Source organism: Ancylomarina sp. 16SWW S1-10-2 (assembly GCF_009669305.1).
Classification (GTDB): domain Bacteria; phylum Bacteroidota; class Bacteroidia; order Bacteroidales; family Marinifilaceae; genus Ancylomarina.
In genome coordinates this window covers 1-57,671 of sequence record NZ_SADB01000024.1, presented here as the reverse complement: position 1 = coordinate 57,671, position 57,671 = coordinate 1, and the positions used below count along the sequence as shown (strand labels likewise).

Annotated in this window: 44 protein-coding genes and 3 tRNA genes (1 of these 47 running past the window's edge); 13 read left to right on the top strand and 34 right to left on the bottom strand. The window is 33.4% G+C overall.

Annotated elements, in window-relative coordinates:
- The 11 genes from EMN46_RS16215 to EMN46_RS16165 form a co-directional block, all read right to left on the bottom strand.
- Positions 1-807: the 5' portion of a TrkA family potassium uptake protein gene (locus EMN46_RS16215; protein ID WP_154201868.1), read on the bottom strand. Its footprint begins 234 nt before the window's first position; only the first 807 of its 1,041 coding nucleotides appear in the window; its start codon is at positions 805-807; its stop codon lies off the left edge, out of view.
- Positions 808-878: 71 nt separating this feature from the next.
- The gene (locus EMN46_RS16210; protein ID WP_154201867.1) at positions 879-2,150 is read right to left on the bottom strand and encodes a DUF2851 family protein; all 1,272 of its coding nucleotides are present in this window, start codon (positions 2,148-2,150) and stop codon (positions 879-881) included.
- Between the two features lie 118 nt (positions 2,151-2,268).
- Positions 2,269-3,096 (bottom strand): orotidine-5'-phosphate decarboxylase, encoded by an 828-nt coding sequence (gene pyrF / locus EMN46_RS16205; RefSeq protein ID WP_154201866.1) that lies wholly within the window; start codon positions 3,094-3,096, stop codon positions 2,269-2,271.
- A 97-nt stretch (positions 3,097-3,193) separates the two neighbouring features.
- Entirely contained in the window at positions 3,194-4,279 is a 1,086-nt protein-coding gene (gene prfA / locus EMN46_RS16200) for a peptide chain release factor 1 (protein ID WP_154201865.1), read from the bottom strand.
- Positions 4,280-4,509: 230 nt separating this feature from the next.
- Positions 4,510-5,679 carry an AIR synthase related protein gene (locus EMN46_RS16195; RefSeq protein ID WP_154201864.1) on the bottom strand — a complete coding sequence of 390 codons (1,170 nt, stop codon included), beginning with the start codon at positions 5,677-5,679 and terminating at the stop codon, positions 4,510-4,512.
- Positions 5,680-5,787: 108 nt separating this feature from the next.
- Positions 5,788-7,863, bottom strand: coding sequence for an OmpA family protein (locus EMN46_RS16190; RefSeq protein WP_154201863.1), 2,076 nt, complete (start codon positions 7,861-7,863; stop codon positions 5,788-5,790).
- A 210-nt stretch (positions 7,864-8,073) separates the two neighbouring features.
- A complete protein-coding gene (locus EMN46_RS16185; protein WP_154201862.1) occupies positions 8,074-10,263 on the bottom strand; it encodes a glutamine synthetase III in 2,190 nt (729 codons plus the stop codon).
- Positions 10,264-10,966: 703 nt separating this feature from the next.
- A complete protein-coding gene (locus EMN46_RS16180) occupies positions 10,967-12,346 on the bottom strand; it encodes a sigma-54 dependent transcriptional regulator (protein WP_154201861.1) in 1,380 nt (459 codons plus the stop codon).
- Between the two features lie 467 nt (positions 12,347-12,813).
- Positions 12,814-12,887: transfer RNA gene (locus tag EMN46_RS16175), tRNA-Asn, on the bottom strand.
- A gap of 46 nt (positions 12,888-12,933) precedes the next feature.
- Positions 12,934-13,007, bottom strand: a tRNA-Asn gene (locus EMN46_RS16170).
- 46 nt (positions 13,008-13,053) lie between these two features.
- Positions 13,054-13,127 (bottom strand) — tRNA-Asn (locus EMN46_RS16165).
- Between the two features lie 734 nt (positions 13,128-13,861).
- On the opposite strand from EMN46_RS16165, the gene EMN46_RS16160 reads away from it, so the two are divergent.
- Entirely contained in the window at positions 13,862-15,154 is a 1,293-nt protein-coding gene (locus EMN46_RS16160; protein WP_154201860.1) for a DEAD/DEAH box helicase, read from the top strand.
- A gap of 87 nt (positions 15,155-15,241) precedes the next feature.
- Here EMN46_RS16160 and EMN46_RS16155 read toward each other — a convergent pair whose 3' ends face one another.
- Positions 15,242-16,363 carry a DEAD/DEAH box helicase gene (locus tag EMN46_RS16155; protein WP_154201859.1) on the bottom strand — a complete coding sequence of 374 codons (1,122 nt, stop codon included), beginning with the start codon at positions 16,361-16,363 and terminating at the stop codon, positions 15,242-15,244.
- 213 nt (positions 16,364-16,576) lie between these two features.
- Here EMN46_RS16155 and EMN46_RS16150 point away from each other — a divergent pair, with 213 nt between their 5' ends.
- Entirely contained in the window at positions 16,577-17,593 is a 1,017-nt protein-coding gene (locus EMN46_RS16150) for a glycosyltransferase family 2 protein (protein ID WP_154201858.1), read from the top strand.
- Between the two features lie 114 nt (positions 17,594-17,707).
- Complete coding sequence (locus tag EMN46_RS16145; protein ID WP_154201857.1) at positions 17,708-18,607, top strand: TIGR01777 family oxidoreductase; 900 nt, start codon at positions 17,708-17,710, stop codon at positions 18,605-18,607.
- Between the two features lie 85 nt (positions 18,608-18,692).
- On the opposite strand, the gene EMN46_RS20500 is transcribed toward EMN46_RS16145, so the two are convergent.
- The 10 genes from EMN46_RS20500 to EMN46_RS16095 form a co-directional block, all read right to left on the bottom strand.
- Positions 18,693-18,869 carry a transposase gene (locus EMN46_RS20500; protein ID WP_154201856.1) on the bottom strand — a complete coding sequence of 59 codons (177 nt, stop codon included), beginning with the start codon at positions 18,867-18,869 and terminating at the stop codon, positions 18,693-18,695.
- Between the two features lie 117 nt (positions 18,870-18,986).
- Entirely contained in the window at positions 18,987-19,724 is a 738-nt protein-coding gene (locus tag EMN46_RS16135; RefSeq protein ID WP_154201855.1) for a hypothetical protein, read from the bottom strand.
- 171 nt (positions 19,725-19,895) lie between these two features.
- Positions 19,896-20,465, bottom strand: a complete 570-nt coding sequence (gene efp, locus EMN46_RS16130; RefSeq protein WP_154201854.1) for an elongation factor P — start codon at positions 20,463-20,465, stop codon at positions 19,896-19,898.
- Between the two features lie 151 nt (positions 20,466-20,616).
- Positions 20,617-21,366, bottom strand: coding sequence for a DUF3108 domain-containing protein (locus tag EMN46_RS16125; protein ID WP_154201853.1), 750 nt, complete (start codon positions 21,364-21,366; stop codon positions 20,617-20,619).
- 66 nt (positions 21,367-21,432) lie between these two features.
- Positions 21,433-22,143 carry a tRNA (adenosine(37)-N6)-threonylcarbamoyltransferase complex dimerization subunit type 1 TsaB gene (gene tsaB, locus EMN46_RS16120; protein ID WP_154201852.1) on the bottom strand — a complete coding sequence of 237 codons (711 nt, stop codon included), beginning with the start codon at positions 22,141-22,143 and terminating at the stop codon, positions 21,433-21,435.
- Positions 22,144-22,355: 212 nt separating this feature from the next.
- Entirely contained in the window at positions 22,356-23,678 is a 1,323-nt protein-coding gene (locus EMN46_RS16115) for a TolC family protein (RefSeq protein ID WP_154201851.1), read from the bottom strand.
- A gap of 45 nt (positions 23,679-23,723) precedes the next feature.
- Entirely contained in the window at positions 23,724-24,884 is a 1,161-nt protein-coding gene (locus EMN46_RS16110; protein ID WP_154201850.1) for an efflux RND transporter periplasmic adaptor subunit, read from the bottom strand.
- Between the two features lie 37 nt (positions 24,885-24,921).
- Positions 24,922-26,172, bottom strand: coding sequence for an ABC transporter permease (locus tag EMN46_RS16105; RefSeq protein ID WP_154201849.1), 1,251 nt, complete (start codon positions 26,170-26,172; stop codon positions 24,922-24,924).
- Between the two features lie 85 nt (positions 26,173-26,257).
- The gene (locus tag EMN46_RS16100) at positions 26,258-27,511 is read right to left on the bottom strand and encodes an ABC transporter permease (protein ID WP_154201848.1); all 1,254 of its coding nucleotides are present in this window, start codon (positions 27,509-27,511) and stop codon (positions 26,258-26,260) included.
- A 27-nt stretch (positions 27,512-27,538) separates the two neighbouring features.
- A complete protein-coding gene (locus tag EMN46_RS16095; protein ID WP_154201847.1) occupies positions 27,539-28,267 on the bottom strand; it encodes an ABC transporter ATP-binding protein in 729 nt (242 codons plus the stop codon).
- 451 nt (positions 28,268-28,718) lie between these two features.
- On the opposite strand from EMN46_RS16095, the gene EMN46_RS16090 reads away from it, so the two are divergent.
- The 4 genes from EMN46_RS16090 (at position 28,719) to EMN46_RS16075 (ending at position 33,079) form a co-directional block, all read left to right on the top strand.
- Positions 28,719-30,062 carry a deoxyguanosinetriphosphate triphosphohydrolase gene (locus EMN46_RS16090; protein WP_154201846.1) on the top strand — a complete coding sequence of 448 codons (1,344 nt, stop codon included), beginning with the start codon at positions 28,719-28,721 and terminating at the stop codon, positions 30,060-30,062.
- Positions 30,063-30,071: 9 nt separating this feature from the next.
- A complete protein-coding gene (locus EMN46_RS16085) occupies positions 30,072-30,608 on the top strand; it encodes a hypothetical protein (RefSeq protein ID WP_154201845.1) in 537 nt (178 codons plus the stop codon).
- Between the two features lie 170 nt (positions 30,609-30,778).
- On the top strand, positions 30,779-32,050 hold the full coding sequence (gene purD / locus EMN46_RS16080) for a phosphoribosylamine--glycine ligase (RefSeq protein ID WP_154201844.1): 1,272 nt from the start codon (positions 30,779-30,781) through the stop codon (positions 32,048-32,050).
- 54 nt (positions 32,051-32,104) lie between these two features.
- Positions 32,105-33,079 (top strand): hypothetical protein, encoded by a 975-nt coding sequence (locus EMN46_RS16075; RefSeq protein ID WP_154201843.1) that lies wholly within the window; start codon positions 32,105-32,107, stop codon positions 33,077-33,079.
- Positions 33,080-33,195: 116 nt separating this feature from the next.
- Here EMN46_RS16075 and EMN46_RS16070 read toward each other — a convergent pair whose 3' ends face one another.
- The 10 genes from EMN46_RS16070 to EMN46_RS16025 form a co-directional block, all read right to left on the bottom strand.
- Complete coding sequence (locus EMN46_RS16070) at positions 33,196-33,396, bottom strand: PspC domain-containing protein (protein ID WP_154201842.1); 201 nt, start codon at positions 33,394-33,396, stop codon at positions 33,196-33,198.
- A 25-nt stretch (positions 33,397-33,421) separates the two neighbouring features.
- The gene (locus EMN46_RS16065) at positions 33,422-33,982 is read right to left on the bottom strand and encodes a hypothetical protein (protein ID WP_154201841.1); all 561 of its coding nucleotides are present in this window, start codon (positions 33,980-33,982) and stop codon (positions 33,422-33,424) included.
- 11 nt (positions 33,983-33,993) lie between these two features.
- Complete coding sequence (locus EMN46_RS16060) at positions 33,994-34,482, bottom strand: DUF4252 domain-containing protein (protein ID WP_154201840.1); 489 nt, start codon at positions 34,480-34,482, stop codon at positions 33,994-33,996.
- A gap of 107 nt (positions 34,483-34,589) precedes the next feature.
- Positions 34,590-36,155 carry a PspC domain-containing protein gene (locus EMN46_RS16055; protein ID WP_154201839.1) on the bottom strand — a complete coding sequence of 522 codons (1,566 nt, stop codon included), beginning with the start codon at positions 36,153-36,155 and terminating at the stop codon, positions 34,590-34,592.
- A 91-nt stretch (positions 36,156-36,246) separates the two neighbouring features.
- Complete coding sequence (locus EMN46_RS16050; protein ID WP_154201838.1) at positions 36,247-36,570, bottom strand: PadR family transcriptional regulator; 324 nt, start codon at positions 36,568-36,570, stop codon at positions 36,247-36,249.
- Positions 36,571-36,581: 11 nt separating this feature from the next.
- Positions 36,582-36,941: a hypothetical protein gene (locus tag EMN46_RS16045; RefSeq protein WP_154201837.1), complete on the bottom strand. Its 360-nt coding sequence runs from the start codon at positions 36,939-36,941 to the stop codon at positions 36,582-36,584.
- A 307-nt stretch (positions 36,942-37,248) separates the two neighbouring features.
- Positions 37,249-37,698 (bottom strand): DUF4625 domain-containing protein, encoded by a 450-nt coding sequence (locus tag EMN46_RS16040; RefSeq protein WP_154201836.1) that lies wholly within the window; start codon positions 37,696-37,698, stop codon positions 37,249-37,251.
- A gap of 71 nt (positions 37,699-37,769) precedes the next feature.
- Entirely contained in the window at positions 37,770-39,062 is a 1,293-nt protein-coding gene (tyrS, locus tag EMN46_RS16035; protein ID WP_154201835.1) for a tyrosine--tRNA ligase, read from the bottom strand.
- Between the two features lie 102 nt (positions 39,063-39,164).
- Positions 39,165-40,202 (bottom strand): DUF3667 domain-containing protein, encoded by a 1,038-nt coding sequence (locus tag EMN46_RS16030; RefSeq protein WP_195715290.1) that lies wholly within the window; start codon positions 40,200-40,202, stop codon positions 39,165-39,167.
- 22 nt (positions 40,203-40,224) lie between these two features.
- Entirely contained in the window at positions 40,225-40,776 is a 552-nt protein-coding gene (locus EMN46_RS16025) for a CvpA family protein (RefSeq protein ID WP_154201833.1), read from the bottom strand.
- A 213-nt stretch (positions 40,777-40,989) separates the two neighbouring features.
- Between EMN46_RS16025 and trpS the strand changes: the two genes are divergently transcribed.
- Entirely contained in the window at positions 40,990-41,979 is a 990-nt protein-coding gene (gene trpS / locus EMN46_RS16020; RefSeq protein WP_154201832.1) for a tryptophan--tRNA ligase, read from the top strand.
- Between the two features lie 353 nt (positions 41,980-42,332).
- Here trpS and EMN46_RS16015 read toward each other — a convergent pair whose 3' ends face one another.
- Positions 42,333-44,048 carry a Na/Pi cotransporter family protein gene (locus EMN46_RS16015; RefSeq protein WP_154201831.1) on the bottom strand — a complete coding sequence of 572 codons (1,716 nt, stop codon included), beginning with the start codon at positions 44,046-44,048 and terminating at the stop codon, positions 42,333-42,335.
- Between the two features lie 438 nt (positions 44,049-44,486).
- Between EMN46_RS16015 and EMN46_RS16010 the strand changes: the two genes are divergently transcribed.
- The 4 genes from EMN46_RS16010 to EMN46_RS15990 all read left to right on the top strand — a co-directional run bounded on the left by EMN46_RS16010 (position 44,487) and on the right by EMN46_RS15990 (position 54,618).
- Positions 44,487-46,913, top strand: coding sequence for an RND family transporter (locus EMN46_RS16010; RefSeq protein ID WP_154201830.1), 2,427 nt, complete (start codon positions 44,487-44,489; stop codon positions 46,911-46,913).
- 929 nt (positions 46,914-47,842) lie between these two features.
- A complete protein-coding gene (locus tag EMN46_RS16000; protein ID WP_154201828.1) occupies positions 47,843-48,922 on the top strand; it encodes a tyrosine-type recombinase/integrase in 1,080 nt (359 codons plus the stop codon).
- Positions 48,923-49,087: 165 nt separating this feature from the next.
- Entirely contained in the window at positions 49,088-51,739 is a 2,652-nt protein-coding gene (locus tag EMN46_RS15995) for a TrlF family AAA-like ATPase (protein ID WP_154201827.1), read from the top strand.
- A 122-nt stretch (positions 51,740-51,861) separates the two neighbouring features.
- Entirely contained in the window at positions 51,862-54,618 is a 2,757-nt protein-coding gene (locus EMN46_RS15990; protein ID WP_154201826.1) for an ATP-binding protein, read from the top strand.
- Positions 54,619-54,714: 96 nt separating this feature from the next.
- On the opposite strand, the gene ltrA is transcribed toward EMN46_RS15990, so the two are convergent.
- Entirely contained in the window at positions 54,715-56,016 is a 1,302-nt protein-coding gene (gene ltrA / locus EMN46_RS15985; protein WP_154201825.1) for a group II intron reverse transcriptase/maturase, read from the bottom strand.
- Positions 56,017-56,746: 730 nt separating this feature from the next.
- On the opposite strand from ltrA, the gene EMN46_RS15980 reads away from it, so the two are divergent.
- Positions 56,747-57,671: alpha/beta fold hydrolase (locus tag EMN46_RS15980; protein ID WP_195715289.1), on the top strand; the 925-nt coding region annotated here is incomplete at its 3' end.

The window sequence follows — 57,671 nt, the reverse complement described above, 5'->3', positions numbered from 1 at the left end:
ATTTACACCTTTAACTGATTGAAGCAAAATTTTATCTACAAATTCTACAACATCGGGCTGAGCAACTAACTTAGCCATTCGTCGACCTCCAAGAAGATCTGGCATAATAACATTATTTGCCCCAGCTCGCTTTAATTTATTATCTGATTGCAATTTAGAAGATCGCGATATAATACGGATATCAGGATTCAACTCTCTAGCTGTAAGACAAACGTATACATTAGAAGCATCATTTGGTATTGCAGTAATTAAAGCTTTCGCATTAGCGATATTGGCAAATGTCAAAACCTCCTCAAGCGTTGCATCACCATGGACAAACATTAAACCAGGGATCAAACGCACCTTTTCTATACTAGATTCTTTAAAATCAATTACGACAACTTGCTCTTTATGTTCAATCAACTCCATTGCTGCTTGACGCCCATTTCGACCAAATCCACAAACAATAACATGATTACTTAATTTCTCCATTTTTTTAGCCAATCTATAATCTCTTAAATTCTTACGAAAAACCCCATCTAAAATAAAACGGGTTACTGATGAAGCAATATAAGCAAATATACCAAAACTAGTCAGGATCAAAAGTATTGTAAACAACTTCCCCTGATCAGAGAGGTCGTGAACCTCCTTAAATCCAACCGTTGAGATTGTAATTACCGTCATATACAAAGCATCGATAAAACTATATTCTTCGTTAAGTAGCATGTATCCAGAGGTCCCAAGACCAATAACAATAACCAGCAGAAGCAAAGCTAAACAGAGTGCTTTAATATTCCCCTCCCAGACTCGACGTCCCTTTAATGACATTATTCGTGTTTATATGAAAAATAAAATCTAAATTAACCAATCTTATCATATCACAATAAGGAAAAGCAAATTTATTTTAAACGAAGAATTCTATTTCCTAGTTCACATTCCAAACACCTGTATTTACTACAATACTCCGATTTAAGGTGCAATAATGATTGAGATCGATATGCGGATTTAACCTGAACACCACTTTTTACCCACATCTTAATAACTGAATTATTCTCAGGCTTTAGATTCTCCAAAAAAGACAAGGCCCTATCTATATACATGGAACTTCCCATTTCTTGTCCATAAACAAATAGGATTGGAACGATAGCATTGATAATTAAAATGTCAATTGTTGATTGACCTAACGCTTTATCTTTGAAATCGACTTTTTCACCAAAACGGTAATGAGTTCCCCAATAGGAAGGAGCTCTAGACTGAAGTAAGACATAGAATTCGGCTATTTTTTGAACATTAATAACTTTTGAAAACAAAGATTGCGAGTGATAAACTAAACTAGCAAACTGTGCAATTCTAAGCGTTGGGAAATTAACTGGACGTAAGCGCATAAATTTCCATCTGCTTTTTTCGATTGGCTTAAGTTTAAATTTACTCTTTAGAAAACCATACTCGGTTTGCAAACTTGCATAATATTCATCGCCAGCGATATTATCATCTAAAAAGCCAGCTTGTCCAAAGAAAATAGCTTCTAATTGCAATAAGGAATTTTTATGCTTAGCCAAAACTTTCAAAGGTACTGATCTTGCTAACTGCTCAAATGGCTCGGCATTTACTTTCAAACCGAAATAGCGAGCCAATAATTGATAAAATGTTTCTTCCCACGAATTAGAATTTTGATGATACATCTTCCTAATCTCATCAGCTTTTCGCTCCAATCTTTCAAGTAACATACGATCGAGCCAATGATTGACAAAAAAATTATTCAGTTTAGGAATATCAACCTGACAAGGTATCCATGTCTGAGATGACATTAATGATTGGTATTTATTCAGAATAGCATCAGGGATTTTCAACTCTAAAGAAGGCAATAATCTACCATTCGATAAAACGACATCCTTATCATTTTCAAGAACAACATGTAAGATTACATTATTATATGCCAAATCTTTATCATGACTATGCCGAAACCAGTCCGAAGATTTCAGATGAATCTCTACATTTCCAGCCCAAAGCAAACCATCTATTCGAATTTGCGCATCAAAAAAGTCAGGTCCAGAATCAGTATTCAACTGACCAACATCTACCAATTCCAAAGCATATCCTTGACAGGATATTAAGTTCTCAGGATCGAAAAGGCGATACTTCCATACGTAATGTAGAAAATCCTCATTCATAAAAACAGTTCTAAAATTCCATATTCAGATTACTAAATTTATGATATGTTTCCTAGATACACAACAAAAAGCGCGATGATCTGATGACCATCGCGCTTTTAATATCTTATAATCAGAATTACAAAATTCCTTTTGCATCCATTAATGCAGCCATTTCTTTTTGAAGTTCAAACGCTTTTTCGCAAGCAACTTCAGCAAAATTTGCTGTTGAATCAGCATAAATAATCCCTCTAGATGAATTTACTAACAAACCACAGTGATCGTTCATACCATATTTAGCGACTTCTTGCAAGCTACCACCTTGTGCACCAACTCCTGGAACTAATAAGAAATGATTAGGAGTAATTTTTCTAATATCAGATAACATCTCAGCTTTAGTGGCTCCAACAACATACATCATATTGTCTTTAGAACCCCATTCTTGTGATTTTTCAAGAACCTTCTCGAACATTCTTTGCCTACCTTCTTGGAAATACTGGAAATCAAAAGCTCCTTTATTAGATGTTAAAGCCAATAAAATGACCCATTTATCTTTATACGAAAGGAAAGGAGTTACTGAATCTTCACCCATATAAGGCGCAACGGTAATAGAGTCGAAAGGCATATTCTCAAGAAAGGCACTGGCATACATTTTTGATGTATTTCCAATATCGCCACGTTTAGCATCAGCAATCAAGAATACTTCAGGATAATTTTCTTTGATATAAGAAACTGTTTTCTCTAAAGAAAGCCATCCTTTAGCACCTTTACACTCGTAAAATGCAATATTAGGTTTGTAAGCAACAACCAAGTGAGCCGTTGCATCAACAATTGCTTTGTTGAATTCAAAAATAGGATCTTCCTCTTTTAGCAAATGTTCTGGAATTTTCTTTTCATCGGTATCCAGACCTACACATAAGAAAGACTTCTTTAATTTAATTTGTTCGAATAAAGCTTGATAATTCATCTGATATCTATTTTACGGTTGTTTATTTTTTTATTGATGATCCATTTAAATGAGATCAAAAAAAAGGCAGTAGTTAAAAAACCACTGCCAAATATTTTTACAAACCACTTTCCTTAAGTCGTTCTGCATTTTCTTCAACCTGAAGCTTATCGATAATTTCTTGAATATCGCCATCGATAATAGCACTCAAATTATACATCGTTAAGTTAATTCTATGATCCGTTACACGACCTTGCGGATAATTGTAAGTTCTAATTTTAGCCGAACGGTCACCTGTAGAAACCATCGTTTTACGTTTAGATGAAATAGCATCGAGATATTTTTGATGTTCTAGTGCGTAAATACGAGAACGCAACTCAATTAATGCTTTTGCATAATTTTTAAGCTGAGATTTTTGATCCTGACAAGTTACCACAATCCCAGTAGGATTGTGAGTTAAACGAATAGCCGAGTAAGTTGTATTTACCGACTGTCCACCTGGACCTGAAGAACAGTAAGTATCTTTACGGATATCACTTTCTTTCACATCAATATCGAACTCTTCAGCCTCTGGCAAAACAGCTACTGATGCTGCACTAGTATGTACACGCCCTTGAGTCTCGGTTTGAGGTACACGTTGAACACGGTGTACACCTGATTCATATTTCAAGACACCATAAACGCCATTTCCAGTCACATTCAACACAACCTCTTTGAATCCTCCAGAAGTTCCTTCACTACATGAAGACATAGATACTTTCCAACCTCGACTTTCACAGAATTTAGTATACATTCTATGTAAATCACCAGCAAAAATACTAGCCTCATCGCCACCAGCACCTGCACGAATCTCAAGAATTGCATTTTTCGAATCTTCAGGATCAGCTGGAACAAGAAGCAATCTAATATTTTGCTCCATATCAGGTAATTTATCCTCAAGTTCTTCCAATTCCATTTTTGCCATTTCGCGCAATTCTTCATCGCTTTCAGTGGCTAATATTTCTTTTGATTCGGCAATAGTTTCAAGTGCATTTCGATATTCTTTTGCAGCAGAATCAACCAAATCTAATTCTTTATATTCTTTGCTTAGCTTAACATAGCGTTTCATATCACTCATTATTTCAGGGTCGGTAATCAATTGACTAACCTCCTTGAAGCGGATAAAAACACCTTCTAGTTTTCCAAGTAACACATTATCGCTCATTCTTATAATCTCTTAAAATTTGCACAAAATTAGGAAAATAAAATCACATTAACTGATTTAAAGCCTATTATTAGAACACGTCAACATATAAACCTATCATAATAACAAGATAACATCTTTATTCCTATTTATCTAAAACACAACCAACACATCTGATTCTGCCTGAATTTCATATACAAAGAAGCCGATCATCCTATTAAAAGGACGATCGGCTTAGTCTATAATTTTATTTAGTATTCGAATGTTCCGAATTCACTTTCAATAGTCAACTTTTTGCTATCAGAAGCTTCTACACGTCCAACAATTTTAGCATCTACATTAAAGCTCTTCGAAATTTCGATAATATCATTAGCAATTTCAGCAGGCACATAGAACTCATAACGATGCCCCATATTAAATACCTTATACATTTCGCTCCATTCTGTTCCACTCTGATCTTTAATCAATTTGAATAATGGAGGTACATCAAACATGTTATCTTTTACGATATGAAGGTTATCAACAAAGTGAAGAACTTTTGTTTGAGCGCCACCCGAACAATGAATCATACCATGAATCTGAGAGCGAAACTTATCTAAAGCTACCTTCACAATTGGAGCAAAAGTACGAGTAGCAGACAGAACTAATTTTCCAGCATCCAAATCAGTACCTTCTACTGCATCAGTTAATTTACAATTTCCTGAATACACCAAATCTTCAGGAACAGCTCCATCGAAACTCTCTGGATATTTTTCAGCAAGATACTTTGAGAAAACATCGTGACGAGCAGAAGTTAGTCCATTGGACCCCATGCCACCGTTATAGGTTTTTTCGTAAGTCGATTTTCCCGAAGAAGACAAACCAACGATAACATCACCAGCCTGTATTTTTTCATTTGTGATAACATCCTTACGCTTCATACGACAAGTAACCGTAGAATCGACAATTATTGTACGAACCAAATCACCTACATCAGCCGTTTCGCCACCTGTTGAATAAATATTCACACCTAGATCACGATACTCTGCAAGCAACTCCTCTGTTCCATTAATAATTTGAGAAATAACCTCTCCTGGAATCAAGTTCTTATTACGACCAATAGTAGACGAAAGCAGTATATTATCAACAGCACCCACACAAAGTAGATCATCAAGATTCATAATGATTGCATCCTGAGCAATACCTTTCCAAACTGACAAATCTCCTGTTTCTTTCCAATACATATAAGCCAAAGCAGATTTTGTTCCTGCTCCGTCAGCATGCATGATATTACAGTATTCGTCGTCTCCAGTAAGATAATCAGGAATCACCTTACAAAAAGCCTTTGGATATAGCCCTTTATCAATGTCTTTTATAGCATTATGCACATCTTCCTTTGATGCAGAAACGCCTCTTAAATTGTATCTTTCGTCTTTTTTCATGGTTGGATAGTAGTAAAAAAAGCGCCCTGCATGGCAGAACGCTTTTGTTATTTTTTTGCCGTCGTAAAGTTAGTATTTTTTCCCTTTTACGAAAGCCCTTCGCCTTATCTATCTCCTCAATCTTTTTGGACTAATATATTTTGATCTTTTATTCTTAACTATTCTTTCAATTTTAATTTCAGTTCTTCTATTCATTTGCATAGCAACCTCTTTTTGTTTTTCATCAGAAAGCTTATTAATAAAAGCTTCGCTCAATACATCGCCAACTTTCAAAAATGAATACTTATCCTGACCTTCTTGCTTAACAACCCAAGGCTTACTTTCTCCAAAGCTTAATGCTCTTAATCTGTTTTTATCTGCACCTTGCTCAAGCATATAATCGAAGCAAACTTGCGCTCTTAATTGCGACACACTATCATTTATAGATTTAAGTCCCACATAATCTGTATGCGAACTGAGCTCAATAATAATATCGCTATGCTCTTCCATAAGTACAACTAAATCTTTTAATGCCTCTTTAGCCTCATTACTCAAAGTCCATTCATTAAATCCGAACAGTAGATTTTTCAATCTGATTGGTACACCAATACCTTTCAATTCAAAATTCAAATCAAAATCTAGTTTTTCATCAATACTTCCTGCTGATATTTGCTTTTTCTCAGTTAAAAAATCGTCACCAGAAACTGTTATTGTATATTTAGTATCAACATGAATAGGCAACTTAAATGCTCCATTTTCTCCTATCTTGATATCCTTAACTTCGCCTTTATCGGATTCTACTTTTACTTTAATATTCTTTCCTGCCAAACCTTCATCCCAGCTAATTACACCACCAATAATTCCAATAAGTGTAGGATCAACCTCCATTTTTTCAAAAGAAAAAATATCATCATTTCCTTTATTCCTTGATGAAGCAAATAAACCCTTTTTCTCCCCTGGCTGAAAAACAATACTAAAATCGTCGGCCTCTGTATTTATTGGATATTGCATATTTCTAACATCCCAAACATTAGCACGAGATTTGGCTGCATATATATCTAAGCCACCCATTCCGTCAAGCCGATCAGAGGAAAAATAAAGCATGCCATTATCTCTAATATATGGGAAAATTTCTTCTTTATCTGTATTAATATCGGCTCCCAAATTCACAGGACTTCCCCAAGTTTCACCATCCTTTTTCACCATCCAGATATCGTTTCCACCATAACCACCTGCCATATCGGATGCAAAATAAAGAGTTTCCCCATCTGCTGATAAAGAAGGATGACCTATAGAAAGTGAATCTGGCACTATTTTTAATTGATGCAACTCACCCCACTCGTCTCCTTGCATGGCTATACTATAAATTTTTGTACCTCTATCTTTTTTATCCACTTTACGTGATGATGTAAAATACAAAAGACTGGCTTCTGAATCGATACAAGCTGCACCATCATTCGAGGTTGAATTAACACTATCACCTATACTTACAGGTTTTTGCCATTCAAACCCATCTTTCAAAATGGTTTTTGTTTTAATATACTTTCCTCTTTTATTTCTTATATCTCTTTTAACTTCATTCGTATAATCCGAACGATAAAGATTAGAAAACTTATCACCTGTAACGCCATCCTCTTTAACACTAATTCCGCCCTTACGCGTACTCGTAAAGATGATAACATTTGTATCTCCATTAAAATATTGAGGTGCAAAATCGCTAGATCTACTATTAAGCTTATCCATTGGACGGATTATATAGGCTTGTGGATTCTCTTTCCAATCTTTAACTTTATCGAAAACATTAATTAACCTTTCTTCATCGCCTCTGTTACTTTCAGGAACATAGTCTTCGTATATAGAGAAGTTTTCTTCAGCATCTTCAATATTTCCACTTTTAATTTCAACCTGAGCTAAATGAATTAAGGCTTCTGGGAAAGAATCTCGTCTACGAATTGCTTTTTTGTACCAGCGAGCAGCTTTCTTAACTTCATTTATTTTTTCAAGACTTTGTCCTGCTTTAAAAGCCACTTCAGATTTAAAAGCATGGTCATCGGACTTTTCATAAGCTTTATCGTATTTAGATTCCGATAAGTAATATAATCCTTTATTAAATGCTTGATCACCTTTACGAGCATAGTATTGAGGCGAACAGGCCATACCAAATAACAAAGAAAGACTAAGAGTCACTTTTACTAAAACCTTCATATTATCAATAGTCTAAAATAGTGCACAAATTAAATTAATCATTCAATTTAGGAATTTCTGATAAAGATACAAAAGCAGTTAAGTTTTCACCCATATTAAGAACATAAATAAATTCAATCATCAAAAGACACAACTGATATAAATCAAAAAAAGAGCTCCAAATGGAGCTCTTTAAAATCTGCTGAATATAATTTTAGGCTAAGCCTTCTATTAATTATTGAATAGTAATTCTCGATATTTAGGCAAAGGCCACATTTCATTATCAACAACTAATTCAAGTTTATCGATATGATATCTAATTTCATCTAAATAATGACAAACATTTTTATCGTATGCATATGCCAACTCATCCACATCGTCAATTTTATTGCACTCTTTACGAGCAACAATCATTTCGTGAACCTTAGCTTTAATGGCAGAGATATGACCCGAAATTCTTCTAATCAAATCTTTTCTAGCTCCTGTCATTTGTTCAAATTCATCTTTGTCAAAAAGATCTTTTATGCCTTGAACATTTTGTATCAACTTAGTTTGATAATCAACTGCTACTGGAACAATGTGATTAATTGCTAAATCACCAAGAACTCTTGATTCAATCTGAATTTTCTTTGTGAATTTCTCCATTTCAACCTCAACACGAGCTTGAAGTTCTTTCTCAGACATGATACCACTCTCAATCAAAGATTTTTTAGACTCAGGATCTAAATATTTAGAAATTGATTCTGGTACACAGTTTATATTTGTTAGACCTCTTTTTTTAGCTTCTACCACCCATTCGTCAGAATATCCATCACCATTAAAACGAATTGGTTTCGATTCAATAATCATTTTCTTCATAACTTGGAAGATAGCTTCATCTTTCTTAATACCTTCTTCTATTAAGAAGTCAACTGCTACTTTAAATTCTTTTAATTGAACAGCAACGGCAGCACTTAAAGCGGTCATTGCAGCGGCATTATTAGAACTAGAACCAACTGCACGGAACTCAAATCTGTTCCCTGTAAAAGCAAAAGGAGAAGTACGGTTACGATCGGTATTATCAAGAATAATCTCAGGAATACGACCAATACCTAATTTTAAAGCAGTCTTCTCTTCAGGAGTCATTCTTTTGTCACCAACTTCTTCAACAATTCTGTCTAACATTCTAGACACATCATCACCTAGAAAAACAGAAATAATTGAAGGAGGTGCTTCATTTGCTCCTAAACGGTGACTATTGGATGCTGTTAAAATAGAAGCACGCAATAAATCCTGATTTTTATAAACAGCCATCAATGTATTCACAACGAAACACAAGAACTGAATATTACCTTTAGGATTCTTTCCTGGAGCTAAAAGTACAACACCTGTATCGGTACCTAATGACCAGTTATTATGCTTACCCGAACCATTAATACCTGCGAAAGGTTTCTCGTGTAATAACACTCTAAGTTTGTGGTAACGAGCAACTTTTTTCATCACATCCATTAACAACTGGTTGTGATCGTTAGCTAAATTCGCTTCTTCATAAATTGGAGCTAATTCAAACTGACTTGGAGCCACCTCATTGTGACGAGTCTTAACTGGAATACCTAATTTATGACATTCAAGCTCTAATTCGATCATAAAATTAGTTACACGCTCTGGAATTGATCCAAAATAGTGGTCATCTAATTGTTGATCTTTCGATGATGAGTGTCCCATTAAAGTACGACCTGTTAAGGACAAATCAGGACGAGCTTTGTACAAAGCCTCATCAACTAAAAAATATTCTTGTTCCCAACCTAAATTGGTATGCACTTTAGTCACATTCTTATCGAAATACTGACATACACCAACAGCAGCCTCATCAACAGCTGCCAAAGCTTTAAGTAAAGGTGTTTTGTAATCAAGAGCCTCGCCTGTATAAGAAATAAATACAGTTGGAATACAGAGTGTAGTCCCTACAATAAAAGCTGGCGAAGAAACATCCCAAGCTGTATAACCACGAGCTTCAAATGTTTGACGGATTCCTCCTGATGGAAAAGAAGATGCATCTGGTTCTTGTTGTACAAGTAAATTTCCAGAAAAATTTTCTATGATATGACCACCATCACCATAATCAATAAAACCATCGTGTTTTTCGGCAGTTCCATCTGTTAAAGGCTGAAACCAGTGTGTGTAATGAGTTACATTGTGTTCAATAGCCCAAGCTTTCATACCTGCAGCAACAGCTGAAGCCATTTTTCGGTCAATAGATCCACCTTTTTTATTAGCATCCATTACAACTTTAAAGGCATCTTTCGATAAATACTCCCTCATAGAGTCAGTATTAAATACTAAGTCTCCATAATAATCAGTCACCTTATTTGATGGGATTTGGACAGCCCTAGGACTTCTTGACAATAGCTCTTTTAAAGCTTGAAAACGCATAGTGGACATGGTTGTTTATTTTATAAGTTATAATAAAGAGCTTTATTTCTAAAAAAATATCCTTTTTAGAGATACACCCCCTATTTTGATATGTCAAAGATGAGAAAAGTTTTCTTATTCAACAAATTTATTAAAAAAAACAGGGGTTAACTTTGTAATAAGAATAAAAAATAATAAAACACCATCAATAAAATAGGGGTATTTGATTTTAAGAACAATCTGTATTATTTATTTGGTTTAATAATACATAACGAGTTTTTTGGTATTTATTTTAGAAATCAGCCACATTAGCTTTAGAAAATATCAATTCCTAAGATTTAGAAATATAAAAAAGGAATATCACTCGATTATCACACTCTAAAAACAGCAAAATCAAAAAGCATTATCATTACTTATTATCTAAAAACAGGAGAAACAGATTTAATTATGTGCCCTAAAAATTCAACAGAAAGTATAGAGAAAGGCGGCTTCCATATAGGAAAATTGGCACTGACTAACTGAGCAATAAAGCTTAAGTAGAGACTTAAACTTCTTAAACGGACAAAATAATTGAGAAACAACTAGAGCTTCTCGATAGAAAACATAGGCTCTAAGCCGATTTAGGTGGGTAATATCTCTTTATCATTTTTTTTAAATGATTTTAGCAATAAGGCTTTCCACCCAACCGAGCTTTTGCGAGTGCATGAGTTTTACGAATAAACCCAATATCATTTTATAGTAAATCCTCAGGGATATCTATATTAAACTTATGAAGCCTTCGGTGCAAAGCATTCCAATTTAAATGTAACAACTTAGCAGCTTGTGATTTGTTATAATTACACTCCTTTAAGGCACGAACTATCACATCACGTTCAATCAAAGCTAAATCAAAACTATTAACAAGAGTCTGTGGCTCGTTACCATTATCATTAAAAGATGGGAAATGGTCCAAATTTAAAGAATCCCCATCACATAAGATGATTGCTCTCTCTACCAAATTTGACAACTCTCTAATATTACCTGGATATTCATACTCGACCAATTTACGCTCTGCGTACGAATCAAAACCTCTGATAGTTTTCCTCAATTTCTCGGAATATTTACGAATAAAATAATTCATCAGTATAGGAATATCTTCTTGTCTATCACGAAGTGGAGGAATAAATAAATCATATCCATTAAGCTTATGCAACAAATCTTGTCGAAAATTATTCTTAGCCTTTAATTCTTCTACAGAACCAGTACAGGCTGAAATCAAACGAACATCAACATTCTTCTTCGCTCTTGAACCGACTTTAGAATATGTTCTATTTTGAAGAACAGAATTTAACTTTGCCTGCTGGTAAATAGATAGACCAACAATTTCGTCAAAAAATAAAGTTCCACCCTTGGCCAATTCCAACCAACCGGGCTCATCCATATTATTACCTCTTGAATTTATCTTAGAACCAAAACATTTTTTTTCAAATAGAGCATCAGTAACCAAAGACATATCAACAGGGACATAACTTTTCTCAAATCGGCCACTTAAATGATGTATAAGAGCAGCAATAGAATGCTTATACAAACCAACCTCACCTGTTATTAAAACAGACACCTCATCATCTTTAGCTAGCTCTTTAATCGTACAATGAACCTGATGCATTGATTCACTGCAAAAGACATTATTAATTGAATTATGGCCATTAAGTTTATTACAAAGAAAAATATTTTGTTTTTCTATTTCCTTACTCTTCTTCTTTAAAGCAACATAACTTTTCCCGCGCTCAATAGAGATTTTTAAGGCCTTATATTCAATCGGCTTTTGAAGAAAATCTATTACCCCAAATTCAAAAGCTTGGATAATTTGCTCGTCTTCAACATTTACACTAATTACAATTACATCAGTATCTGGGAATCTTTCTTTCACTGTTTTCACAAGCTCGAGCCCGTTCATTTCAGTTAAGTTGAAATCACAAATTAGGACATCAATCTTTTCTTTAAGTAGCAAATCAAAAGCATCAATTGGGCAAAGAGCGGTATAAACAACAAAATCCTCTTTAAGCCTCGTAGCTGCGAGCTCAAGGTAGGCAGGATCATTATCAAGGAAAAGAACACTTAATTTACTGTTCATACGTTTATAATTTCAATTTGAATTATTAATCGATAAATCTAAACCTAGTTCGACCAACACTCAATTACATAATTTTAAAGTTCGTTTTAAAACAACAAATCTAAAATTACAATATTTATTTTTTAATGACCTAATTTCAAACATCTAAAGTTAATGTTTTTGACACATAAAAGGGGGACTACGACAAATACCTACATAACAGTATATAAGAAACATTTCTCAACTAAAAAAATTACAGAAAAAATTAAAAACGGACTACAAATAGGACAAATAGAAAGAAAATCTTAGAATCACTACAGAATTGTAGGAATTTACGTAGTCATTTAGACAGCAGGTTTGGGCGTGATCCAGTATGGTCTGCGAATTAGAAATTTTCAGCAGCCATTTTATTTATTAAGCCTGATTATACGTTAGGGCAGCTTAATAGAAAAACAAAAAAGCCGCTCGATAAAATCGAACGGCTTCAGCTCCCTTTCCTGGACTCGAACCAGGGACCCTCTGATTAACAGTCAGATGCTCTAACCAACTGAGCTAAAAAGGAATTAACTGATATTTATTTTTAAAAACCTCACAGTATTGGTTTCTTGCTCCCTTTCCTGGACTCGAACCAGGGACCCTCTGATTAACAGTCAGATGCTCTAACCAACTGAGCTAAAAAGGAATTAACTGATATTTATTTTTTAAAACCTCACAGTATTGGTTTCTTGCTCCCTTTCCTGGACTCGAACCAGGGACCCTCTGATTAACAGTCAGATGCTCTAACCAACTGAGCTAAAAAGGAATTTTATTGCTAATTCGCCATGCTTATAAAGACGTCCTTTATTGGTGAAATTTGCGATGCAAAACTAAGGGCTTTTCCCCAATTATACAAGCGTCTCTAAGTATTTTTTTCAGAAAAAATAAATAAACCCTCATCGAATCATTCAAATCATCTTTTTATCAGGAAGATATGATCAAAAATAAAAATTCAAATAATTTAAAATTTTTCTGCTTGTATTACAAACAGGTCTAATTCGGCCTTAATTCGACGATATAAAAGTACAACTATCTCAACACAAAAAATCATCATCTAAACAATTAAATACTCTTCACTAAAAATAAAATTGAACTTTCAAGTCAAAATTAAGGCATCGTAAATACTTTCAAGTTTAAATTGTCGTTTGATTCCTCGAAAATCCAACATTTCCGAAAAACAAAAGTCACATCGAAAATCAAAAAGGATAAATTCCAAATACTCATAAGGAACATGAACTAAAAAGAAAACTTTTAAAACAATGTATGGTTGGAACCACACAATAAATTTATTTAAATTTCGAAATAAAGTAACAACCTGACATCATTGACTTTCCTTATAATCAAAAATAGAACTAATTTAAAAACTCATTCTCTTTTGCACAAGATGCATAAAAATGAAATTATTCCCCTTAAATTCAGACAATACTGCATTTTTCATTAAAAAGACATAATTTCAAACTATTACACTATCTTTGTTGTTTTTATATATAGTAGTAATACATGACATTCAAAGAATTAGGCATAATAGATCCCATCCTGAAAGCCCTAGAGGCCAAAGGTTATAAACATCCCTCTCCTATACAAGAACAATCTATTCCAATCCTCCTTAAAGGAAAAGACTTATTAGGTTGTGCTCAAACAGGTACGGGAAAAACAGCAGCATTTGCAATTCCTATCCTACAACACCTTTACAACGATAATCATAACACAAAAGGTCAACGTAGAATTAAAGCATTAATTATAACTCCTACACGTGAACTAGCTATTCAAATTGGTGATAATTTTACTGAGTATGGGAAACATACAGGTATTGTTAACACTGTTATTTTTGGTGGCGTAAAACAAGGACCCCAAACGCAAGCCCTAAGAAGAGGCGTGGATATTTTGGTGGCTACACCAGGTCGATTGTTAGATTTAATGGATCAAGGGTATATTTCATTAAAAGATGTGCAATATTCGGTTCTTGATGAAGCTGATCACATGCTAGACATGGGCTTTATTCACGATATTCGCCGCATTTTAGCTAAACTACCTACCAAGAGACAATCTTTATTCTTTTCAGCGACTATGCCAACATCAATTGTGAAACTCTCACAGAAGATGCTAGGTAATCCTGAGAAAGTAACCATTGCACCTAAGCAAACCACCGCAGAACGCGTTGAGCAAGCTTTATATTACGTGAGCAAAAAGAATAAACCTAAGTTGCTTGTTCATCTTTTAACACGTAACACACTGCAATCCACTCTTATTTTTTCTAGAACAAAGTACGGCGCTGATAAAATTACCAAATTCTTAAAAAAGGTTGATATTCACTCTGAGGCTATTCATGGGAACAAATCTCAGAATCAAAGACAGAAAGCTTTATTAAACTTTAAAGAAGGTAAAACCAAGGTATTGGTTGCAACTGATATTGCAGCTCGAGGTATAGATGTTTCTGATTTGGCATTAGTTGTCAACTTTGATCTTCCAAATATTGCAGAAACCTACGTACATCGAATTGGACGAACAGGTAGAGCTGCTGCCAGTGGAATTGCAATTTCATTTTGTGATATTGAAGAAAGAGCCTATTTAAAGGATATTCAAAAATTGATTGGACAGCAAATTAGGGTTATTGCTGATCATCCCTTTATAAATTCTGGAGACAACGAACCTGAAGAGAAAGCTAAAAAACCACAGAGATCTCAAAGACCTCGTCGTAATAACGAAAGAACAGACTCTAGAAAGAAGGCAAACCCTGAAACTAGACAGAAAAGCGATAGAAGACGCAAGCCTTTTAGTCGAAATAGAGACTAGACAAATGTTTAAAGGATAATTCAAAAAAAAACTCATGATTTATAAAATCATGAGTTTTTTTTATATCTGAATTAGGCTAAGCCTAGATTATTTTGCTTGTCTTATTTGCTTAAAACTAATATTCAAAGCTTTCTGGAAATATCTGATACTTTTCATCTCTTTAGTTGTAACCAAAGATAAAGAAAGACCTTGCTTACCCGCACGAGCCGTTCTACCGCTTCGGTGTGTGTAATATTCTTCCTTATCTGGTAGTTGATAGTGCACCACATAAGAAAGTCCTTCTACGTCGATGCCACGAGCTGCGATATCAGTCGCAACAATCATCTGCAGGTTTCCTTTTTTAAAAGCACGCATCACCTTATCACGCTCTTTTTGCAAAAGATCGCCATGAAGAGCACCAGCAGGAATGTTTCTTGCAATGAGTTGCTTTGCTAAAGTTTGCGTTGCAACTTTAGTTTTACAGAAAATAAGACCTCTATTATCACTTTGTGAACTTAAGAACTGAAGTAAAATATTCAATTTTTCTTTCTCATCACAAATTAAAAACTGATGTTCTATATTTTTGTTCACAACATTTTTCCCACTCACTTCAACACGATGAGCATTACTAGATAAATGCTGGTTTACCATCTGTCTAATACCTTGAGGCATGGTTGCAGAAAATAACCATTTATTTTGGGCAGCTGCTGTATACGTCAAAATCTCATCAAGTTCCTTTTTGAATCCCATACTTAGCATTTCATCAGCCTCATCGAGTACCACAGTAGATACATGACTTAAGTCAACTGCTTTTTTCTTAACAAGATCGATTAATCGACCAGGAGTCGCAACAATAATATGAGTAGGACGTCGTAAAGCTGCAATTTGCTTCTCGATAGGTGCTCCTCCATATACAGCCTCAGTAAAAATTTGTTCTGAGAACTTAGTAAATTTAAAAAGCTGCTTAGCAATTTGTTGTCCCAATTCTCTAGTTGGAGCCAAAATTAAACCTTGAACTACATTTTGATGTACATTGATACGATGAAGCATAGGTAGACCAAAAGCAGCAGTCTTTCCTGTTCCAGTTTGAGCCTGTCCAATAAGATCAGCATCACCGCTTAGTAATATTGGAATTACTCTACTTTGTATTTCAGTAGGCTTCACAATATTCATATCGTTTAAGCCCTTAAGAAAGTTTTTATTTACGCCTAGTTCTTTAAAATTCTCCAAAACAGATATTTATTTAGTTTGGGCACAAAGGTACTTTAATAAATAAATGCATGCAAATGAATAATTCAATGGACATTATAACAATTGAAACATCTTTAAAAAAAATCTATTTCAATAAAATCATTCAGATTTGTTAATTTTGGAATGAAAATGAAGCAATATGATCGAGAGGCTTATTAATTAGAGCCTCTTCAACAATAGAATCGAAATAGTATGCCTAAATATTCAGTCATAATTCCCATTTACAATAGACCAGACGAAGCCGAAGAGCTACTTGAAAGTTTAGCTAAACAAACTTACAAGAATTTTGATATCCTTATGATTGAGGATGGTTCGACGAAAGATTGTTCTGCTATTGTAAAAGCGTACTCCAATGAACTTGATATTAAATATCATTTTAAAGAAAATTCAGGTCCTGGAGATAGTCGCAATGTGGGGATGAGTATGGCTACTGGAGATTATTTAATCTTCTTCGATTCTGATTGTATTATTCCTCCTCAGTATTTCGAAGAGGTGGAAAAACAATTGGCTAAAACACCATTCGATGCTTTTGGTGGCCCAGATAGTGCTCACGAATCTTTCAGTAAGGTTCAAAAAGCTATCAACTATGCTATGACTTCTATCATTACAACTGGCGGTGTAAGAGGTAAAAAGAATAAGCTTGATCAGTACCAACCTCGTAGTTTTAATATGGGAATTAGCCAAGAGGTTTATAAAACAGTTGGCGGTTATACCGATGTGACTCCTGGAGAGGATCCTGATTTGAGTTATCGGATAATGAATGCGGGTTTCAAAGTTGGCTTAATTGAGAAGGCCTATGTTTTTCACAAAAGAAGAATTGATTTCTCAAAATTCATCAAGCAAGTTTACAAGTTTGGCGTAATGCGTTCTGTTCTTATAAAATGGTATCCCGATAAGTTTAAGCTGACTTATATTATCCCAAGTTTATTTTTGCTTGGTAGTTTATTATTAGTGATTTTGGCAGTAGTAATCAGTCCAATATTCCTAAGTCCACTAGCTTTTTTAGCGACCATTCTATTTATTGAATCTATAATAAAAACAAAGAGCCTATCCATTTCACTTTTGGCAATATTAGCAAGCTTTATTCAACTCTATAGTTACGGTTATGGTTTTCTTAAAAGTGCGATACTCATTCTTGCACTCAAAAAAGAAGAACGAATCGTGTTTGATAATTTCTTCTTCGATAAATCGAAACGGCCCAATAAATAAGAAACATCATATAAATCCCAAGCTTTTAAGTTTGGGATTTTTCTTGTACTATAAAGTAAACACTAGTGTCAGTCTTTTTTCCTAATTTTAGGAGAGTATCTAAAAATTACAAATATGGCTCAAGTATTAATTAGCGGAGGTTCAGGACTAGTTGGCAAAACTCTATGTGAGAAGTTGAAAACTAAAGGGTATGATGTTGCCATATTGAGTCGATCTAATAAAAGTGAATTCAAAACTTACCTTTGGAATCCTGCAAAAAATGAAATCGATCCTGAAGCGATTTCTTCATCAGATTATATCATCCATTTAGCTGGAGCAAATATTGCCGAGAAAAGATGGTCAAAATCAAGAAAAGAATTAATTGTTGATAGTCGAGTTAAATCTGCCAATCTCATTTTTAATGAAGTCAAAAAGCAGAATAAAGAATTAAAAGCTTTTATATCAGCCTCGGGAGTTGGTTACTATGGAGCAATTACTTCGGAAGAAATTTTTACTGAGGAAAGTCGAGTTGCCAATGATTTTCTTGGAGAAACTTGCGCCAAATGGGAAAGCGCTGCCAAGCAATTTGAAACATTAAATATTAGAACAACAATGCTTCGTACAGGTATTGTTCTTACCAAACAAGGTGGAGCTCTATCAAAGATGAGTATACCTGTTAAGTTAGGTTTAGCTTCAGCATTGGGTAATGGCAAACAATATTTACCATGGATACATATCGACGATCTTTGTGAAATTTATATCAAAGCGATTGAAGACACAGACATGAATGGCATTTTTAACGCCGTAGCACCAGACTCTCAAACCAACAAGAGCTTTACACAAACATTGGCTAAAACACTTAATAAGCCTTATTGGTTACCCAACACGCCCTCTTTTCTTTTAAATATGATATTAGGTGAAATGTCGGTTATTGTATTGGAAGGAAGTCGTGCAGCCTCAGATAAAATTCTAAAAAGAGGGTACGCTTTTAAGTTCCCTAAACTTGAAGATGCCTTAAACGAAATACTTAAATAAAAAAAAGGTGAACCTCAGTCCACCTTTAACCTTTTCAATCTTATGATATTCTATTCCTAATTGGTATAAAATTTATATGATTTTTTCATCTGTAGCTATTTCCTAAAAATATAATTTCATATCTATCTGAAATTTCAATACAGATTTTTTTTATAAAATCACTTATCGGTTCGTTTATTATCATTCCTCTATACTTCGCTAGAAGTACCAAATGATAAAGCAATAGTGTTTTGTTAAGGCGTTTATAAATATGATCATCCATTATTACAAAATACACTATTAAAAGCGCTTTGAAAACCTAAAGCTTTCAAAATCACCTATTAAACTCCGAGGCAAGCCTCGAGGAATTCTATTGATTAATCATTAGATATGTATTATTTTAGCCTTGTCTAAGAAACAAATATATGTGTTTTCCACCTGCTCGTCTATTCAAATCCAAGTTAATTTTTGTCCAACTACCATAAACAATATTGGAACTACTTCCTGAAACGATTGCAATATCTTTAATTGCATAACCTAATTCATTACGTCTTGTGTATTGCCCATAAATATAATCCCCACCAGCACCATGATTGAGATCACATAAAATACCGTTATGATCCAACAAAGCAGTATAATTAGGAGAATCTAATAATTTATTCTTCGTTAAAGTTTTACTGTTTCCATTTACAAATTTTATATTCGTAATTGGATTCCCACCCCTTTTAAAATATAGAAAAAGCCAGCGGCCACCAGCCCCCTGATTCAAATCAACAGGTATTTTAGAAAAAATAGGATCTATTCCTGCAGGTGGAGTTCTACTTTTACTGTCTGTTACAAACAATTCAGATATGAACCCGTAACCTGAACTCACTTCAGTTGATTTTAACTTATTTTCTGTACTAAACAAAACTACACCTTCTTCTGCTTCTGTATACTCCGGCTTCTCTCTACATACATCTTTTGATATAGAATCTCCTTTTTCAACATAGAAAAATGGGACAATACTTGATTCAAATTCTTCTGAAGTAAGCGTGTCATAACTCTTTAATTTTACTTCATCTTCTTTTGAACATGAAGTTAAAATAAACAAAACCATCAATAAGATAATAGTTATTGAATTTCTTAAACAACTCATAAATTTAATTATTAAGTTAATAATATTTTAATTGAACATCAAACATAAACAATTATTTAATAATTAAAAAAAATAACCTTTGATTTAATTATGGTTACCATTAATTTTTTATAAAAAAAAGGCCATCTCACTTTCATGAAATAGCCTTCTAAATATTTTAACATTGTTAGCTTATTGCTTCACACGCTCAACATATTCTCTTGTTCGTGTATCAACCTTAATCACATCGTCGGTATTAACAAAAAGAGGAACCATAATAGTTGCTCCAGTTTCGATAGTTGCCGCTTTAAGTGAATTTGTTGAAGACGTATCGCCACGTAAACCTGGCTCAGTGTATGTCACTTTCATAATAACGTGAAATGGAAGCTCTACATAAAGTGGCGTTTCAGTATCAGCATGAATTACAGCTTCAACATGATCACCTTCTTTTAAAAGATCTGGCGCGTTAAAAAGCTCTTCCTCTAAAGCAATTTGCTCAAACGTTTCAGTATGCATTAAATTGTAACCCATATCATCTTTGTAAAGAAATTGGTATGGTCGACGTTCTATTCTTGCAACATCAATCTTTAATCCAGCAGTAAAGGTATTATCAATAACCTTACCCGTTTTAACATTTCTTAATTTTGTTCTTACGAAAGCTGGACCTTTACCAGGCTTAACATGCTGGAATTGAACGATTGTATATAAACCAGTCTTAAAATGTATACACAAACCATTCTTAAAATCTGCAGTACTTGCCATGTTTTTATATATTAATTAGAAATTATCTTTTTTTTAATTGCCTCGCAAAAGTAAGAGAAACTATCCTTAATGAGAAATATTATACAGATATTGTGCATTTTACATCAAAACAGTATTCGTATTTTCTACAAATACAAGGCTATAAAACATGCTACTCGGCTGTCATATGAGGAAAATTAACAAGATCGCAACGTAAAGAACCTACAAATAAATCAAACTGAACTCTAACAGGAACTTTATTTTTATCTGCCGAAATCCAGATATGCACATCGTCTTTATTTTTGAAGGCACGACCTGTTTCTACAACTGGAATAAACTTATAACACTTTATTTTTCCAATTTTACTATTGATGGTTTCATAGCCCATAAACTTAAACTGCAACAAAAAAGGCTTATCAGAAAAATAGGTATCAAGCTTAAGATTCTGACCTTCGATTAAATCTGAATTAAATAATTTTATTCGGGCGAAATAAAATGCCGAAAGAATATCATGTACGCCTGGTACAACATCTTTCTCTCCCGATCGCATACTATGAATCTTATTATTTTCTCTATCAAAAAGGAGTTCATTATATCGTTCATAACGACCTTCCTTAATATTTCTGATTGCCTTTATAGGTAACAGCGTTTCCTTATCAATAAAGCTTTCATAACTATCCTTAACATTATACAAAGCACCAGCTGCACCCGTTGTTCTCCCACTAAGGACCAGATGATAAACATCCTGCCCATTATAATTTTCTGATTTAAGTTTTAGGCTTGCTTTTCCTCCACGTACAAAACCATAACTAATAATATACCTAAGGGTTTCGGATTTTTTCTTAACGGCAATATTATTTCCAGCAAAAGCTGAAAATGAAAATAAACAGGTAACAAAAAAGATTGTAAATATATTTCGCATAGACTTTTACTTTAAAGAATATAAGTTATTCAATATCGCTATTTCAATGCAAAAAAACGAATGCTTTTAAAAAATATTTTTCTTTGGAGTGGTTGCAACGAAGTCTTTTAGGTAAAATGGTTCGAAATAAGCAACATCTTCAAATGCCTCCTTTTTATACTTAGCTTCAGATAATTCAATCATGCCAATAGCTGTGGGTGTAATATCATTTACAAAAATGGCATTTTGGCTTTGCAAACTCGCTTGACACTTTAACGATCCATCACCGAAAAATACGATCTCATTTTTAGCTAAATCGGAAACAAAAGATGTCTCATCGATAATTTCGGCTGAGATCTTTCGAAGTTCTTCATTTTTATATGAATAAAAAGCGGTATAAACTTCCATTCTTCTTGCATCTATCATAGGACAAAAAACGCTAGCCTCAAGATCGACTAATTGAGAAGTAATTGATTTATCATTCAACAGAGGAGCTGTCATAGCTTGTAACGTACTAACAGCAATTAATGGTAAACTACTACCATAACAAATACCTTTTGCAGTAGAAACACCAATACGTAAGCCTGTATAAGAACCAGGTCCCATACTTACAGCAACTGCATCAAGATCGTTTGGTGTTAGATTATTTTCTTTAAGAATTGTATCGATAAATACCGTGAGATGAGTCGCATGATTCATGCCTTCTTTATTCTCTTTATAGGCAAGTAATTCGCCATCTTTCCCTAATGAAACCGAACAAACTGCGGTAGATGTTTCTATGTTTAATATTAAAGCCATTGTCTTGAGTCGTTATAGTTGAATCGAAATAATTCTCTTCATAAAATGATGTAAGCCGTCGTAACTTTAAAACACTTACAGTCCGTAAATTTAAGCTATAAAAAGGGAATTAGAAAGCACCTTTACGCAGACTTAGCATTGTTGATGATAAAAAAAGAACTCCGATTCGAAATGCATCGAATCGGAGTTGATAATCTCACTTGAAAATTTGACTATAAAGTAATCTCTACTCCATTGTAGAAATCTATGATCTTAGTTCTAAAAATATATTCGTACTTCGCTTGCAATAAATTTGATTTAGACTTTAATAAATCATTCTTCGCTTGATTATAATCAACCGAGTTTACTAGACCTAAGTTAAATTTTTCTTCGGTATAACGGAAAGCTTCTTCGGTTGAAGAAACAGCTGTTTCACTTGAGAAATACTTTTTCATTGCGGCCAAAGAATTAGCATGTGCCTGTTGAATCTCCTTACGAAGAACATTCTTCGAATTTTGTAAATTTAATTTTGAACGATCGATATTAATCTTAGCATTACTAATGTTTTTATTATTAACACCTCTATTAAAGATCGGAATATTCAACGATAGACCAACATATTTGTTTGCTCTATCCTTAAATTGATCGGAGAAACTAGATGCAGGAAAACCTTCCAACTTAGAGTAGTTAGTTCCCCATCCTCCACTTAATGATAAACTTGGCATTAAACCAGATCTTGCTATAGCTAGGTCTTTACTTGTACTTTCTAAACGAAGATTCGCAGCTTTAATTTCTGGTAATGACATTAAGGCAATATCATAAACAGCGTCGGGATTCAAAAGCGTACGACCTGCATTTATAACAGGTAAAACTGGCATTTCAATATCAAATGTATCCGTACTGCTTAAATCTAATAGTTGAGCTAAATCAAGTAATGAAAGATATAAATTATTGTCACTATTCACTACTGTTAACTCTTCTTGAGCAGCTTGAGCTTTTTGCTCCAACAAAGTTCCTTTTGGTAAAGTTCCTGCTTCAACTAAAACAGATGTTCTCTCGATCTGGAGCTTAGTAATTTTCAACTGATCTTTGGCAACTTGTAAGAGTTCTTTCTTAAAAAGAATATCCAAATAATAAGAAACAATTCTTAATGAAATATCATTACTTGTTTTCTCAATATCTTCGATATAAGCCTGCAGATTAATATTGGCTTGCTTAATAGAATTTCGTTTTTGAAAACCCTCGAATAAGGAAATACTTGAACTTACACCAAAATTTACTGATTTTAAATTCTGATCTATATAACCATTAGTCTCTGGAGATGTTGTTCGTCCGTACGATAAGTTATAAGAAGAACTCGCATTTAAATTTGGCAATAAATTAAGCTTCGTTTGCTTTGTATTATTTTTTTGAATTTCAGCATCAAGCTTCTTTAACTGTAAAGAAATGTTGTGTTCTTTTGCATAATCGACACACTTCTTTAAATCCCATTTCTCTTGTGCCTGAGAACTCAGACCAAAAGAGAACATTAGAATAATTAATAAAATATTTTTCATATAATATGTTTTTTATTTACTCCACTGGAGCAACTTTTTTATGAATTAGTTGTCAGAATTTTTCTCCTTTTTGTTCTCAGCGTCTCTCTTCTTCTTTTTCTCTTTCATTAGTTCGATCTTAGACATTTTTTCGCCTTTAATCTTATCACCTTTTTTCACGCCTTCAAGAACTTCAATGTTAATACCATCAGATAAACCCGTTTTTACATATCGTCTTTCAAAAACCTGAGGTTCGGTTTCTATATTAACAAAAGTAGAATCGTTTTTAAACTCTAACAAACTTTCATTTATAACTAAAACCTGTTCTTTTTTATCAAGTACAATTTCAGCATTAGCACTATATCCTGATCGAATAAAATACTTCTTATTAAGTTTTACAGCAGCCTTTATCTCAAACTGAATAGCCCCATTTTCGGCAACACCTTTAGGCGAAATATATTCTAAATGAGCATCAAAAGTAAAATCGTCAATAGCTCCAATAGTCAACTTTATATTCATTCCTTCTGTAATTCGGCCCACTTCAGTTTCATCAACCATACCTTGAAAAATCATCTCTCCCATATCAGCAACAACAGCAACAGTAGTTCCTTCGTTAAAAGTGTTACTTTGAATTACAGAATAACCTTCTTTAACAGGAATATCAAGAATCATACCTTCAATAGTAGAACGAATAATCGTATTGGTAGCACCATCAGATTTTGAAGTTACACCCTCTTTAATTAATTGAAGATTGTCTTTTGCAGATTTCAATTCTTCTTGAGCACTACGGTAGGCCAAACTTGGCTTCTGAAAGTCAGATTCAGAAATCACGTTCTTTTCAAAAAGTAATTTATCTCTATTATAGTTAATTTGAGCATCTTCAAAATTGATTTGAGCTCTCTCAACTCTCGATTCTGCTGAATTCAAATTGATCATATCTGGAATAATCTTGATTTTAGCAATTTTATCGCCTTTCTTCAACATTTGTCCAGCCTCTACAAATAGCGTTTCGACAATACCAGATACACCTTGAGGTTTAATCTTAATCTCCTTTCGAGGTACAACAGATCCTGTAGCAACGGTTTTCTTAATGATATCAGTAATCTCAGGAGATTTCGTATCATAAACTTCGACCTTCGCTTTAGATTTATTGTAAATAAAGAAGAGGGTTCCTATAAACAAACCAATAATGAGTACGATCAATACTGTTCTAAAAACTTTTTTCATATCAAGTGTTATTTTCAAATGTTATTATCAAGTGTTATTATTCGTAACGCAAAGCGTCAACTGGTTTAATTCTAATTGCTTTTTGAGCAGGTAAAAGTCCGGCTATACAACCAAACACAACCAAAACAGCCAATGAAATAAAAGCAACCTTTATATCTACATATGGATTTAATATAACTGGGTTTTCACTTCCAACTGTAGCTTTCCCAATGCCTTCAACAATTAGAACACCTAAAACAAGGCCCCAGAATCCTGAGAAAGTGGTTAAAAAAACAGCTTCGGTTACAATCTGGCTTATGATAGCACTTGGTTTTGCTCCTATAGCACGCTTTACACCTATCTCACGCGTTCTCTCCTTCACCACCACAAGCATAATATTACTCACACCAATGATTCCTGTCATTAGAACTCCAAATCCGATAACCCAAAACAAAAAGCCAATACTATTAAAGAGACCAAAAATCTTATTAAATAATTTTGCTATATTAAAATGTCCAAAAGCCTCCTTATCGTCAGGATGAATCTTATGACGACGGGATAATAAACTTATGATATCATCTTCTAGTTTTTCAACAGATTCTCCAACTTTTGCAGTAGCCATAAAAACATTAAACTTATCGCCACGATTATATATTTGCTGAAGTGTTGTATATGGCATCTGAACAAGATCATCACTCATTCCCATGCCCTGACTTAAGGGTTTTACGGTTCCAATAATCTTAAAATAAATACCATTTACTTTCAAATACTGTCCAAGTGGCTCTTCGTCATCTTCGAACATTAAGTCTACAACTCTAGGTCCAATCGTAATAACCTTTCTCTTTTCTTTCAAGTCATTGTCATTAATAAAGCGCCCGCTCCATACTTCTACAGGAACTACCTTATTCATTTCAGGTGAAGTCCCTTTTATACTGAATTTTCCTTTTTTATCTTTTCTAAACGTATTATAAGTAGCACCACCACTCCAAGCACTAATATCTGGAGCTACATTTTCAATTGCTGGAATTGAACGTTTCATTGCAATCAAATCGGTATTATCAAAACTGAATCTTCGATTTCTGGCTAAACCTTCATAAGGAATGGTTGTTTTATCTGTCCAAAATACGGTCGAATTTGTTGCCATATTTCCTAAAGAAGATTTAAGATTATTTTGAAACCCTTGTCCTAAACCAAGTAGCGTAACAAGAATTAGGATTCCAAACATGACCCCAGATCCTGTAAGTATAGTTCTTAGTTTATTTTTCTTGAGGGCAGACGTAATTTCATGCCATTTATCTAAATCGAACATTCTTTTATTATTTTTTGATTTTGAATCTTATCTACAAGTCATATTAGAGTTAAGATTCCTTTCAATTACCTATTCTTAAAAGAAATTATTCATCTCTCAAAGCTTCAATTGGTCGTATAGAAGCTGCTCTACGCGCAGGGAAAAAACCTGCTAAAGCACCCGTTATTACAAGTACAATTGTAGCACCAACAGCAACACCCAAGTCAACTTGAGGATTTAAAAAATAGATAGCTGCCGGTGGATATACTTTTTCAATAATATCGAACCTAGTAATTGCTTCGAGTAAGCCTACGCCGGCAATTAAACCAACATATCCCGAAGCTGCAGTAATAAAGATAGACTCCATTAAAACCAAAGACACAACTGAAATTGGAGATGCGCCAATTGCTTTTCGAATACCAATCTCTTTGGTTCGTTCTTTAACAACAATCATCATGATATTAAAAACACCTATAACACCTAGAATTATAGTAAAAATTCCAATGATCCATACAAACTGATCAATCCCATCGAACATTTGACTGAACGACTGCGAATTCTCTATGTTATTTTGGAGCCAGAGGGCATTTTTATCTTCCTTACTAAAATTATGCTCGGCTGCCATCTTGTAAAGAATCTGCGTCTCTATTTCTTTACTTTGGTCAACACTTACATCATTTAGGGTAAAAGATATTCGCTGTAAATAATCGTTATTATTAAATATTTTTTGGGCTACAGTTATGGGAATATAAATATCTCTAGAATTTTCATTAAAATCTTTCTTTGAAAAGACGCCTACAACTTTAAATTTGATCTTATTTACGTCAATATATTTCCCAATTGATTCTTCTTCAGGGAATAATATATTTTCAACTTCATCTTGAATAATAACAACCTTTCGATGATCTAAAATATCCTTTTTATTAAGGAAACGTCCTTTTAAAATATCAAAACTTTTAATCTCCTTATAAGTTTCATGAATAGGCGAAACATTAAAATTTCCAAAATTATTTTTATAAGAAATAACCTCTGTTCCAGGAATGTAACTCATTGCACAAATAGCATCAATTTTGGCTATTGACTTCTTAAGTGTTTCCAAATCTGAATTACGCAATTGGATACGTTTCCCAATAGGCGTTCCTTTATAAGCCTTTGTAGTTCGCCCACCAAAAAGTTGCATACTGTTAGTAGCATCTTGAGAAAAAACATCGATCATACCATTACGCAATCCCCTACCTGCTCCTAAAAGGAAAATCAGCATGAAAATTCCTGTCGCTACAGAAAATCCAGTAAGAAAGGTTCGGGTTTTATTTTTTCTAATGGTACTGAAGATTTCACTCCATTTATCTCTATCAAACATAGTCTGAAATTAAAGTTCTGGTCAAAATTAAACTGTAGTCTTAGCTTCTTCAGCAATCAACACATCATCATCCGATGAATGCTTATGCTCAACGATAGATTCAATTTGTCCATCTTTCAGGTTGATCACTCTATCTGTCATCTCAGCAATATCAATTTCATGAGTAACAATGATCACAGTAATTCCAGTCAAATTAATTTCTCTAAGCAAGGCCATAACTTCGAGTGACGTTTTAGAATCTAAAGCACCTGTAGGTTCATCAGCAAGAATAATTTTAGGATTGGTAATCATTGCTCTTGAAATAGCAACTCTTTGCTTTTGACCACCCGATAATTCGTTTGGCATATGCTCTGCCCATTCTTTCAATCCCATTTTATCGAGATATTCAACTGCAAGCTTATTCCGTTTTCTACGAGAAACTTTCTTGTAATACAAGGGTAGTGCCACATTTTCCATGGCATTCTTAAACGTAATCAGGTTGAAAGACTGAAAAACAAAACCCAATAAATCATTCCTAAGCTTTGCAGCTTTAGTCTCACTCATTGATTTTATTTCCTGACCATTAAGAACATAAGTTCCTTCGTCGTGATTATCTAAAAGTCCTAAAATATTTAAAAGTGTAGACTTCCCAGAACCTGAAGATCCCATAATTGAAATAAATTCGCCTTCTTTAACATGCAAATTAATTCCCTTAAGAACATGCAGCTTATTGGAGCCTGTAATATAAGATTTGTGAATATTCGTTAATCGAATCATAATCGTCAATATTTTAAATTACTTCTTAATGTCAAAACTTGGTCAGATTTTCAACACCTAATATTAGAGATTTAAGAGTTATTATCAAATAAATTTAGATAAACAGCCAATTAACTCGGTAAACGACATATTATTTCACTTTATTAAATAATCTTAAAACCTCTCTTTTAGGCATTAATGAAACCAATAGTCATGCCATCATACACATTGAATTATAAATCAAACACATAAAAACCTAACACATTTAATAAAACACCAGAAACTTGTCCGATATCAATACGCCAACGTTCGGAATCGTACATATTTTATGTAAAAAACATTAATTTACAAAAAAACTATGAATTCATCTTATAATAGCTTTAAGAACATTGGTATTTAATGTAAATTAGCTTCGATTAATTTATTGATCGATTTAAGACAATTATTAGAAAGCGAAATTCAACAATATAATATGAACTGGAACCAACTGTTATCTGCCAAACGATTTGGCCAAGAAGATCGTTTAGTAATTCACGAACATGAAATAAGATCTCAATTCCAAAGGGATTACGATCGCTTAATTTTCTCATCACCTTTTAGAAGATTACAAAATAAAACGCAAGTATTTCCCTTACCAGGAAGCATTTTTGTTCACAATAGACTTACACATAGCTTAGAGGTTTCAAGTGTTGGACGCTCTTTAGGAAATCTATTAACAGAGAAATTAGCTAATTCTAAGCAATATCAAAACAACCCCTATTTGGATAGCATAGGTAATATTGTTGCGACAGCCTGCTTGGCTCATGACTTAGGCAATCCTCCATTTGGTCATTCAGGAGAAGAAGCTCTTTCGTACTATTTTACGAATGGTGAAGGGAAAGAACTCGTAAATAAATTCACAACAGAACAATGGGCCGACCTTTGTAATTTTGAAGGAAACGCCAATGCTTTTCGACTTTTAACACATGCTTTTAATGGCAGACGAAAAGGTGGCTTTGCCTTAACCTATTCGAGTATAGCAGCGGTAATAAAATACCCTTGGGAAGCTTATAAAATTCCTGAAGTTGGAAAACGTAAGTACGGCTTTTTCAACACTGAAAAAGAGAACTATCAGATTGTTGCTAAAGAATTGGGAATTCCGGAAATTACACCTGGAATTTTTGCTCGTCATCCACTCGTTTACCTTGTGGAAGCTGCCGATGATATTTGTTATCAGATAATGGATATTGAAGATGCTCATAAACTAAAAATTCTTACTGCTGAAGAAACAAAACAACTACTTTTGAATTTCTACAACGAGGATGATGATATTAGCACACTTCGAAGAATTAAAGAAACGTGCGAGGAAGTAAGCGATACCAACGAACAAATTGCCTATATAAGAGCAGGTGTAATTGGAAAATTGATTAAAGAATGTGTCGGCGTATTCCTAAACAATGAAGAAGCCATAATGGCTGGCGAGTTTTCATCAACCCTAATCAAAGAAGTTCCTGGAACATCGAAACACGCCTACAAAACGTGTACACAAATTGCGGTTTCTAAAATATACAGTCACCGTTCGGTACTAGAAATTGAATTAGCTGGTTATAAAATATTAGGCACTTTACTTCAAGAATTTGTTGAAGCCATTCTGAATCCAACGAATTTTTACTCTAAAAAACTCTTGTCGCTTATTCCAGAGCAATACAACCATAAGGGGGAAAATGACTATTTAAAAGTCATGTCTATTTTAGATTTTGTATCAGGTATGACTGATGTATTTGCTCTTGATTTGTACAGAACCATAAAAGGAATTAAACTTCCCGACACTTACTAAAATGACTCAATGAAATATCAAAATATAAAATTTAAAGTACTCAGCTTTGTTTTTCTGTTTAGCATTTGCTCTACAGCTTTTGCACAATTAGATTGGGTTAAAACCAAATCGGACAAATCGAAAATTAGCTTCGATCTACCTGAAATTCCTTATGTCAAAAATCAAGAACTAAACGGTATCACATCTGAGGTATTTTCGTTTCGTGATGCAGCAAATATTTTTGGTATTGTAGCCTCTGATTTTTCAAGCCTCGAATTAGATTTTAGCTATGCTGACCCTACAGAATATTACAACCAACTGAAAGAAGGAAGTTTATTAAGCAGCGATACCAAATTAATTTCGGAACAAAGCGTATCCTACAAAAGAATGTTGGGCAAAGAAATTTGCTACACCATGATGCTTAGAAACCTCGAATACACCTATTTCAAACGTTTCTTTTTTAAGAATCATTTTATTTACCAAATCACTATTGGTGGACCAACACGAATGAAACGGGTCTTGTTAGACAAGAAACATATTTTCTTTAATTCTATTGAATTCGAATAGTTCAACTTAAGTCTTAAAAAATAGTATTTCACAATGCTGATTAATCATATCATTCCGTAAATTTGCCATTTCAAAATTATCCCTTAAAAATGATGATTTGAAAACCATACCATATTTATAAATTCATTGACACACCAGAAGTAAGACTGGAAAAGTAAATTTAGAAACAGATGAAAGTACTTGTATTAGGATCAGGAGGTAGAGAACATGCTTTTGCATGGAAATTATCACAAAGCGATAAACTTGATAAATTATATGTGGCTCCTGGTAATGCTGGGACTAAAGAATTAGCTGAAAATGTTAATATCGATCCCAATGATTTTGAAAAAGTGAGAACTTTTGTTCTTGACAAAGCTATAGATATGGTTATTGTTGGTCCTGAAGATCCATTGGTAAATGGTATTCACGACTTTTTCTTGGCCGATGAAAAACTAAAACAAGTTGCTGTAATTGGACCAGAAAAGGCAGCTGCTGAAATGGAAGGCAGTAAGGATTTCGCTAAAGACTTTATGGCTCGCCATAACATTCCTACATCTCAATACAGAAGTATTACATCTGAAAATCTTGAAGAAGGATATGAATTTCTTGAGACTTTAAAAGCTCCTTATGTACTTAAAGCCGATGGACTGGCTGCTGGCAAAGGTGTTCTAATTATTGAAGATCTTGAGGAAGCAAAGAATTCGCTTAAGGAGATGATTGGCGGCATGTTTGGTGCTGCAAGCGCTACGGTGGTTATTGAAGAATTTTTATCTGGAATAGAATTATCTGTTTTTGTATTAACTGATGGTAAAAATTATAAAGTACTTGCTGAAGCTAAAGATTACAAAAGAATTGGTGAAGGCGATACGGGTTTAAATACTGGTGGTATGGGAGCCATTTCTCCTGTGCATTTTGCCAATGAAGAATTCATGAGCAAGGTTGAAGAGCGTGTAATCAAGCCAACAATTGATGGTTTCCAAAAAGACAAAACTCCATTTGTGGGCTTCGTGTTTATTGGACTAATGAAAGTTGGTGATGATCCATTTGTTATAGAATATAACGTTAGAATGGGTGATCCTGAGACTGAAGTTGTTTTACCACGTATCAAATCTGATTTTCTTGAGTTAATGATAGCAGTTGCCGATAAGAAACTTGATCAATTTGAACTGGAATTGGATGAGAGAACTGTAACAACTGTTATGCTTGTGGCGGGTGGTTATCCTGAAGCTTATGAAAAAGGCAAAACAATAAGTGGTATTGACCAGGTAACTGACAGTATTGTATTCCACGCTGGTACAACGAGTAAAAACAACGAAGTTGTAACAAATGGTGGACGTGTAATTGCAGTAAGTTCTTATGGTGATACGATTAACAGTGCTCTAAAAAAATCATTTAACAGTGCTGAGAAAATCCAATTTGAAGGTAAAAATTACAGAAAAGATATAGGTTTCGATTTACAATAATCGAACCGTTTACAATTGAGTTTGCAAAGAAGTTAAAATTTTAAAATCACAATAATGCTATTAAAAGTTTTTAGGAGAAGATCGCCTATCTATTTTATTCTTATTCCTATAATTGCTTTTCTTTTGTGTTTTAATGCATTTCAGAATCCAGCTTTATTAGCTGAATATTCTTTACAAATGCCGTTATACCAAGCTTTACTTTGCATACTCGATTGTAACCCATTATATTTAAATATATTCGGATTTGTAGTTATCCTTATTATATCTTACAGCCTTATTCAACTCAACGAGCAATTTATATTTATTAAGCAACGAACCGATTTACCCTCTGCTTTGTTTATACTACTTGCTTCGTGTGCCATACTAATAAACGGCTTACACCCTGCCTTAATTAGTGCTCTTTTATTACTGTTATCGCTCAACCGTGTTTTCAAAATATATCATGCCAATCAGAGTATTTCATCAGCATTTGATGTTGGTGTACTTATTGGTTTATCAAGTTTATTTTATTTGCCTTCTGCCCTTTTCTTTCTTTGGTTTATATGGGCATTAATTATACTTGGAGCTTTCCGATTGAGAGAATTTATGAGTGGTTTAATAGGATTTTTCATACCCATATTCTTTGCTCTCTGCTGGTTCTTTTGGCAAGGAAATTTAGAGGATATAATCGATCAAACTAAAATGATCTTTGAACATCAGGAACACCTAGTCAGTTTTTCAATCTCCCATATTCTATATTGGATATTCTTGGCTCTATTAAGCTTAATATCAATTTTCTTTACCATTTGGGGATTTGAGGAAAAACGTGTTCGTTCTAGAAAATACCTTCTTATATTGGTTGCTCTGTTTATAACCAGCATTGCATCGGGCATTCTATTTCCATCGGCTATTATAGCTCAAATTTTTATTGCAGCCGTACCTCTTTCTTACATATACAGCTACTTTTTTGTAATGAATCGTAACACTAAGATCTCTGAAATTATATTTGGGATTTTAGTTATTGGTAGTTTATTATTAAAGGTATTATAGTTTATAAAAGCAATTGCAAAAAAAATAGAGCAAACAACATCAATTGCTTGCTCTATTAACTCAAAAACCTCCACTGAAAAAGACCAAAGTCAAGAGGAATGAGTCTATCGTCTATCTCAATCACTTACTCTTACTGGATTATCTTCTAACATAAGTGCCAAAACCAAATAAGCGATTAGTGCCAAAGGATTAAATAAGCACACAATCATAAAAATGGCTCTTACAATTATTGGATCTAGCTCTGGGTTTATATAATGCGACAAGCCTCCACACACCCCTGCTACTTTTTTATCGCTTGATTTGTATAAACGTTGCATATCTAATAGTTTAAATGGTAAATTTTTATCCTACTGTAATTTTATTCTTATTCCTTTTCATGATAATAAGCGAAATTCCGATAATTAAACTTGCTCCAACACTCAACACAAACAACAAGCCATATTTCATGATATCAAAAAAGTAAACAAACGATCCTTCTTTCGCATACGCTAATTTCTCTGACTGAATATTTTTAGCATTAGATTCAATTTTTATGGTTTGCTTTCTATCAATCTCAAAATACCCAATGTTTTTGTATGAATTATTGAGTATGGTGTAAGTTACATTTGACTCCTTTTTACTTATGGGAATATTTAGGTCATCTTTTGTACTTATAATAATCTGGCTTAAAACATCCTTTGATGCTAAACGAGCAACAACCTCTTTTTTGTCTGATTTCGTATACACTACAAACAAGTCATATATCCCATTTTCAGGTTCAACTTCTAGTTCGGACGGAATTGTGAGTTCTACGATATTACTCTTAAATTCATAAATCAACTTCAGTCCATTTATTAAACTAAAAAGAGCTACCAAAACTGACAAAATAAAAATCGCACTTAAAATTGTTCTCTTGTTCATCATCTTATTCTAAATTAATTATCACCGAATTTATACTGAGAAAGCGTTTTTAACTCATCGATATGAAAATCGCCAAAAAATGAAACGAGTGATGTTCTGTTCTCATTACAATGTAAAAGGTGGAATTCACTAAATCGTTTTTTATTACCTAGAGCAAAAAAGTAAACTTCATCAGAATCATCATCCCCATCTTCATCATTAAGCACCTGCTTATATTTACCCGAAGTGAATGCAGAAATGATAATTTTCTTAAACTTAGTTTCATCGCCATTCTCTTTTTTATAACTCAAAAGCTTAATGGCATCACAATCTCCAGTTATATTCTTTTCCAACTCATCCTCGTCCACATCGAAATCGAGATTCTTTAAAAAGTTACCCGAAAAACTGAAACTGTTGAATCCATCTATCTTCGAATATTTCTCATGTAATTTTTCTGCCTTTGTTTGTGCTTGAATCAGCACCGGAAAAAGGATAACCATTAATATAATTGCTACTTTTTTCATCTGTTTAAATTTTAATGTGCATCTAATAACAAGCAACTGGCTCAACCGACCAAAACGAACAAGAGCTTCGTCATTAAATAGATTAGAAAATATATAAAACCACAATCTTAGTCACGATACAAAGTCAATCCTTCTTGCTTCATTATCCATTTCTTTCCTATCATATCACCATCCCAAGTATTGCTAACATTTTCTATGTCATGAATAATATCGTCAACACTTTTATCTAAGAAAACAGACTTTCCTTCTGGAACTTTAAGTATGATTTGCAGCTTTTGATTTCTCCACTTATCGCCTACTGGCAGTGTAAAATATTCGTCAAAAATCATTAATGAATCGATCTGATTCCAAGAATATTTAATTTCCTCAGCATTCTCGACAGCATCGCCATGAGTTCTTCCTCTTGATTTTCTCTTTAAGATAATTTCAAAATTATCAGATTGACTTCTTTCAATATCTAAAGTAGGTTCACCTAAAACCAGCTTTTCATCGTCTTTCACAATCACTTTCACACCATCGATATCAGCCGCATCCCGCCAATCGAAATCAATATTTTTCTCAGCTCTTAGATAAAGCGTATTGCTATCAAAATTATTAAGAACTTCGGTATCGGAATGAGTTGTTCCACTACTGATGTATGATTTAGCTTGAGTAATTCCAACAGAAATAAGTAGAATTAAACCACCCAACCAAAGAGCGAATGCAGTAAGACCAATCGCCTTATTGTTTGTTTTAAATTTTACTAGCAATTTAATTCCAACAAACATGAGCATGACTAATGGAATACCAATCACAATAATTAAACCTAGAGAGAATAACTTAATTCCCATACCCGTAAAGAACATTTCTGGAACCATCATTCCTGGTAAATCCAGACCTGAGAATGGTCCAATCATTGTCGTTGTAAAAATGACCGATCCTAGAAAGGTTAATAGAGAGATAAAACCTGCTATAATTAGACCTAATCCTAAAACGATTAAGACAATCTTTAAAAATAGACGTAAAGCTGAACCGGCAAAATCGACACCCTTATCAAAACCATCTTTTACCTGAGGGCCTCTCTTTTCGCGCATATTATCGAAATTCTCTTTTACTTCTTGATATTCGTCTTTTATCGATTTTTCGATATTAGATATATTTACCCGTTCACCTTTCATCTCAAGCTTTTGAGCGGTTGTGTTTGCCTTAGGAACAACAATCCACAAGATGATATAAAGTAATAGTGAGAATCCATATCCTAAGAAGAAAAGGAGAACAAAAATTAAACGAAGAACGACGACGTCGATACCAAAATAAGCCGACAAACCACTTGCAACACCACCAAATACTCTATGGTCTGGATCGCGAAATAATCTCCGTCTACGATATGTTTGTTTCGTTTCAGTAATTATTTCGTCCTCATCGTTATCAGTTTCAAAAATTTCTTCAAGTTTTCCCATTATGGTAATCACCTCATCAATCATTGTTTCTGTAACAACCTGATCTTTTGAGCTTAATTTCTCATTAAAAATTTCAGAAATCCGTAACTCTATATCAGTAATAATTTCACGCCCTTCTTCACTTACTCCAAAGTGAGCACTGATACTACGTAAATAAGCTTGGAGTTTTTCATATGCATCTTCGTCTATATGAAAAATGCTACCGCTTATGTTTATTGTGAATGTCTTTTTCATCTTTTTTATTTTAATATTTAAACACCAGCTAAGCAATTTGACTTAGTGAGCATTAAAATAATTTCAAATACATTTCTTTTTTTTAAGTTACCTACACTTTTACTATGGTTACAGCATCAACAAGTTCTTGCCACGATCCATCTAATTCTATAAGAAAGGCTCGTCCTGTTTCGGTAATTCCATAATACTTACGAGGAGGTCCTTGTTTCGATTCTTCCCAACGATAGCTGAGTAGTCCGGCATTTTTAAGTCGAGTTAATAAGGGATAAAGTGTTCCCTCCACAACGATCATTTTAGCTTCCTTCAGTTTTTTTATAATATCCGAAGCGTAAGCATCATTTTTCGAGAGTAAGGAAAGAATACAATATTCCAATACTCCTTTTCGCATCTGGGCTTTCGTATTTTCTATCTTCATTTGGAATATTTTTAAATTCGTGTTTTAATAACAATAGGCATATTTCTAAAATTCGTTTTGCTTAATTTCTTTAAAGAATTTTCTTTAGATTTTGGGCTAATTGAATCATGTGAACGCTTTGCCTTAGATTTAATTTCGTGTGTTTTTTTCAAACTATCTGTTTTAGTTGTTTCCTTTTCGATTGATGACCAATCAGAATCAAAAAAGTATTTAAAGCTAAACCAGTTATTGATATTAGGTTGTGAATCTGAGCTTAACGAAAAAAATATTGAACTTGTAGATTGAATCGTCTGAGATTTTAATATTAGTGGACTAATACAAAATCCAAACAACAGAAATACAACTACGATTCTATTTATTTTCCTTTTCATTACAGATATGTTTTAATACAATACTATTCTAAACACACTTACTTGCTATACAAATATACGTCTTTTAAAAGGTAATATGCAATACATAGTACCATATAAATATTTATACACTCACTACAAAGCTCAATTTTACTAGACATACAGAGCTTATTTTTTTTCAAAAAAAGTTATATGGAAGTCGTATTAAGTACTTAATTTGAAGGAAAATATGATTTACAAAACCTGAAAAAGGAAAAATAAGAAACTAAAGAGCAAAAAAAAGACCTAAGCAATGCTTAGGTCTTTAAGTCTATATTTAAATCAACGTTTATTCCACGGTGATGTAAAAAGTCACTGTTGTTGGATTATCTGAACTATCAATAACTGTACAAGTCATTGTATAAGTTGCAGCAGGAGCACCAGCTAAAGTTTCAATTGAGAAACCTACATTATATGTTTCTTTATCCAATACCGAAATAGAACTAGGTTTTTCGTCAGCTAATTTCGCATTAAAATCAGTAATAAAGTCATTCACTGTTTTTGTTGCTGATCCACTAATATTAGAAAAAGCAATAGATTTTAATTCCTTATTATCACTTACAGTACCTGTAAAACTTACAGTTGCTCCTGAAACAATTTTTGTAGGAGCTGAAGCGCTTGTACTTGGACTATTGAAACTAACAACTGGTGCAGTTTCATCAGAACCTCCCCCACTACTACTGCAACTTAACATCCCGAATGTAAATAGTAATATTAATGTGTAATTTAAAATCTTCATAGTTTAATATTTAGTTAATCAGTTAGATAGATTCAATGTAGAAAACATAAAACTACATTATATGAATGATATTAACAAGCTACAATTAAGAAATAATTCTTTTTCCCTTTTTGCACCAACAAATACTTATCAGCAATAAGATGCTCTTTGGTAACTATCAATTCTGCATTAGGCTCTTTTTCCTTATTTAGACTAATTGCATTACCTTTAAAAAGACGTCTTAATTCTCCTTTTGATGGAAACACTTCAGCTTTCACAGCTAAAAGTTCTACGATATCAATACCCTTTTCAAATTCCGATTTATCAACATTAAATTGAGGTACACCTTCAAAAACTGAAAGGAAAGTATCTTCATCAAGCTTACGCAATGTATCAGCAGTAGATTTGCCAAATAGAATTTGAGATGCTTCAACAGCCATTTCATAATCAGCCTCAGAGTGAATCATAATTGTCACCTCTTTAGCCAAGCGTTGTTGCAATTTACGCATATGAGGTGCCTCTTTGTGTTCTTCAACAAGTACAGCAACCTCTTCTTGCGACATTAAAGTAAAAATCTTAATATACTTCTCTGCATCCTCATCGGATGTATTCAACCAAAACTGGTAGAATTTATATGGCGATGTGTATTTAGCATCGAGCCAAATGTTTCCAGATTCCGTTTTACCAAACTTACCACCATCGGCTTTAGTTATCAACGGACAAGTAATTGCCCAAGCCTGACCACCTTCTTTACGACGAATTAATTCTGTACCCGTAGTAATATTACCCCACTGATCGGATCCACCCATTTGAAGTTTACAATTTTTCGAATTGTAAAGCTCTAAAAAGTCATTCCCTTGAACTAATTGGTATGTAAATTCAGTAAAAGACAGACCTGTTTTCGATTCTGAAGACAAACGTTTCTTTACAGAATCTTTACTCATCATATAATTCACGGTGATGTGCTTTCCGATATCGCGAATAAAATCAAGGAAAGAAAATTCCTTCATCCAATCGTAATTGTTTACCATTTCAGCAGCATTATCAGCATCTGAATCGAAATCTAGAAAACCTGATAGTTGCTTTCTTAAACAGTCTTGATTGTGACGCAATGTTTTCTCGTCAAGTAAATTTCTTTCTTGTGATTTTCCCGAAGGATCACCAATCATACCTGTTGCACCACCTACCAAAACGATAGGCTTATGACCCGCTACCTGAAAATGCTTAAGCATCATAACACCCACAAGGTGTCCTATATGTAGAGAATCAGCAGTAGGATCAATTCCCACGTATGCCGATGTCAATTCTTTTTCTAATTGTCCTTCGATACCTGGCATCATATCGTGAATCATGCCACGCCACTGTAATTCTTCTATAAAATTCATTTTGCTTATTATTTAAGACCTAATCGGTTCGTAATATTCTATAATTAATTTTAACTGACAAAGATAAGAATTTTACCCTCTTATCATCCTTATATCGAGCATCTATTCAACAGCTAATGCGAGTAAACTATATAAAATGCCTCCAAGAAGCAAAATATTATATATCAACGAAAGCAATAAAAATTTGATTACTGTCTTAAACCAAGATTGTTCGTAGTAAAATTTTAATGTTAAAAACAGTTGAATTGGTATCAGCAAATAAAGGGAAAAGGCAAAAGGATATATCCCATTAATTCCAGTCATAATAAGCAATTCACTTACAATTACCACCACAAAAATAAAGGAGTGGAAATTTAAGGATATCAATAAATGCTCTAACAAAAAATGTTTCCGTCGAATATAAAATAAAGCTAAGAATAGAGCAAAAAGAGGCAAAATAAAGAATAAGGTCTGAGATAATTTTTTAAAAGCATTATCCATCATTAATGTGGGATTTAAACGCCACAGATTAATCATATTTTTCAGGTCATCATTTATAATTCTATCACCAGTCTTTACATATATATGCGAAACGATGGGTTCTGTATTCGAAACTGAATCTACATTATTTGTAATTAGCTTATTTTCCGGAACTGCGTCTTTAACCAAACTATCTAAGACTAAACTATCTCCTTTTATAGTACCCCTATCTAATGCCTTATCAAAATAAGACAAGAGCTGAACATCTTTTCCATCTTCACTCTTAATGGTCAAGTTTTTTTCAGAATCGGTTTCTGGTCTATGATTACTAGCAAGTAATAAAAAGGCGAAAAATGTTAGAAACAGGTATAAGGGAAAAGGTGGTGTATATGTAGCTCTCCTACCTTTCATAAATTCCTTTGTTAGAAATCCAGGCCTAATAATAAGAGGAAGAAGTGTACGAAAAAATTTATTATCGAGAGATAAGGCCTCTCCTAAGGAATCTGAAACGACACTTAAAAATGGGCGGTGAAAATCTTTAGCAGATTGGCCGCAATTAGGACAGAATTTTCCATCTACAGGATGATTACAATTGGGACACAAACCCTTATAATGAAACGCCTTGGTAGAAGAAAGTTTTGGTATAAACTTGTTAATCTTCAAACCCAGCGACTTTCTCATATTATTTTGCATTCAGACTCCCCTATATTGATTTCTTAACCTTTTCGGTACTTTCCTTAATCTTATCCTCAATATTTGCTTTAGTTGTAGAAAAATCAGAATCGAAGAAATCGAATAAGGTATCCGAAACGGTAGACATTGGTTCATAAAGTAAGCTTTCAGCCTTTTTTTCTTGAGAAATAAAATTTAATTTGTCGTTGACGTAATTTAAAAGATGAATAATAATACTCAAAAGAATAACCCCTTTTAATAAACCAAAAGCAAGACCAAAAAGACGATTTACAAAACCCAAAGCGACTGCTTCTACTAGCTTATCGATTATTCGCCCAATAAGATTAATACCGATAACAATAACTATGAAAGTTACAATAAATGATATGTACTCCATATATTGCGACTCATACTTAAATGTGTCTTGAATAACTTCTGCCGTGAAATCAGAAAAATGGATAGCTCCATATACGCCTAAAATTAGAGCAGCTAATGTTGCCGCTTCGTAAATAAAACCTTTTGTAAAGCCCTTATATAAGGCATAAATTAAAGGAAGTCCTATAAAAATATCGAGAATATTCATTGCAAAAATCGGTTAAATAAAATTCTTATGATCAAATTATTCGATCATAAGATCAAATATAGAGAAAAAGCAGAAATATCTAAGTTTGTTTTTCAACTACTAATAATAGGTAGACTAAATAATTAGAAAATTTCGTTTTGTGCTATAGGTTTTATAGTTTTGCGTGATTAAATAATTTTCACAGCTCATAACTGGGCTATAATTAATAGTAATATGAATACAGTAGTAAGTGGAATCCGATCAACAGGTAATTTGCACCTGGGGAACTATTTTGGTGCCATAAAGAACTTTTTGCAAATGCAGAATGATAATAATTGTTTTTTCTTTATTGCAGACTGGCATTCCTTAACTACACATCCGACTCCTGCCGATCTTCATGTAAATGTAAAACAGGTCTTATCCGAATATCTTGCTTGTGGTATCGATCCTGAAAAAGCGACCATTTACGTGCAAAGTGATGTTCCTGAGATTCCAGAATTGTATTTGCTCATGAACATGAACTCTTACTTGGGAGAATTGGAGAGAACAACTTCTTTTAAGGATAAAGCTCGAAAAAGTCCTGAAAATGTAAATGCAGGTTTATTAACTTATCCCGTTTTAATGGCTGTTGATATATTAATTCATAAAGCGCAGTATGTGCCTGTTGGAAAAGATCAAGAACAGAATTTAGAGATGGCACGTAAATTTGCCAAAAGATTCAATAATATATACGGATCAGAAACTTTTCCAATTCCAAAATCTTATTCTTTTACTGGTGAATCAGTAAAACTTCCTGGATTAGATGGAGCAGGAAAAATGGGGAAATCGGAAGGTAATGCAATTGGTTTAGTTGAAGATCCAAAATCAATCCGTAAAAAAGTGATGAAAGCTGTTACAGATAGTGGACCTACACAAATGAATCAGGAAAAACCAGAAGTTATTCAAAACATATTTAGCTTAATGGATGTGGTGTCGCCAAAAGATACTTACGATTTCTTCAACAATAAATATAACAATTGTGAAATTCGTTATGGTGATCTTAAAAAACAATTAGCTGAAGATATCATCAACTTTACTTCTCCAATTAGAGAGCGATTTTTAGATATTTACCAAAATGAGGCTTATTTAAGAAAAGTAACTCAAGAGGGAGCTGAAAAAGCGCGTGAAAGTGCCGCTAAAACATTAGCAGAAGTTCGCCACTTAATCGGTTTTAGAAAATTCTAAAACGAATTCAATATATATTTAAAGTGCTATCCACCAGATAGCACTTTTTTTAGCTCTAAATTTTAAGTCGTTCCTCATATTTAATGACATAAAGCAAAGCGTCAGAATAAGCACAAACTCACAAATTATATCCTGGTTTAGTCTATAGAATAGCTTATTGCTTGATAATAGTCACACTATGGATTAAAACCATAGGATGACAAATAAGAAAAAACTTAAACTACCTGGGCTTGGTCCATAAAATAGCTTATTGTTTGATAATAGTCACACTATGGATTAAAACCATAGGATGACAAATAAAAAAAGCTCTGATACCATAGGCATCAGAGCTTTCTATTCTTTTATATTCTCAATTAATCGTTCATTTCGGCAATAGATTGAGTGATATTAATACAGTAATCACCAACTTTCTCACACTCGGAGAAAATATCGTTATAAATAATACCTGCCTTATATTCGTATTTTTTTGCTTTCACATCACTTAAGTGTTGTTGCTTAAGAACCGTACGATATTCATCAATTTCTTTTTCAATTTCGTAAGCTTTCTTAGTCAACACATCTTCAAAGTTTGTTTCCGTATTATTAAACATGATTAGTAAAGCCTCATCAACCAATTCGAACATTTTATTCAAATTATCACGAACATCCTGTGGAAACCAAGCTTTTTGCTCTCTCTTACGATGCAATGCTTTAGCAATATTAAACATAGAATCACCTATACTTTCAATATCATCAACCATTTTAAAAAATGCACGAACTCGTTTCGAACTGATTGGACTCAAACGCGTTTCAGAAACCTTAGTTAGGAAGTCTGCAATTTTCACTTCCATATCATCAGTCTCATCTTCAATCTTATCAACCTTATCGTAAAGTTTAGTGAAGTTCTTATCGTTTGTTTCGTTGAAAGCCTGTTTCACATAGCCAAACATGTTAATCGTGTGCTTGGCATATAAACTAATCTCCATTTTAGCTTGAAATAATGAAGCTTCTGGAGTTGATAACATGCCTGTTTTAATATGTTGTAAAGTAAATTCTTCCTCTTCACTCCCATCGGCAGGAACAAGTTTCGTAACCACTTTCACAATAAATTTGGCAAACCAAATCATAATCAAAACATTCAATACATTAAAAATGGTATGAAATAATGAAAGGGATACCGGAACTGCTGCAATTGTTTGTGCAGCTAAAGCAGGATCGGTCTCCAGTGGATTACCACCACCAAGCCACATATTTAATTCTGCAATTCCCTGCAAAAAGTAAGGTAAAACCATTAACATCCATAACACACCAACCATATTAAAAATTAAGTGAGCCCTTGCCGCTCTCTTAGCTGATGTATTGGCAACCATAGCCGCTATGTTAGCAGTAATTGTGGTACCTATATTTTCACCAAGAACCATAGCTGCTGCCATATCAAAACTAATCCATCCACTGTTACACATAACAAGAGTTAGTGCCATTGTTGCCGATGAAGATTGAATTAAAATCGTTAATAAGGTTCCTATTCCAGCAAACAGTAAGTAAGATGCAAAACCTAAATCGGTGTATGAAGTTAAGAAGTTAAGAATTGCAGGATTATTCTTGATATCTGGCATCGATTCTTTCAAAAATTGAAGACCGATGAATAATAGAGCAAAACCAATAACCAACTCACCCCAATTTTTTCTTGAACGATGACTCGAAAATAATAGAGGTAAACTTAAACCTATTAAAGGTAAAGAAATAGCGGTCATACTTACTTTAAACCCAAGTAGAGAAATTAACCAAGCGGTAACAGTGGTACCCACATTAGCACCCATAATTACACCAACAGACTCAACTAAAGTAAGCAAACCAGCATTAACAAAACTAACCACCATTACGGTAGTTGCCGATGATGACTGAATAAGTGCTGTGATTAACACACCAGTCATAACGCCTTTAAAACGATTCGAAGTCATTGCTGACAAAATCGATCTCATCTTCTCTCCAGCGACTTTTTGTAGAGATTCACTCATCAGTTTCATTCCATAAAGGAATAATCCCAAAGCCCCTATAAGTGTCAAGAAATCACCCAAATCGTAATCCATAATTAGTCTAAATTTATTTATTTTTTCAATTGATTAGTTAAGTCTTTTAAGCAAGCAAAAATATAGGATATTTAGAGACAAACTAATATTTAAAGACAAAAAGCTAAAATGTTAACATTAACTTAACCTTGGCTTTAAACTCTAATAATTTTAAAAACGAATCTTGTAATATTTTTCAATATCGTCATATAATATAAACAAATGGTTATCAGTATTTTTTAAAGATTCAATCCAGTCTCTATATCATAAATGTATATCGGATCGATACTTTAAAATAAAAACTTTAGCTAATAAGCGATTAGGTAGATATGCTTTTGAAATAATGATATTAAGTCGTATTTTCGCCTTCTAGGCGTTTATATTTCACATGCTCACTACAAAGCTATGAATCAAACATATAAGCATCTTAACAAATAAAATACAAAGATAGATTTAGGTATGTGGAATAAAATTGCGGGAATTATTCTCAGGAATAGAATATTATTATTAGTTATTATTGGACTGATGACTGTTTTTATGGGCTATAAGGCTCAATTTGTAGAAATGTCATACAAGCATGCTGAACTCCTCCCCTCTGACGACATAGCATCCATTGATTACGAAAACTTCCATAAGACATTTGGACAAGAAGGTAATGTGATGTTCTTTGGCGTACAAGACAGTGATTTTTATGAATTGAACAAGTTTAATGATTGGATTACGCTTGGAAACGACCTAAAGAAATTAGATGGTATTGATGCCGTAGTTTCCATTGCACACACCTACAACATTACCAAAAACAAGGAAAAGAAAAGATTTGAGTTTAATTCGATATTCCCTGATAAACTAGACTCGCAAAAACAACTTGATAGTATTGCAGCCATTGCGGAATCGCTTCCTTTTTATAAGGGAAGCCTTGTAAACCACGATACGGATACCTACTTAATGGCCATAACCGTAAACGGCAAAATTATTAATTCGAAGGCTAGGGAGCCAATGGTTAAAAAGGTACATGAAATATCGGAGGCATTTGTAAAAAAATATAATCTTAAAATGCACTACTCTGGCTTACCCTATATTAGAGTCGAAGTTGCACAAATGATTAAGAAAGAGATGAAAATGTTTATTCTCTTATCGCTGTTCATTACAGCAGTTATTCTTTTCATGTTTTTCCGCTCGTTCAAAGTGGTATTCTTTTGCATGTTGGTTGTGGGTTTAAGTGTTATATGGGCCGTTGGCTCCATGGCAATTTTCCAATACAAAATAACGTTGCTTACGGCAATGCTACCGCCACTTCTGATAGTTATAGGCATACCCAATTCGGTATTTCTCATAAATAAATACCATGGGGAATACATTCTGCACCGTAATAAGATTAAAGCCTTACAGCGAGTGGTTTCTAAAATTGGGAATGCAACCTTTTTAACCAATTTAACTACAGCATCTGGTTTTGCAACATTCATTATCACATCGAGTCAAATTCTTAAGGAATTTGGGGTTGTTGCAGCCTTAAATATTATGGTTGTGTTCTTTTTATCACTGGTATTAATTCCTATTACCTTTAGTTTTATTAATCCTCCAGATAATAAAGCAACCCGACATCTCGATAGTAAATTCACAAATAAATTTATAAAGACGCTTGAAAAAATCGTTTTGAATCATCGTAAAGCTGTATATATCATTACAATTACTTTAATCATTTTTGGTGCTTTTGGCATTAGTAAAATTAAGAGTACGGGTTATATGGTTGACGATTTGCCACACCACAATGTTATATACCAAGATCTTAAGTTCTTCGAGAGCAATCTTGATGGTATTATGCCTCTTGAAATAATTGTTGAAACAAAGAAAAAAGGTGGTGTTCTTAAATTATCTACTTTAAAACGTATCGAAAAACTCAACGATTCACTTAAGCAATATCCTGATATTTCGGCCTCATTATCTTTGGTAGAAGGTGCTAAATTTGCTCATCAGGCATACTACAATGGCAAAGAGAAATATTATAAAATGCCAAGTAGTAATGTCAAAAACATTCTTCTATCCTACCTATCAAAGGCAGAAGTTAAAGGAGATGTAAGCATTTTTGACTCCTTTATGGATTCAACCCAAACTAAAACACGAATGAGTTTTAGAATTAAGGATATTGGAACGACTCGAATGGAAAAAATGGAGCAAATTATTCTTGGTCATGTGAACAAGATATTCTCCAAAGACAAATACAAGGTAACAGTAACGGGTTCTAGTATTGTCTTTTTTAAGGGCACGCAATATCTCATTAAAAATCTATTTTTGAGTTTAGCCCTAGCTGTATTTCTTATTGCCACTTTTATGGCTTGGATGTTCTCATCGAAAAGAATGGTGCTCGTTGCTCTTATACCTAATCTAATTCCTTTAATTATAACGGCTGCCCTCATGGGCTATTTCGGTATTCCGATAAAGGCTTCGACCATACTTGTGTTTAGTATTGCCTTTGGTATTTCGGTAGATGATACGATTCACTACTTGGCAAAATACCGACAAGAACTAAAATTGACCTATTGGAGCATACGAACCTCGGTTGTTTTAGCCCTTCGCGAAACAGGACAAAGTATGATGTACACATCTATTATCCTCTTTTTTGGTTTTGGAATTTTTGCTTTGTCAGATTTTGGTGGAACCGTATCTTTAGGTGTTTTGGTTTCGGTAACGCTACTGTCGGCTATGTTATCGAATCTTGTTCTACTTCCCTCATTGCTATTAACTCTTGAACGTTTAATTACAAATCAATCGTTTAAAGAACCATTGCTACAAATTTACAACGAAGAAGAAGATATTGATTTGGATGCACTAAAAATTGCGACTTCTGAAATAAAAGATGAAGTAAAAAAAGATACAGACGTAAAATAATATCTGATACAAAACAAGAGAAACCCGATAGTTTAGGCTATCGGGTTTCTTCATGTAATAGGTTTGTGAATTATATTTAATCAGCGTTTAAATTTTAATTTCAAGATGGGCTATAGACGCAGATTTTAATAATTTAAATATGATTAATACTCCACCAGTATCAATGGTTTCCCTTTACCCCAAACCTAAAGGTTTTGCAAGCTTAAAGCAGATACAAGTTACAATTTTAAGATATATCACGAAAACTTGCTGGATAAGGATCTGGATTTATAGCTATATAAATAAGAATTATATCACTAAAAATTGCGTATAAAAAAAGCTGCCTCAAACTCGTTTAAGGCAGCTTTTTCAGTTTAAAACAAATAATCTAAAGATGTTTGCTTCGTTAAAAGCTAAAATTAACATCCACTTTGTAATTAGATTTTGTATTAAACTTGTCTGTTAGGACAAATAATCATTTTTTCTTTTTAAAAAGATCTTTTACATCCTTTTCATCTTTTTGCTCGTAAGCTGGTCCGTTTTTTCCGCGGTGCTTCTTTTTTGGTTTTTTGTTTCCTGCTGCTCCCATAGTTTCTCAAATTTTAATTAAATAAATATATGAGTCGTGTTCGGTTATATAAAATAGCTGGACTGCTCAATAAAAAATTGTACAAAGACGCACAAAATTATAAAAAAAATAAAACATATAATAAATTTAAAGGCATTATTGACTGAATAAGGACCTTTACAACCTTTCAAAATTCGATAATCTCACATTATACACTACCAGCAAACATTGTATTTTACCAAAATAATTCTAAAATATACACCAATAAATCATCACTTAAACATAACGATATAGTTCATCACACAGCACTTTACATTACTTTTTTATACTGTTTATTGCATCTTTTTCATTAACTTAGAGGAATCTCTTTTTGATTAACACGATGGGGAAAGCAAAACTCACATTAGCATCAGATACACATCACAATAAGAAAGTTGTGATAATTCGTTTTATCTATAATCGAGATATAGCTGACCTACTAAAACAAAAGTTTAACGCCCAATGGAGCCAGAGCAAAAGATATTGGTGGGTTGTAAGAGATCAATTCGATTACCCAAAATTTAAAACAGTCTTCGCTCCTAATTCTGAAATTATTATAATCAAAGAAAAAAAAGAAGCGGTACTGTTACCCAAAGGTTATCTGGAAAAATTAGAAAGACTCAGGTATAGTGAAAGTACAATAAAAACTTACTCGAAATACATGAGAGATTATTGTACAGCTTTTAAGGATAGTGATTTGACGACAACTAGTATTGATGAAATTAATGACTATTTACATTATCAAGTACAAAACGACATTATTTCAATAAGTCAACAGAATCAACTCGTTAATGCCATTAAGTTTTACTACGAAAAAGTTCTGGGTAAAAACAAAGAAATATATAAACTTGAGAGACCCAGGAAACGAAAACTTCTTCCAAAGGTATTGAGTAAATCAGAAATTATATCTATAATCAGGCAATGCTCTAATATTAAGCATAGATGTATTTTATCATTACTATATTCTGCCGGACTACGTAGGAGTGAACTTATAAACATGAGGATTAATGATATTATATCAGAGCGTAATCAAGTTTTAATACATAATGCAAAAGGCAATAAGGATCGTTACTCTATACTATCCCCACACTTGCTATCTGAACTTCGAGTTTATTTTAAAAAATATACGCCAAAACAATGGCTTTTCGAAGGCCAAAAGCCTGGCTCACAATATAGCGCAACCAGCATACGTAATATATTAAATATAGCAAGTAAAAAAGCAGGTATAAAAAGAAGAATAACACCACACATGTTACGCCATTCTTTTGCAACACATCTACTTGAACAGGGAGTTGACTTAAGATATATTCAAGTGCTGCTAGGGCATAGTTCTTCAAAAACAACAGAAATATATACACATGTTTCTAATCAGGAAATTGGTAAAATTATAAATCCTCTTGATGACCTTTGGAACACGACCTAATATCAATCGTCATTTTAAAATATAATGATGCGAAAAAATTCAAAAAGTGCACAATACACACCATATAAGTCAGTATTGTGCACTTTTCCACAAGATATATTAAGAATATAGGCACTTTAAAGTGCATATAGTAACGAGTTACCTGCAAGCTAAAAAAAATAACAGATGGAGAATATAGGAGCAAAATTTTTAAGAGCAGATTTACATATACATTCATTCGGCGAATTTGGTTCGTATGACGTTAAAGATACAACAATGACTCCATTGGCAATTGTTGATACTGCAATTGAAAAAAAATTAAGCGTAATTAGTATTACTGACCACAATGAGATTCAGAATTCACATACAGCTATTGAATATTCGAGAGAGAAAAATATTCTTGTGATTCCAGGTGTTGAAATCAGTACAACTCAAGGACATCTTTTAGTTTATTTTGAAACATATAAAAACCTTAGAGATTTTTATGGGAATCTAACAATAAGTGGAGATAAAAAGATTTGTAATCAGGGAATCGTAGAGTGTCTTGAATTTGCCAAAATCCATAATGGATTTGGAGTTCTAGCTCATATCGAATTACCATCAGGATTTGAATTAACAATTGGACGCTTCGGACCTCCAATTGAAGAAGTCTTAAAACATGAAAATCTATTAGGACTAGAAATAAGTTCAAAAAGTAGCTTAAACTTTTATACTGACGAAGATGAAAGTAAAGACAGAAAAAGGCTATTAAAACTACGTAAAGAGCACTTAGGTTATGATGACAGTTATACACTTCCCAAATTAATGTCTTCAGATTCTCACACGTTGAATAGGCTAGGCACAAATGCAGATGGTGAAACTAAATTGACAAGGTTTAAAGTAGATGAATTAAATTTTCACTCTATTAAAATAGCCTTATTAACTCATGAATCAAGGGTGAGATTAGAGAATGTAGTTCCTGACATGCGACCAATAATTGAAAGTATTAAAATTGAAGGGGGGCTTCTTGATAACATACAGATACGATTGAGTAGTAACTTAACTTGTATAATTGGTAGTCGTGGAGCTGGGAAGTCAACTTTACTAGAGGCGATTCGAGAAACATCTGGCAACAATTCAAGATCAACTGTTGTTGATTCTGAGGTCTGGCCTCAAAAAATAAAACTAAGATATATTGATGAAGCTAATCAAGTAGTTGACTTTACAAGAGAGAAGAATAGCGAGGTGCAAAATATTACCGATCCAATAAACGGTATTTCAAGTGTTGATATTGAGACTTATGGACAAGGAGAAACTGCTGACACTATCCAACACAGTGACGAAAATCCTAAAGTACTGGTTGATTTTCTTGACAGCTTTTTAAAATTAGATGCGAAAATTGTTGAAGACATAGAATTAACTTCTTTACTTCTTGAAAATCAAAGCGAAGCAAAAAAAATAAGAATAGGTTTGTTGAGTTTCAAAGAAACAGAAAAGGCGCTAAAAAATGAGCAAAGGAAACTCGAAAATCTCCAAAAGGAAAAGGCAGGGGAATTAGTAAAATATCAGAATGCGTTAATAAAAGAACGTGGTATAAGGAGTGAGTTGATAAAAAACTTAAATCAACTTGTTAAAAACTACAAAGAGATTTTAAGTGATGATGATACCTTTACAAATTTTGACTCTTTAGTTGATACAGATATTATTGTAGGTAAAGACTTTTTTAAAAAAGTAAAAGAAATTGTAGCTGATTTTTCAAAAGTTGTTAAAACAAAGTCAACTGAATTAAATGCTGAACTATCAGCAAAAATTACAGAGCTTAATGAGCAACTAAATAATTGGAAGGAAAAAGAAAAGTCAATACAAGACAAAATAGATGCTAAAAAAATTGAGTTAGAGAAACAAGGAATTCCATTTGATTTAGGTAAAATAAATCAGATATCTAAAGACATTGTAGACTATCAGAAGATTATAACAAAATTAAATCTCGATAAGAAAAAACTTAAGGATTTATCTACTGAAAGAGATGAGTTATTGGATAAGCGACTTTCTTTAAAGAATGATGTTTATGCAGAAAGAAACAAATTTGCAAAAAAGGCTAATGCTGATTTGAAAAATACAATTGATGGTTTCTTCATTTCAATAAAATATAAGAAAGGGAAGTTTTCTCCTGAATTTGAAGCACTCTTAAGATCTAAAATGGATTGGAGAAATTTCAAAAAATCTAAATATATTTCTGAGAACTTATCTCCATTGGATTTTGTAGATGTATGTAAAAAAGGCAATAAGGACACTTTAACAGGAATTAAAGATGATGAAGGGAATCAATTATTTTCTGATTTTGAAGCAGCAAATATTATTGAGAAAACCATAAAGGATAATAATTTTGAAGATTATGAATCCTTGGGGTTTGAAGATTTTCCTTCAATAATTGTGACAAAGGCAATCAAAGATGAAAATGGTGAAATGAAGTATTATCACAAACCAATTTCTCAATTATCATTAGGGCAACAACACTCTGTTCTTTTAGGTATTTTACTGCTTTCTGATAGTAATAAACCATTAATAATCGACCAACCTGAGGACAATTTGGATAGTGAATTTATATACAAAACAATTGTCAAAAATCTCAGAAAAATTAAAGAGCAAAGACAAGTAATCATTGTTACTCATAATGCAAATATTGCAGTTTTAGGCGATGCTGAATTAATAGTCCCCCTAAAAAGTACAAGTATTAAATCCCATGTCTTGAGTTCAGGTTCAATTGACAGAGAGGAAACTAGGGGGATTTGCTGTGAAATATTAGAAGGTGGGAAAAGAGCATTTATCCAAAGGCAAGACATATATGGAATTAAATAAAAGCAAGCAGGTAACACGCGTTATACATCATAGGTTTGCCGCAGGCGCAACACAAACCTACGCTGCATAGCGCCACCGTTGTAATGAATTAAGAAAGACCCTACTACAAAAAATATAATTATATGGATAACATTCAGAAATTAAGAATAAAAAGTGCAATGATTGTTTATGAATTGGAAACATCATTGGGTGACTATGTAATTGAAAATGAAATGTTGGATAAAATTAGTGAAACTAACAAAAATAACATTTCGGATAGGGAAAAATGTAAAGGTAACAACATTGAAAAAGATAATATCTCGGTTCTTGTAGAGTCAAGTTATTTAGATGAAGTGTTTAATCTAGCTATTGATACAACGGATGGAACGTCTCTAAACCCATACATGAAAGAATTAAAAACTTTATGCTCATTTTTAGGCATATTTGATATTCGAAATGCAATTAGCCACCCCAATAGACCTTTTCCCGATTCATATTGGTTTAAAACAGCAACTATTGCCAGTGACCCATTAGTTGAAAAATTAGGTCTTGGAGGGGTAAGAAAAGCATTGAACTCTGCTGTTGAAGGAAATTTGAATTCACCGCCAGAAGAGTGGTTTGATAATGTAAAGTGGGCAATACCAAATACTTTACCAAATTCATTTGACCATGAAATTACAGGACTTCTTGGTAGGGATAAAGAATTTAAAGATTTACATAACACTTTATCAAAAGCAAGAAATAGTTTAATTGCAGTTGTTGCACCTGGGGGTATCGGAAAGACTGCTTTAATATTACAATTTCTGAAAGATTTGTCATTAAGTCCTAGTTATAGTTCAAAAGTAAGCTCTATTGTTTTCTGTACTTTAAAGAATGAACGTTTAACCGCTAATGGTATTGAACAAATTGAAGCAATAAATGGTATTGAACAGATAAAAGAATCAATATTATCAGATTTGAATAGTTTGTACGGTGAAGATTCGTTTAGCTCATTTGAAAATGCTTGTGAAAAGTTAGAGACCGATAAAATATTGATTTGTATCGATAATTTAGAAACCCTATTAATGCATTCACAAGACGAATTTATAGAGTTTAATCAATCATTACCTCTATTTTGGAGAGTAATAGTAACAAGTAGAATTTCAATTGATTCTGCAACAACAGTTCCATTAGAACCATTAGTTAAACGACATGCAATTAGTTTAAGTCGGAATTATTTTAGAAAAAGAGGCATACAGAATATAGAACAATCAACTATTGAGAAAATTGCTGATATGGCTAATAATAATCCATTAGCTATAAGGCTGACAATTGATTTATACTTAAAAGGAGTTGACATATCTCAGTCAATTAAAAAATCACAAAAAGATATTATTTCATTTTCATACAAAAACCTTATAGAGTCACTTAATCCGAATTCAATAGCAATATTAGAAGCAATTTATGTTTTAGGAAATTCTTCAAAATCAGAATTAATTGATTTTCTTGAATTAACAAATGAAGATATTGTTGAAGCCACAAATGAATTGTCCAAAACAAGTTTGATTATTCGTACAACTAGTGAGATTGGTTTGGATTGTTATAAACTGAGTGAATCCATTAGAGACTTGCTGTTAATTAATCCCAAAAATATAGAAGTAAGAACAAATATCTCTGAAAGTCTTAAAAAAACGAAAGCAAAAATATTAGAGCAAACAACAAGGAATAAACAATTAGGTCTCACTGAGTTTGATGAAAACTTTGTTGAGCCAAATACTGAACGTTCAATTCATGGCTTAATCGTTGATTTAAATAAATATTTTTCAAAACCATATTCTAATAGAAATCTTACTGAACTTATAGATCTTAAGTCAAAATTTGCAGATTTAATTATTTATAACTCAAAAGACTATCAATTAAACTATCACTATGCTAGGGTGTTAAAGGTATTAAAAGATAAAACAGGTGAACTTAAAATATTGAAACAAGCGGAATCTCTGAATCCAGATTCACCTAGAACAATTAATGCTATTGCAATGCATTATTTTTATAATAGTGATTACGAAAAGGCTCTGGATATTTTTAATTTATTATTAGAAAAAAAGTATAATATCCCTGAAAATTCTTCGAATAAATTTAGTTTTTCATTAACGAAATTACGACTATTATGTCTTTTGTATTTAGGAATGTATGATGACATTATTAAAATAACAGAAAACTGGGAAAAAGATCCTAATTGGTCTGCTATTTATGGTACTTATCGGGCATCAACTATAAAAAGAAAAAATGAATTAAATAGATACAATCTTGAAGAGACAGAAAAAGCTATTAATAACTCTTTAGATATTTTTGAAATAATATTTACTAATGGGGATTACCCAATTGTGGCTTGTATTGAAGCAAACAAAATTGTAAGAGAATATGATTTTATCCTTTCAAAGAATATTTATTCTAAGGCAATAACGAAAAAATACGTTGGATTTATTGCTAATCATTTTTTCAACTTAGTTTCAAGACTTAAAAACGAGAGCATTGAATCTAAAGAATCCAAAGAGTTACTTAGTAAAGTATATGTTGCAGATATTAAACCAAATCCGTTGCACAATGTGTCTTGGTATTCTGAAACAATTGATATTGTTTATGACCAAGAACATATTGACGAATTAATAGAAGAAGGTTATGAAATAGTGAAAGTTTATCATATTCCTGAAAGAGAATACGGTATATCAAATTACATATTTGCTCAAAATAAGGAAGAACAACAATTTTATCTCCATGTTGACTGCTTTGATGGTGGATGGAATAAATGGGGATATATTGAAAATAATACAGAGCTTGCAATAACCTATAAAAATCTTCTTACAAATGGCAAACCAACACCAGCAACAGAAATTGTTGAGATAGACCAATATATGATTTAATAACTCATTACAATCGAGTAGGCTGCCGCTAGGCGCATAGCCTAGCGGAGAACCTCTCACACCACTGTACGTACGGGTCTCGTATACAGCGGTTCGTTAAATTATGGGGAATAATAAATCACGTCTTAAAGGCGTGATTCGTTTGTAAATATCAAGCATCGATTCATACCCTTTTTTCTTCAAACGAGCCAAAGTAATGGTCGTTATCAGAATCGGACTCTGAGCTATTGCCCATCCTCCCATTCGTGAACGAGACCATGCATAGGCTTGACCAGCTTCAATTCCCAATCGGATAAGGCTACGCCTTTTCTTTTCGGGTTTTTTCCAATGATGCCAAATGCAATACCTGAGCCTGTTGCGCAACCAACCGTCAAGGACTTCTAGTTTGTTTGAAATACTTGCCATACGGAAAGCATTTACCCAACCTCGTTGAACTTCATTTAGTCTTTGTATACGCTCATCCAAACTCATTGGTGTCGTTTTTCGGGTAATGATTTTCAGCTTTTGTTTCAGCTTCTTCCAACTCTTTTCAGATACGACCAATTGATACTTGCCCTTTTCACCTTTCTTGTAGGTTGACACAAAGCCAAATCCAAGAACCGTAAATTGAACAGGTCGACGAATACCACTCTTTTCCCGATTAATAGTCAACTTGAGTTTATCTCGTAAAAACGCGTAAACACTATTACCTACTCTTCGAGCGGTAGCTTTCGATTTGGTATAAATACTAAAATCGTCGGCATAGCGGATAAAGCGCAAGCCCTCCTTTTCCAGTTCCATATCCAACTCATGTAACATGATATTGGACAAGAGCGGGCTCAAAGGACTCCCTTGTGGCACGCCTTTTCTTCGTTTAACTAACTTCCCTTTTATTAAAATAGGGGCACGTAGCCATTTGCGAATCAAACGCATCGTTTCTCTACATTTTATCTTACGATAAAGTAAGTTTAGTAAATAACAATGATCCACTTCGTCGAAGAAGGTTTTCAGGTCAATATCTATGATATCCTGATAGCCTTCGTTGATATAAGTCTGTGCTTTCATCACTGCTTGATGCAAGTTTCGATTCGGGCGGAATCCAAAACTGTAATCCGAAAAATCAAACTCGAATTTAGCCATGATAGTTTGAAGCACTGCTTGCTGAAGCAATCGATCGGTTACGGTCGGGATACCCAATAAGCGCATCTGCCCGTTTCCTTTCGGAATTTCTACTCCTAAAATGGCTTGCGCCAAATACGTCCCCGAACGAACCTTCTTTAGTAACTCATCCCTATTAATGGACATGAGTTCTGAAAGTTTGACTACGGGCATGCGGTCTACTCCTGCAGAACCTCGGTTCTTTTGGACTTGATGCATCGCTCGAAGCAGATTCTTTCCTGTTAGTATTTGTTCAATCATTTTAGTTTACTTTTCTTTTCCCTGTTCCGCTTAATCCAAGGCTAGATCTGCCAAATGACAGAGGCTTCCTTGATGAATTTGGAACAACTTAACGTTCAGCCCTTCACTATTTGTGAGTCCTCCACGGTCTCTATTCGTGGCTCAGTTCTAATAGCTACTATGGCTTCGGCTGACTTCTCATCATAACCAACCCGTGGTTGATGAGATCTCCCTTGGTAAGGTAAATGTCCTTCAATCTAATCCTGCGAGATCTACATCGTTATTCTTTTGTAATCGTAGGGCTTTATAATGATGTGCTTACTTACCCAAATAACAATGCCTCATATCTCATTTCTGTTCGTCAGTTCAGACTTTTGCCGTTTGGCTTACTTCAGTGCATGGGTCACCCCAAACCACCTTGCCACTTGCTAATGCTTCCAGGAGTAACCCTAGTGCATAAGGGACTTACACCCTCTGGACTTTCTTCTACAAAACTTAACATTATAAAGGAACTTTTATTAAATTTACCATTCAAGGCACACACAAAAGCTAAATTTCATGGGCGCTGATAAGCAGTTCGAAAGTTTAGTTCAATTAACAAGCACCAGCAAGCCAATTAAATTGGTTTGTTCAAAAATATAAGCAAATTTAATCGGCTTGCTTCTTTCGGGTTTGATAAGATTTCTCTTTGAAATCGCCCACGTAACTTAGCAAGCCTGTTGTACACAATACAATTATGAAAGTTATATATATGAAATCATTTTTATTCATTTTGTTTTTTATTGCCTTTGCCAATATTGCAGAGACTCAGGTTTTAACTAATACAAACAAGTTTAGTCTTGTAAAAGAAATTCCTTTAAAAAAATATAAGAACGACAGGTATACTTTACGTGCAGATGTGAAAAATGTACCAACAGATTCGACTGGATTAGCTGAATTATTTTTGTTGCAAGTGGGGAAAGGTGACTATGATTTTATTGAAAGTAGTGGGCAAACTAAACGAATAAGTTCCAGAGATACTAGTTGGACATCTTATTCAATAAGTGGAAGAATCAAACAAGGTGCAGAGCGCATTTGGGTGTATCTTCAAACAGAGGGAAATGGAGATTGTTATTTTGATAATTTGAGTTTCAAAGTAGAGATAAACGATAGTATTTGGACTGAAAACTTATTTAGAGAAGGAAACTTTGAATCTGTATCAAACCCGATAAAAATATTTTCTAACAGTAAATACATTGAAGTCAATAAGGATAAAAAGCTTGGCATTGCTTTAAATAATGGCGTTGGTTATGGAAAATCTTTACATCTTTCAATAAAAAATAATCAGCAGTTCTTGCAGTATCGATGTGGATATGATTCAAGTAATGGAAAGTATGTAAAAAGTAATAACACCAAAATTTATTACGAGGTTTATGGTAAAGGTGATCCTTTATTACTCTTGCATGGGAACGGGCAATCCATTTCAGCTTATTCAAGGCAAATTCCAGAATTTGCTAAGCATTTTAAAGTTATAGCTGTTGATACTAGGGGACAAGGTAAAAGTATCGATACAATCTCAAAAAACTTTTCCTACAATCAATTTTCTGAGGACATGAAAGTATTGCTTGATACATTACATTTAAAACAGGTTAACCTTGTTGGATGGAGTGATGGAGGAAATACAGGGTTAACTTTGG

Excerpts from the sequence above, each read along its gene's own strand:
- EMN46_RS16210 (WP_154201867.1), bottom strand. The coding sequence starts at position 2,150 with ATGAATGAGGATTTTCTACATTACGTATGGAAGTATCGCCTTTTCGAT.
- pyrF (WP_154201866.1), bottom strand. The coding sequence starts at position 3,096 with ATGAATTATCAAGCTTTATTCGAACAAATTAAATTAAAGAAGTCTTTC.
- prfA (WP_154201865.1), bottom strand. The coding sequence starts at position 4,279 with ATGAGCGATAATGTGTTACTTGGAAAACTAGAAGGTGTTTTTATCCGC.
- EMN46_RS16195 (WP_154201864.1), bottom strand. The coding sequence starts at position 5,679 with ATGAAAAAAGACGAAAGATACAATTTAAGAGGCGTTTCTGCATCAAAG.
- EMN46_RS16190 (WP_154201863.1), bottom strand. The coding sequence starts at position 7,863 with ATGAAGGTTTTAGTAAAAGTGACTCTTAGTCTTTCTTTGTTATTTGGT.
- EMN46_RS16185 (WP_154201862.1), bottom strand. The coding sequence starts at position 10,263 with ATGTCCACTATGCGTTTTCAAGCTTTAAAAGAGCTATTGTCAAGAAGT.
- EMN46_RS16180 (WP_154201861.1), bottom strand. The coding sequence starts at position 12,346 with ATGAACAGTAAATTAAGTGTTCTTTTCCTTGATAATGATCCTGCCTAC.
- EMN46_RS16160 (WP_154201860.1), top strand. The coding sequence starts at position 13,862 with ATGACATTCAAAGAATTAGGCATAATAGATCCCATCCTGAAAGCCCTA.
- EMN46_RS16150 (WP_154201858.1), top strand. The coding sequence starts at position 16,577 with ATGCCTAAATATTCAGTCATAATTCCCATTTACAATAGACCAGACGAA.
- EMN46_RS16145 (WP_154201857.1), top strand. The coding sequence starts at position 17,708 with ATGGCTCAAGTATTAATTAGCGGAGGTTCAGGACTAGTTGGCAAAACT.
- EMN46_RS20500 (WP_154201856.1), bottom strand. The coding sequence starts at position 18,869 with ATGGATGATCATATTTATAAACGCCTTAACAAAACACTATTGCTTTAT.
- EMN46_RS16135 (WP_154201855.1), bottom strand. The coding sequence starts at position 19,724 with ATGAGTTGTTTAAGAAATTCAATAACTATTATCTTATTGATGGTTTTG.
- efp (WP_154201854.1), bottom strand. The coding sequence starts at position 20,465 with ATGGCAAGTACTGCAGATTTTAAGAATGGTTTGTGTATACATTTTAAG.
- EMN46_RS16125 (WP_154201853.1), bottom strand. The coding sequence starts at position 21,366 with ATGCGAAATATATTTACAATCTTTTTTGTTACCTGTTTATTTTCATTT.
- tsaB (WP_154201852.1), bottom strand. The coding sequence starts at position 22,143 with ATGGCTTTAATATTAAACATAGAAACATCTACCGCAGTTTGTTCGGTT.
- EMN46_RS16115 (WP_154201851.1), bottom strand. The coding sequence starts at position 23,678 with ATGAAAAATATTTTATTAATTATTCTAATGTTCTCTTTTGGTCTGAGT.
- EMN46_RS16110 (WP_154201850.1), bottom strand. The coding sequence starts at position 24,884 with ATGAAAAAAGTTTTTAGAACAGTATTGATCGTACTCATTATTGGTTTG.
- EMN46_RS16105 (WP_154201849.1), bottom strand. The coding sequence starts at position 26,172 with ATGTTCGATTTAGATAAATGGCATGAAATTACGTCTGCCCTCAAGAAA.
- EMN46_RS16100 (WP_154201848.1), bottom strand. The coding sequence starts at position 27,511 with ATGTTTGATAGAGATAAATGGAGTGAAATCTTCAGTACCATTAGAAAA.
- EMN46_RS16095 (WP_154201847.1), bottom strand. The coding sequence starts at position 28,267 with ATGATTCGATTAACGAATATTCACAAATCTTATATTACAGGCTCCAAT.
- EMN46_RS16090 (WP_154201846.1), top strand. The coding sequence starts at position 28,719 with ATGAACTGGAACCAACTGTTATCTGCCAAACGATTTGGCCAAGAAGAT.
- EMN46_RS16085 (WP_154201845.1), top strand. The coding sequence starts at position 30,072 with ATGAAATATCAAAATATAAAATTTAAAGTACTCAGCTTTGTTTTTCTG.
- purD (WP_154201844.1), top strand. The coding sequence starts at position 30,779 with ATGAAAGTACTTGTATTAGGATCAGGAGGTAGAGAACATGCTTTTGCA.
- EMN46_RS16075 (WP_154201843.1), top strand. The coding sequence starts at position 32,105 with ATGCTATTAAAAGTTTTTAGGAGAAGATCGCCTATCTATTTTATTCTT.
- EMN46_RS16070 (WP_154201842.1), bottom strand. The coding sequence starts at position 33,396 with ATGCAACGTTTATACAAATCAAGCGATAAAAAAGTAGCAGGGGTGTGT.
- EMN46_RS16065 (WP_154201841.1), bottom strand. The coding sequence starts at position 33,982 with ATGATGAACAAGAGAACAATTTTAAGTGCGATTTTTATTTTGTCAGTT.
- EMN46_RS16060 (WP_154201840.1), bottom strand. The coding sequence starts at position 34,482 with ATGAAAAAAGTAGCAATTATATTAATGGTTATCCTTTTTCCGGTGCTG.
- EMN46_RS16055 (WP_154201839.1), bottom strand. The coding sequence starts at position 36,155 with ATGAAAAAGACATTCACAATAAACATAAGCGGTAGCATTTTTCATATA.
- EMN46_RS16050 (WP_154201838.1), bottom strand. The coding sequence starts at position 36,570 with ATGAAGATAGAAAATACGAAAGCCCAGATGCGAAAAGGAGTATTGGAA.
- EMN46_RS16045 (WP_154201837.1), bottom strand. The coding sequence starts at position 36,941 with ATGAAAAGGAAAATAAATAGAATCGTAGTTGTATTTCTGTTGTTTGGA.
- EMN46_RS16040 (WP_154201836.1), bottom strand. The coding sequence starts at position 37,698 with ATGAAGATTTTAAATTACACATTAATATTACTATTTACATTCGGGATG.
- tyrS (WP_154201835.1), bottom strand. The coding sequence starts at position 39,062 with ATGAATTTTATAGAAGAATTACAGTGGCGTGGCATGATTCACGATATG.
- EMN46_RS16030 (WP_195715290.1), bottom strand. The coding sequence starts at position 40,202 with ATGAGAAAGTCGCTGGGTTTGAAGATTAACAAGTTTATACCAAAACTT.
- EMN46_RS16025 (WP_154201833.1), bottom strand. The coding sequence starts at position 40,776 with ATGAATATTCTCGATATTTTTATAGGACTTCCTTTAATTTATGCCTTA.
- trpS (WP_154201832.1), top strand. The coding sequence starts at position 40,990 with ATGAATACAGTAGTAAGTGGAATCCGATCAACAGGTAATTTGCACCTG.
- EMN46_RS16015 (WP_154201831.1), bottom strand. The coding sequence starts at position 44,048 with ATGGATTACGATTTGGGTGATTTCTTGACACTTATAGGGGCTTTGGGA.
- EMN46_RS16010 (WP_154201830.1), top strand. The coding sequence starts at position 44,487 with ATGTGGAATAAAATTGCGGGAATTATTCTCAGGAATAGAATATTATTA.
- EMN46_RS16000 (WP_154201828.1), top strand. The coding sequence starts at position 47,843 with ATGGGGAAAGCAAAACTCACATTAGCATCAGATACACATCACAATAAG.
- EMN46_RS15995 (WP_154201827.1), top strand. The coding sequence starts at position 49,088 with ATGGAGAATATAGGAGCAAAATTTTTAAGAGCAGATTTACATATACAT.
- EMN46_RS15990 (WP_154201826.1), top strand. The coding sequence starts at position 51,862 with ATGGATAACATTCAGAAATTAAGAATAAAAAGTGCAATGATTGTTTAT.
- ltrA (WP_154201825.1), bottom strand. The coding sequence starts at position 56,016 with ATGATTGAACAAATACTAACAGGAAAGAATCTGCTTCGAGCGATGCAT.